This window comes from Bacillus sp. EB106-08-02-XG196, from assembly GCF_013396335.1.
Lineage (GTDB): Bacteria > Bacillota > Bacilli > Bacillales > Cytobacillaceae > Neobacillus.
In genome coordinates, this window is record NZ_JABWSY010000005.1 from 229439 (window position 1) to 285600 (window position 56162).

General features: G+C 39.9%; 63 protein-coding genes and 3 pseudogenes (2 of these 66 running past the window's edge). 47 read left to right on the plus strand and 19 right to left on the minus strand.

The window, feature by feature from the left end:
• A protein-coding gene (locus MLOOGBEN_RS09955) for an NERD domain-containing protein (protein ID WP_179158103.1) crosses the window boundary here: on the plus strand, positions 1 to 348 show its end. It extends 633 nt beyond the left edge of the window; the window shows 348 of its 981 coding nt (coding positions 634-981); its start codon lies beyond the left edge, outside the window; the stop codon is at positions 346 to 348.
• Between the two features lie 129 nt (positions 349 to 477).
• Here MLOOGBEN_RS09955 and MLOOGBEN_RS09960 read toward each other — a convergent pair whose 3' ends face one another.
• Positions 478 to 858, minus strand: coding sequence for a VanZ family protein (locus MLOOGBEN_RS09960; RefSeq protein WP_256989037.1), 381 nt, complete (start codon positions 856 to 858; stop codon positions 478 to 480).
• A 186-nt stretch (positions 859 to 1044) separates the two neighbouring features.
• Here MLOOGBEN_RS09960 and spoIIQ point away from each other — a divergent pair, with 186 nt between their 5' ends.
• The 4 genes from spoIIQ to MLOOGBEN_RS09980 all read left to right on the plus strand — a co-directional run bounded on the left by spoIIQ (position 1045) and on the right by MLOOGBEN_RS09980 (position 5339).
• A complete protein-coding gene (gene spoIIQ, locus MLOOGBEN_RS09965; protein ID WP_179158105.1) occupies positions 1045 to 1899 on the plus strand; it encodes a stage II sporulation protein SpoIIQ in 855 nt (284 codons plus the stop codon).
• Between the two features lie 109 nt (positions 1900 to 2008).
• Positions 2009 to 4009, plus strand: a complete 2001-nt coding sequence (locus tag MLOOGBEN_RS09970) for a penicillin-binding transpeptidase domain-containing protein (protein WP_179158106.1) — start codon at positions 2009 to 2011, stop codon at positions 4007 to 4009.
• A gap of 102 nt (positions 4010 to 4111) precedes the next feature.
• On the plus strand, positions 4112 to 4876 hold the full coding sequence (locus MLOOGBEN_RS09975; protein WP_179158107.1) for a hypothetical protein: 765 nt from the start codon (positions 4112 to 4114) through the stop codon (positions 4874 to 4876).
• A 16-nt stretch (positions 4877 to 4892) separates the two neighbouring features.
• Positions 4893 to 5339, plus strand: coding sequence for a hypothetical protein (locus MLOOGBEN_RS09980; protein ID WP_179158108.1), 447 nt, complete (start codon positions 4893 to 4895; stop codon positions 5337 to 5339).
• Positions 5340 to 5572: 233 nt separating this feature from the next.
• Here the strand turns inward: MLOOGBEN_RS09980 and MLOOGBEN_RS09985 are convergent, their stop codons facing one another.
• On the minus strand, positions 5573 to 5878 hold the full coding sequence (locus MLOOGBEN_RS09985) for an MGMT family protein (RefSeq protein WP_179158109.1): 306 nt from the start codon (positions 5876 to 5878) through the stop codon (positions 5573 to 5575).
• Between the two features lie 596 nt (positions 5879 to 6474).
• On the opposite strand from MLOOGBEN_RS09985, the gene spoIIID reads away from it, so the two are divergent.
• Positions 6475 to 6747, plus strand: coding sequence for a sporulation transcriptional regulator SpoIIID (gene spoIIID, locus MLOOGBEN_RS09990; RefSeq protein ID WP_007086083.1), 273 nt, complete (start codon positions 6475 to 6477; stop codon positions 6745 to 6747).
• 504 nt (positions 6748 to 7251) lie between these two features.
• Positions 7252 to 8253: a rod shape-determining protein gene (mreB, locus tag MLOOGBEN_RS09995; protein WP_179158110.1), complete on the plus strand. Its 1002-nt coding sequence runs from the start codon at positions 7252 to 7254 to the stop codon at positions 8251 to 8253.
• 38 nt (positions 8254 to 8291) lie between these two features.
• Here mreB and MLOOGBEN_RS29160 read toward each other — a convergent pair whose 3' ends face one another.
• The gene (locus tag MLOOGBEN_RS29160) at positions 8292 to 8417 is read right to left on the minus strand and encodes a hypothetical protein (protein ID WP_256989025.1); all 126 of its coding nucleotides are present in this window, start codon (positions 8415 to 8417) and stop codon (positions 8292 to 8294) included.
• Between the two features lie 141 nt (positions 8418 to 8558).
• Between MLOOGBEN_RS29160 and MLOOGBEN_RS10000 the strand changes: the two genes are divergently transcribed.
• The 3 genes from MLOOGBEN_RS10000 (at position 8559) to MLOOGBEN_RS10010 (ending at position 9852) form a co-directional block, all read left to right on the plus strand.
• Entirely contained in the window at positions 8559 to 8888 is a 330-nt protein-coding gene (locus tag MLOOGBEN_RS10000) for a DNA-directed RNA polymerase subunit beta (RefSeq protein WP_179158111.1), read from the plus strand.
• Between the two features lie 84 nt (positions 8889 to 8972).
• The gene (fabZ, locus tag MLOOGBEN_RS10005; protein ID WP_095247592.1) at positions 8973 to 9398 is read left to right on the plus strand and encodes a 3-hydroxyacyl-ACP dehydratase FabZ; all 426 of its coding nucleotides are present in this window, start codon (positions 8973 to 8975) and stop codon (positions 9396 to 9398) included.
• A 112-nt stretch (positions 9399 to 9510) separates the two neighbouring features.
• The gene (locus MLOOGBEN_RS10010) at positions 9511 to 9852 is read left to right on the plus strand and encodes a hypothetical protein (RefSeq protein ID WP_179158112.1); all 342 of its coding nucleotides are present in this window, start codon (positions 9511 to 9513) and stop codon (positions 9850 to 9852) included.
• Between the two features lie 42 nt (positions 9853 to 9894).
• On the opposite strand, the gene MLOOGBEN_RS10015 is transcribed toward MLOOGBEN_RS10010, so the two are convergent.
• Positions 9895 to 10326 (minus strand): YwpF family protein, encoded by a 432-nt coding sequence (locus MLOOGBEN_RS10015; RefSeq protein ID WP_179158113.1) that lies wholly within the window; start codon positions 10324 to 10326, stop codon positions 9895 to 9897.
• Positions 10327 to 10584: 258 nt separating this feature from the next.
• On the opposite strand from MLOOGBEN_RS10015, the gene MLOOGBEN_RS10020 reads away from it, so the two are divergent.
• Positions 10585 to 10971 (plus strand): single-stranded DNA-binding protein, encoded by a 387-nt coding sequence (locus MLOOGBEN_RS10020; RefSeq protein WP_179158114.1) that lies wholly within the window; start codon positions 10585 to 10587, stop codon positions 10969 to 10971.
• Positions 10968 to 11246: a hypothetical protein gene (locus MLOOGBEN_RS10025; RefSeq protein ID WP_179158115.1), complete on the plus strand. Its 279-nt coding sequence runs from the start codon at positions 10968 to 10970 to the stop codon at positions 11244 to 11246. The genes MLOOGBEN_RS10020 and MLOOGBEN_RS10025 overlap by 4 nt, the downstream gene beginning before the upstream one ends.
• A gap of 257 nt (positions 11247 to 11503) precedes the next feature.
• Here MLOOGBEN_RS10025 and MLOOGBEN_RS10030 read toward each other — a convergent pair whose 3' ends face one another.
• The gene (locus tag MLOOGBEN_RS10030; RefSeq protein ID WP_179158116.1) at positions 11504 to 11914 is read right to left on the minus strand and encodes a helix-turn-helix domain-containing protein; all 411 of its coding nucleotides are present in this window, start codon (positions 11912 to 11914) and stop codon (positions 11504 to 11506) included.
• A 219-nt stretch (positions 11915 to 12133) separates the two neighbouring features.
• Between MLOOGBEN_RS10030 and MLOOGBEN_RS10035 the strand changes: the two genes are divergently transcribed.
• The 3 genes from MLOOGBEN_RS10035 to MLOOGBEN_RS10045 all read left to right on the plus strand — a co-directional run bounded on the left by MLOOGBEN_RS10035 (position 12134) and on the right by MLOOGBEN_RS10045 (position 14960).
• The gene (locus MLOOGBEN_RS10035; protein ID WP_179158117.1) at positions 12134 to 12529 is read left to right on the plus strand and encodes a hypothetical protein; all 396 of its coding nucleotides are present in this window, start codon (positions 12134 to 12136) and stop codon (positions 12527 to 12529) included.
• A 40-nt stretch (positions 12530 to 12569) separates the two neighbouring features.
• Positions 12570 to 13403 carry an Rpn family recombination-promoting nuclease/putative transposase gene (locus tag MLOOGBEN_RS10040; protein ID WP_179158118.1) on the plus strand — a complete coding sequence of 278 codons (834 nt, stop codon included), beginning with the start codon at positions 12570 to 12572 and terminating at the stop codon, positions 13401 to 13403.
• Between the two features lie 495 nt (positions 13404 to 13898).
• Positions 13899 to 14960, plus strand: coding sequence for a 3D domain-containing protein (locus tag MLOOGBEN_RS10045; protein WP_179158119.1), 1062 nt, complete (start codon positions 13899 to 13901; stop codon positions 14958 to 14960).
• Between the two features lie 22 nt (positions 14961 to 14982).
• On the opposite strand, the gene MLOOGBEN_RS10050 is transcribed toward MLOOGBEN_RS10045, so the two are convergent.
• From MLOOGBEN_RS10050 to MLOOGBEN_RS10065, 4 genes are all read right to left on the minus strand, one after another.
• Positions 14983 to 15573, minus strand: coding sequence for a CBO0543 family protein (locus MLOOGBEN_RS10050; protein ID WP_179158120.1), 591 nt, complete (start codon positions 15571 to 15573; stop codon positions 14983 to 14985).
• Between the two features lie 164 nt (positions 15574 to 15737).
• Positions 15738 to 18668, minus strand: coding sequence for a DEAD/DEAH box helicase (locus MLOOGBEN_RS10055; RefSeq protein ID WP_179158121.1), 2931 nt, complete (start codon positions 18666 to 18668; stop codon positions 15738 to 15740).
• A gap of 300 nt (positions 18669 to 18968) precedes the next feature.
• On the minus strand, positions 18969 to 20600 hold the full coding sequence (locus MLOOGBEN_RS10060; RefSeq protein WP_256989026.1) for an SWIM zinc finger family protein: 1632 nt from the start codon (positions 20598 to 20600) through the stop codon (positions 18969 to 18971).
• Positions 20601 to 20853: 253 nt separating this feature from the next.
• Positions 20854 to 21006: a hypothetical protein gene (locus MLOOGBEN_RS10065; protein WP_179158122.1), complete on the minus strand. Its 153-nt coding sequence runs from the start codon at positions 21004 to 21006 to the stop codon at positions 20854 to 20856.
• Positions 21007 to 21211: 205 nt separating this feature from the next.
• On the opposite strand from MLOOGBEN_RS10065, the gene MLOOGBEN_RS10070 reads away from it, so the two are divergent.
• Entirely contained in the window at positions 21212 to 21742 is a 531-nt protein-coding gene (locus MLOOGBEN_RS10070; protein WP_179158123.1) for a DUF5683 domain-containing protein, read from the plus strand.
• Between the two features lie 122 nt (positions 21743 to 21864).
• Here the strand turns inward: MLOOGBEN_RS10070 and MLOOGBEN_RS29165 are convergent, their stop codons facing one another.
• Complete coding sequence (locus MLOOGBEN_RS29165) at positions 21865 to 21987, minus strand: hypothetical protein (protein ID WP_256989027.1); 123 nt, start codon at positions 21985 to 21987, stop codon at positions 21865 to 21867.
• Positions 21988 to 22165: 178 nt separating this feature from the next.
• Between MLOOGBEN_RS29165 and tnpB the strand changes: the two genes are divergently transcribed.
• The 3 genes from tnpB (at position 22166) to MLOOGBEN_RS10085 (ending at position 26503) form a co-directional block, all read left to right on the plus strand.
• Entirely contained in the window at positions 22166 to 23341 is a 1176-nt protein-coding gene (tnpB, locus tag MLOOGBEN_RS10075; protein WP_179158124.1) for an IS200/IS605 family element RNA-guided endonuclease TnpB, read from the plus strand.
• Positions 23342 to 23623: 282 nt separating this feature from the next.
• The gene (locus MLOOGBEN_RS10080; RefSeq protein WP_179158188.1) at positions 23624 to 24193 is read left to right on the plus strand and encodes a TetR/AcrR family transcriptional regulator; all 570 of its coding nucleotides are present in this window, start codon (positions 23624 to 23626) and stop codon (positions 24191 to 24193) included.
• 150 nt (positions 24194 to 24343) lie between these two features.
• Positions 24344 to 26503, plus strand: coding sequence for a YhgE/Pip domain-containing protein (locus MLOOGBEN_RS10085; RefSeq protein WP_179158125.1), 2160 nt, complete (start codon positions 24344 to 24346; stop codon positions 26501 to 26503).
• Positions 26504 to 27322: 819 nt separating this feature from the next.
• Here the strand turns inward: MLOOGBEN_RS10085 and MLOOGBEN_RS10090 are convergent.
• The gene (locus tag MLOOGBEN_RS10090) at positions 27323 to 27949 is read right to left on the minus strand and encodes a LysE family translocator (protein WP_179158126.1); all 627 of its coding nucleotides are present in this window, start codon (positions 27947 to 27949) and stop codon (positions 27323 to 27325) included.
• Positions 27950 to 28086: 137 nt separating this feature from the next.
• On the opposite strand from MLOOGBEN_RS10090, the gene MLOOGBEN_RS10095 reads away from it, so the two are divergent.
• From MLOOGBEN_RS10095 to MLOOGBEN_RS10105, 3 genes are all read left to right on the plus strand, one after another.
• Positions 28087 to 28569, plus strand: a complete 483-nt coding sequence (locus tag MLOOGBEN_RS10095; protein ID WP_179158127.1) for an RNA polymerase sigma factor — start codon at positions 28087 to 28089, stop codon at positions 28567 to 28569.
• A complete protein-coding gene (locus MLOOGBEN_RS10100) occupies positions 28566 to 30017 on the plus strand; it encodes an anti-sigma factor family protein (RefSeq protein WP_179158128.1) in 1452 nt (483 codons plus the stop codon). The genes MLOOGBEN_RS10095 and MLOOGBEN_RS10100 overlap by 4 nt, the downstream gene beginning before the upstream one ends.
• 138 nt (positions 30018 to 30155) lie before the next feature.
• Positions 30156 to 30518 (plus strand): group I truncated hemoglobin, encoded by a 363-nt coding sequence (locus MLOOGBEN_RS10105; RefSeq protein ID WP_179158129.1) that lies wholly within the window; start codon positions 30156 to 30158, stop codon positions 30516 to 30518.
• A 212-nt stretch (positions 30519 to 30730) separates the two neighbouring features.
• Here MLOOGBEN_RS10105 and MLOOGBEN_RS10110 read toward each other — a convergent pair whose 3' ends face one another.
• On the minus strand, positions 30731 to 31102 hold the full coding sequence (locus tag MLOOGBEN_RS10110) for a hypothetical protein (protein WP_179158130.1): 372 nt from the start codon (positions 31100 to 31102) through the stop codon (positions 30731 to 30733).
• Between the two features lie 543 nt (positions 31103 to 31645).
• Between MLOOGBEN_RS10110 and MLOOGBEN_RS10115 the strand changes: the two genes are divergently transcribed.
• The 5 genes and pseudogenes from MLOOGBEN_RS10115 to MLOOGBEN_RS10135 all read left to right on the plus strand — a co-directional run.
• Positions 31646 to 32188 carry an RNA polymerase subunit sigma gene (locus MLOOGBEN_RS10115; RefSeq protein WP_256989028.1) on the plus strand — a complete coding sequence of 181 codons (543 nt, stop codon included), beginning with the start codon at positions 31646 to 31648 and terminating at the stop codon, positions 32186 to 32188.
• 67 nt (positions 32189 to 32255) lie between these two features.
• On the plus strand, positions 32256 to 32645 hold the full coding sequence (locus MLOOGBEN_RS10120; RefSeq protein ID WP_179158131.1) for a cupredoxin domain-containing protein: 390 nt from the start codon (positions 32256 to 32258) through the stop codon (positions 32643 to 32645).
• An 806-nt stretch (positions 32646 to 33451) separates the two neighbouring features.
• Positions 33452 to 33628, plus strand: coding sequence for a hypothetical protein (locus MLOOGBEN_RS10125; RefSeq protein WP_179158132.1), 177 nt, complete (start codon positions 33452 to 33454; stop codon positions 33626 to 33628).
• A 258-nt stretch (positions 33629 to 33886) separates the two neighbouring features.
• Entirely contained in the window at positions 33887 to 34336 is a 450-nt protein-coding gene (locus MLOOGBEN_RS10130) for a hypothetical protein (protein WP_179158133.1), read from the plus strand.
• A 426-nt stretch (positions 34337 to 34762) separates the two neighbouring features.
• Positions 34763 to 35878 (plus strand): annotated as a pseudogene (locus MLOOGBEN_RS10135) (IS110 family RNA-guided transposase); the annotation flags it as partial.
• A 78-nt stretch (positions 35879 to 35956) separates the two neighbouring features.
• On the opposite strand, the gene MLOOGBEN_RS10140 reads toward MLOOGBEN_RS10135, so the two are convergent.
• Both MLOOGBEN_RS10140 and MLOOGBEN_RS10145 read right to left on the minus strand, forming a co-directional pair.
• On the minus strand, positions 35957 to 36523 hold the full coding sequence (locus tag MLOOGBEN_RS10140) for a CBO0543 family protein (RefSeq protein WP_218781124.1): 567 nt from the start codon (positions 36521 to 36523) through the stop codon (positions 35957 to 35959).
• A 339-nt stretch (positions 36524 to 36862) separates the two neighbouring features.
• Positions 36863 to 37375, minus strand: coding sequence for a DUF3189 family protein (locus MLOOGBEN_RS10145; protein ID WP_179158134.1), 513 nt, complete (start codon positions 37373 to 37375; stop codon positions 36863 to 36865).
• Positions 37376 to 37595: 220 nt separating this feature from the next.
• On the opposite strand from MLOOGBEN_RS10145, the gene MLOOGBEN_RS10150 reads away from it, so the two are divergent.
• The 3 genes from MLOOGBEN_RS10150 (at position 37596) to MLOOGBEN_RS10160 (ending at position 38946) form a co-directional block, all read left to right on the plus strand.
• Positions 37596 to 37982 (plus strand): cupin domain-containing protein, encoded by a 387-nt coding sequence (locus MLOOGBEN_RS10150; RefSeq protein ID WP_179158135.1) that lies wholly within the window; start codon positions 37596 to 37598, stop codon positions 37980 to 37982.
• Positions 37983 to 38107: 125 nt separating this feature from the next.
• Positions 38108 to 38602 (plus strand): DUF1572 family protein, encoded by a 495-nt coding sequence (locus tag MLOOGBEN_RS10155; RefSeq protein WP_179158136.1) that lies wholly within the window; start codon positions 38108 to 38110, stop codon positions 38600 to 38602.
• 62 nt (positions 38603 to 38664) lie between these two features.
• Positions 38665 to 38946 (plus strand): toxin-antitoxin system YwqK family antitoxin, encoded by a 282-nt coding sequence (locus MLOOGBEN_RS10160; protein ID WP_179158137.1) that lies wholly within the window; start codon positions 38665 to 38667, stop codon positions 38944 to 38946.
• 184 nt (positions 38947 to 39130) lie between these two features.
• Here the strand turns inward: MLOOGBEN_RS10160 and MLOOGBEN_RS10165 are convergent, their stop codons facing one another.
• Positions 39131 to 39274, minus strand: a complete 144-nt coding sequence (locus tag MLOOGBEN_RS10165; RefSeq protein WP_179158138.1) for a hypothetical protein — start codon at positions 39272 to 39274, stop codon at positions 39131 to 39133.
• Positions 39275 to 39382: 108 nt separating this feature from the next.
• Here MLOOGBEN_RS10165 and MLOOGBEN_RS10170 point away from each other — a divergent pair.
• From MLOOGBEN_RS10170 to MLOOGBEN_RS10235, 14 genes and pseudogenes are all read left to right on the plus strand, one after another.
• Positions 39383 to 39922, plus strand: a pseudogene (locus MLOOGBEN_RS10170) (DUF1697 domain-containing protein); the annotation flags it as partial.
• Between the two features lie 153 nt (positions 39923 to 40075).
• Positions 40076 to 40390 carry a GNAT family N-acetyltransferase gene (locus MLOOGBEN_RS10175; RefSeq protein WP_368737774.1) on the plus strand — a complete coding sequence of 105 codons (315 nt, stop codon included), beginning with the start codon at positions 40076 to 40078 and terminating at the stop codon, positions 40388 to 40390.
• Positions 40391 to 40442: 52 nt separating this feature from the next.
• A pseudogene (locus tag MLOOGBEN_RS10180) lies at positions 40443 to 40607 on the plus strand (tetratricopeptide repeat protein); the annotation flags it as partial.
• Positions 40608 to 41510: 903 nt separating this feature from the next.
• Positions 41511 to 41906, plus strand: a complete 396-nt coding sequence (locus MLOOGBEN_RS10185; RefSeq protein ID WP_179158140.1) for a PaaI family thioesterase — start codon at positions 41511 to 41513, stop codon at positions 41904 to 41906.
• 116 nt (positions 41907 to 42022) lie between these two features.
• Positions 42023 to 42238 (plus strand): hypothetical protein, encoded by a 216-nt coding sequence (locus tag MLOOGBEN_RS10190; protein ID WP_256989029.1) that lies wholly within the window; start codon positions 42023 to 42025, stop codon positions 42236 to 42238.
• A gap of 181 nt (positions 42239 to 42419) precedes the next feature.
• The gene (locus MLOOGBEN_RS10195; protein WP_179158141.1) at positions 42420 to 43424 is read left to right on the plus strand and encodes a DUF3231 family protein; all 1005 of its coding nucleotides are present in this window, start codon (positions 42420 to 42422) and stop codon (positions 43422 to 43424) included.
• A 197-nt stretch (positions 43425 to 43621) separates the two neighbouring features.
• A complete protein-coding gene (locus MLOOGBEN_RS10200; protein ID WP_179158142.1) occupies positions 43622 to 43942 on the plus strand; it encodes a PadR family transcriptional regulator in 321 nt (106 codons plus the stop codon).
• A gap of 397 nt (positions 43943 to 44339) precedes the next feature.
• Positions 44340 to 44681, plus strand: coding sequence for a DUF1048 domain-containing protein (locus MLOOGBEN_RS10205; protein WP_179158143.1), 342 nt, complete (start codon positions 44340 to 44342; stop codon positions 44679 to 44681).
• 166 nt (positions 44682 to 44847) lie between these two features.
• The gene (locus MLOOGBEN_RS10210) at positions 44848 to 45609 is read left to right on the plus strand and encodes an ABC transporter ATP-binding protein (RefSeq protein ID WP_179158144.1); all 762 of its coding nucleotides are present in this window, start codon (positions 44848 to 44850) and stop codon (positions 45607 to 45609) included.
• Positions 45610 to 46356, plus strand: a complete 747-nt coding sequence (locus MLOOGBEN_RS10215) for an ABC transporter permease (protein WP_179158145.1) — start codon at positions 45610 to 45612, stop codon at positions 46354 to 46356.
• A gap of 317 nt (positions 46357 to 46673) precedes the next feature.
• On the plus strand, positions 46674 to 48023 hold the full coding sequence (locus MLOOGBEN_RS10220) for a TrkH family potassium uptake protein (RefSeq protein WP_179158146.1): 1350 nt from the start codon (positions 46674 to 46676) through the stop codon (positions 48021 to 48023).
• A gap of 48 nt (positions 48024 to 48071) precedes the next feature.
• The gene (locus tag MLOOGBEN_RS10225; RefSeq protein ID WP_179158147.1) at positions 48072 to 48728 is read left to right on the plus strand and encodes a potassium channel family protein; all 657 of its coding nucleotides are present in this window, start codon (positions 48072 to 48074) and stop codon (positions 48726 to 48728) included.
• Positions 48729 to 49027: 299 nt separating this feature from the next.
• Positions 49028 to 49606 (plus strand): CBO0543 family protein, encoded by a 579-nt coding sequence (locus MLOOGBEN_RS10230; RefSeq protein WP_256989030.1) that lies wholly within the window; start codon positions 49028 to 49030, stop codon positions 49604 to 49606.
• 356 nt (positions 49607 to 49962) lie between these two features.
• Positions 49963 to 51585, plus strand: a complete 1623-nt coding sequence (locus MLOOGBEN_RS10235) for an ABC1 kinase family protein (protein WP_179158148.1) — start codon at positions 49963 to 49965, stop codon at positions 51583 to 51585.
• A gap of 60 nt (positions 51586 to 51645) precedes the next feature.
• On the opposite strand, the gene MLOOGBEN_RS10240 is transcribed toward MLOOGBEN_RS10235, so the two are convergent.
• Positions 51646 to 51981: a DUF3889 domain-containing protein gene (locus MLOOGBEN_RS10240; RefSeq protein WP_179158149.1), complete on the minus strand. Its 336-nt coding sequence runs from the start codon at positions 51979 to 51981 to the stop codon at positions 51646 to 51648.
• A 460-nt stretch (positions 51982 to 52441) separates the two neighbouring features.
• On the opposite strand from MLOOGBEN_RS10240, the gene MLOOGBEN_RS10245 reads away from it, so the two are divergent.
• The 3 genes from MLOOGBEN_RS10245 to MLOOGBEN_RS10255 all read left to right on the plus strand — a co-directional run bounded on the left by MLOOGBEN_RS10245 (position 52442) and on the right by MLOOGBEN_RS10255 (position 54188).
• Positions 52442 to 53083: a hypothetical protein gene (locus MLOOGBEN_RS10245; protein WP_179158194.1), complete on the plus strand. Its 642-nt coding sequence runs from the start codon at positions 52442 to 52444 to the stop codon at positions 53081 to 53083.
• A gap of 113 nt (positions 53084 to 53196) precedes the next feature.
• Positions 53197 to 53817 (plus strand): CBO0543 family protein, encoded by a 621-nt coding sequence (locus tag MLOOGBEN_RS10250; protein WP_179158150.1) that lies wholly within the window; start codon positions 53197 to 53199, stop codon positions 53815 to 53817.
• A gap of 185 nt (positions 53818 to 54002) precedes the next feature.
• Positions 54003 to 54188, plus strand: a complete 186-nt coding sequence (locus tag MLOOGBEN_RS10255; protein WP_483296387.1) for a cytoplasmic protein — start codon at positions 54003 to 54005, stop codon at positions 54186 to 54188.
• 50 nt (positions 54189 to 54238) lie between these two features.
• Here MLOOGBEN_RS10255 and MLOOGBEN_RS10260 read toward each other — a convergent pair whose 3' ends face one another.
• The 3 genes from MLOOGBEN_RS10260 to MLOOGBEN_RS10270 all read right to left on the minus strand — a co-directional run.
• A complete protein-coding gene (locus MLOOGBEN_RS10260) occupies positions 54239 to 54730 on the minus strand; it encodes a hypothetical protein (RefSeq protein WP_179158152.1) in 492 nt (163 codons plus the stop codon).
• A gap of 171 nt (positions 54731 to 54901) precedes the next feature.
• On the minus strand, positions 54902 to 55366 hold the full coding sequence (locus MLOOGBEN_RS10265) for a hypothetical protein (protein ID WP_179158153.1): 465 nt from the start codon (positions 55364 to 55366) through the stop codon (positions 54902 to 54904).
• A 119-nt stretch (positions 55367 to 55485) separates the two neighbouring features.
• Positions 55486 to 56162: the 3' portion of a C40 family peptidase gene (locus MLOOGBEN_RS10270; RefSeq protein ID WP_179158154.1), read on the minus strand. 391 nt of this gene lie beyond the right edge of the window; the window shows 677 of its 1068 coding nt (coding positions 392-1068); its start codon lies beyond the right edge, outside the window; it ends in the stop codon at positions 55486 to 55488.

Sequence of the window (56162 nt, forward strand, 5' to 3'; positions counted from 1 at the left end):
ATAAACAAACTTCTATTAACCAACCACTCTCCTGAAGATCCCCAATTACTCTCAAAGCACAACCTTTCCCGAAATGAGATTCTTACAGGTGTTCATTGCCCAGAATGCTCATTCCTACCAATGACCTATCAGTCTGGAACATGGAAATGCCCAAAATGTAGAAACCAATCAAAAACAGCCTTCATCGACACACTTCAAGACTATTTTCATCTCATAAGCCCCACCATTAATAACGCTGAGGCACGTGGGTTTTTACAAATAAATTCTCCAAAAATGGCCCATCAGTATTTAACATCTATGAACTTATATAGTACAGGCAAATTCAAGTTCAAAATTTACCACCAATAAAAAACCACCGCACAAGCCGCGCAGTGGCTACAATTTCTTCACAAACCCAAAGGGACCTCCGCTTAACTTTGCGCATTGGCTAAAATTCCCTAGCAATCCCAGGGACCTGCCCTTAACCCCACGCTGTGGCTACCATTTCCTCAAGAATCCAAGCACCTTCCCTAACCGCATAAATCGACCCTTAAACAGCGCACCCCGAATAAAATAAAAACATACGAGTATCCCGGTGACGTCTTTTACGAGGTCAAACCAGGACGCTGAGCGGTAAGCGTAGAAGGATTGGTGAATCTCGTCTGTTACCCCGTAGAGACCGGCTATGACGGCACATAAGACGTTGAGACGCATAGTGAACGGCCCTCGGCGTGTGAGGAAGGCCAAAACTAGTAATACATAGAGAATGGCGAACTCTATTAAATGCAGGGATTCCTTTATGGTCCGATCGAGCGCGGAATCGGGGAGTTCGACAAAATGATTGGATGGGAGACTCGACATCACCCAGATGGCTCCCATATAGAAGAAAGGCAGGATTCGCAAGATCCATTTGAAGACGTTCATAAAAATGTTCCTCCAAAAAAATAAATTTTTAACAATGATGCATAAAAACTTCCGTACTTTCAAAAAATAAGTGGAAAAAATTTTTTTACTAGTGTATATAATTCTACTTATCTGTTCAGAATGATTGCTGAGGTGATGAAAATGAGAGAGGAAGAAAACAAGCGATCTTCTCAAGGTTCCAGCGTTAAACGCTTTTTCAAAAAGCGTTGGGTATTTCCAGCCATTTATATTGCAAGTGCAGCAATCATTCTGACAGGTGTTCTTTGGTTCCAAGGCAGCGACAATGCAACAGACAAGTATGATTACGAGTCTTCTGACCTAACAGGTAAAAAGAACGATACTCCAGCACTTGAGGTTAACTCAAGCTTGGAAAACCTTAAAATGCCGGTGAAGAATCCAATGGAGACAACCGTCAAAATGGAATTCTATGATGACAATGCAAGTGAAGAAAAGCAAGAAGCGGCATTAGTCGTTTACAACAATAATTATGAGCCGCATACTGGTATTGACTTCACATCCAAAGATGGCGAAACCTTTGATGTAGTATCTGCCCTAAGCGGGAAAGTTACTAGAGTCGAAGAAGATGCTACCCTTGGTAATGTCATCGAAATCGAACACGATAAAAATATTATAACAAAATATCAGTCGGTTAAAGATGTAAAGGTTAAGGTTGGCGACAAAGTCAAACAAGGACAAGTTCTTGCCATGGCTGGACAAAGCTTGTACCAAGAAGAAGCTGGAACACATGTACATTTTGAAATCCGTAAAGATGGTATCCCAGTAAATCCAACTGACTTTTTTAACAAACCAGTAAGCGAATTACAGGAAGAAACTGCAGCGGATGAAAATCCAGGAGATAAAAAGAGTCCGAAACAACAAATGATTGAGGACCCGGCGAGTGATGAGACAACTCCTTCAAAGGAAGAAACTCCTTCAGATGAAGATGCTCCATCCGATGATGAATCTTCTGAGTCAACAGACAAAACAAACTCTTAATAATCAACAAAGGGGAAAGGGGAATCTACCTTCCTCTTTTTTTTGTGTGCTTTTGCCTGCGTTTTATTTAGATAAATATGGTAAACTGGTGGAAAAGGGGGGATCTTTTTTGAAAAAAATAATAGGGCTGCTGGTGACACTTGTTCTCTTCGCGATGGTGGCAGCTGGCTGCAGCAAGGAACCCACGCCCGAGGACCGATTCGACGCATACATAAAGCTATGGAATGAGCAAAAGTTTGATAAGATGTATGACTACCTTACAGAGGGCTCCAAAGAGGTAATCTCGAAAGAAGACTTCACCAATCGCTACAAAAAAATCTACGATGACCTACAAATAAAAGACCTCAAGATTAACTTTACTAAACCAACGGAAGAACAAGAGTTGGACAAGGATCAAGACAATATTACATATGATTTTTCCGCATCTATGGACAGCATCGCTGGGCCTATCGAATTTACACACAATGCTAAGCTGAAAAAAGAAGAACGTGACAAAGAAAATAACTGGTATGTGGACTGGAACACGACGTATATTTTTCCACAATTGAAGGATGGCGACAAAATCGGGATTAGCAGCGTTAAGCCTAAGCGCGGTCAAATCTTTGACCGGGCAGGAAATGGGCTAGCTATGAATGGACAGGTGTATGAGGTGGGAGTGGTCCCTGGGAAGTTTGAGGGGCAGGAGGAGACGGTTATTCCACAATTATCCCGCCTATTAAAAATGACACCTGAGCAAATCAACAAAGCGCTTAATGCCAGCTGGGTGAAGCCCGATTTGTTTGTGCCGTTAAAGAAGGTATCGATGGACGATACGGAGCGTATCGCCCAGTTAATCGCCTTAGAGCCGGTGCAAACTAAAAAGGTGGAAGCGCGAATTTATCCCTACAACGAAGCGGCGGCTCATTTAATCGGTTATGTCGGCTCGATTACCGCAGAAGAGCTCGAAAAGTTAAAGGATAAAGGCTATTCAAGTAATGACGTGATTGGTAAAAGAGGGCTCGAAGAAGTTTTTGACGAGCAGCTTAAAGGGCATAGCGGCGTAAAGATCACGATTAAAAAGCCGGATGGATCGACAGAAATCCTAGCTGAAAAGCCGGTAGAGGATGGGAAGGAGATATCGCTTACCATCGATATCGACCTGCAGGCTAGTCTGTATGCAGAGCTTGTTGGTGAAGCAGGGGCAGGAGCGGCGATAGACCCCGTGAGTGGTGAGACGCTGGCACTTGTCAGTTCACCATCATTTGACCCAAATCAAGCCACCCTGGGCTTCTCAGGTGACGAGTGGGACCAGCTTCAGGAGGATCCACTCAAGCCGATGACGACCAGGTTCAATAAGGCGTATGCACCAGGTTCGGTGTTCAAACCAATTACAGCGGCGATTGGGCTCACAAACAAGACCATCACTCCAGAGCAAACGATGGATATAAAAGGATTGAAATGGCAGAAGGGTGCCTCGTGGGGTAACTATTTTGTGACGAGGGTTCATGAAGCCAATCCTGTTAATCTCGAAAAAGCGATGGTTTTCTCGGACAATATTTATTTCGCGCAGACAGCATTAGGAATTGGAAAAGAGCCGTTTGCGGCGGGACTTAAGGAGTTTGGCTTTGAGGAAGAGTCTGACTATCCATTCCCGCTTGAAAAGTCAACGATTGGGAAATTGGAAAACGAAATTTTCTTAGCGGATTCAGGATATGGCCAAGGGCAAATTCAAATGAGTATCGTTCATTTGCTTGAAACGTATACTCCATTTGTAAATGGTGGAAATATGGTTAAGCCTAGCCTGATCCTAGATGCTGAGAAGAGTGAGAAAGCAGTGGTTTCTCCTGAGATTGCCACAACGGTTTCTTCGATGTTAAGAAAGGTAGTGGGTGATACGGATGGAACGGCGCATGCTGCTAACATCGCAGACTATCCACTAGCCGGAAAAACCGGGACAGCAGAAATTAAAGAAAAGCAAGGTGAAAAAGGAACGGAAAACGGCTGGTTCATTGCCTACAATACCAGCTCACCAGGATTAATGGTCGCGATGATGGTCGAAAACGTTCTGGACCGCGGGGGTTCACAGATTCCAGTGAAAAAAGTAAAAAATGTTTTTATGCGAAATAAGTGACCTAAAACAGAAACCAGCTGCTGGTTTCTGTTTTTTTGTTATGTGTAAGGATAATTAAACCTGAACTAGAAAAAATAGTAGGAAAAAGACAGGAGTAGCGATTTGAGCCAAAATCCTCAAGCTCGAAGATACAGAGCACACTTATCTCAATTTTCGACATCAATCCTTCAAACCAAGAACCCATGGGTGGTTGCGTTTTTTGCCTTTTCTTATCCTGGATTTGGCCATCTATTACTGCATCGCTATATCGCAGGGTTTATTCTTATCATTTGGGAGATGTTTATTAATGGAAAGGCGAATGTAAATCTTGGGATATTATACACACTAACGGGTAACTTTGGTGAAGCCAAGGAAGTGATGGATGAACGCTGGCTTATGCTTTATGTAGGAATCTATATGTTTGGTATCTGGGACAGCTATCGAACCACGGTTGATTTGAACAAGCAATACATATTAGCCGATCGTGAGGATGCTTCGCTTCGTCCGAATGCCATGGGGGCTTGGGATATAAACTTCATGGATAAGCGTAAACCATGGGTCGCTGTGACATGGTCGGCACTATTCCCGGGCTTAGGACATTTGTATGTACATAAAGTGATTGCGGGATTTTTTATTTTTGCCTACACTGTAGCCATTATGTATTTTGGACATATTCCAGAAGGAATCCAATACACGATGCTCGGCAAGTTTTCAGAGGTGAAAAAGGTAGTAGATATGCAGTGGCTCCTTTATCTGCCTTCCATCTATTTTTTTATATTATATGACGCTTATAATTCAACAGTGGATTATAATCTTCTTTTTGAAAAAGAAATGAAGAAGTTTTTACGAGAAAATTATCAAAAGAATAAGTTCATATTTCCTTTCTAAAAAGTGAGATGAGTGGATGTTTGTTATTGCTACGTTTGAGAATTCTATTTATATTGAATTAGCCATTACAGCACTAGAGCAGCAGGGGATCACAAAGGAATTAATTTTAGCGGCTCCGCTTGATAAGCGTAAGGAATTGAGGGGGTTGTTCGATACCATCCACAAATCGGATGGATTTAGTCTGTTTGACGGACCAGCGATTTTAGGAACCTGCTTCATGCTGCTCGGTGCGATTTATGGGTATGTCCTGGAATGGGGGCCAATTCTTTGGGGAATCATTGGCGCCGTTTCGGGGCTGCTGTTAGGGTTTCTTTTGAAGATGTTTCTCCTCAGGAAAAATAAAAGAGGGAATGCAAAGATCACATCAGAAATTGTCCTCATGGTTCGTTGTGAGGACCGAAAATGGGAACAGGTAGAAAAAATATTATGGGACCATTTTGCGCTTGGTCTAACGAAGATATAGGGTCTTTTCGTAAACTTTGTTGCCTTCTGTACAAATACCAGGGGTGACTTCAGACAAGCTTGAGGAATTTAAGAGTCCTGGTGTCCGAACCTGTGACAACTTCAGACAAGCTTGATGAATTTCAGAGTCATAGTGTCCGAAGTTGAGGCAACTTAAGCAAAAAACGTTAGTAACCAATAATAACAACAATCTTTGCGAAAACAGCCAAAATATAAATACCACCTCTTTCTTTCTTAGGGGTGGTATTGGTATTTCACGAGGTCAATGATTCCGTTTAGTCCAATTTCAATTCCTTCACTTTCGAGCGAGAAGAGCTGTTCATGGTAGGATTCATCGTCCTTAAGGGCGATTTGTCCCTTAGCATTGACGACACGGTGCCAGGGAAGGTGATGCTTCCTGCTCATCGAGTGCAGGGCCCTGACGACCTGCCGTGCAGCACGCGGGCTTCCAGCCTCTCTGGCTATTTGTCCATAGGTCATTACCTTGCCTTCAGGAATATTTTTAATAATACCTATGACTTTTTCTGTAAAAGGCTGCATATTTCGAATTTCCTTTCAGTCTAACTTCCACCATTATATATTATTCTGTTAAAAAGACAGTGAAAAAATTATCGTTGAAACAGTGAAATAAGCTAAAAAAACGATAAAATGAACAAAAAATATTATTTTCAATAAAATTTTCATTCGACATTTAGTGCTGACAAATTTCTCGGGAAATAATTGAAAGGACTCCTCATTTCCAAAATAACCCCATATTTCATGCGGTCTTCAGCACTTTCGTCAAATTGTCGATTTAGTGGTAAAAAGTACTTGAAGTATCTGATTTTTCAAATAATTTATGAACAGTCTTGTCCTTATTCAGTAATTCGTGCATATTCCCGTATCCAAGCTAATAAAATGGTTACAAACCTTTACAAAGAGAGTGTTTGAGGTGAAGAGTCGTTTGAGGCCTTTGTGAATTCAGTTGGGGACATGATTATTCATCGTAATACCGCATAGTTGCATAAATGGTGACAGGCACCGCTCGTGGACACTGTCCACGGGGGGCGGACACTTTGCGGTTACAGTAATTCGTCTTAGTGATAAGCGGATCTCATTTCGCACTTCTCACATCCAATTTAGGGAGGGCGAGTGGTGTGCACGATTACATCAAAGAGAGAACTATCAAGATTGGAAAGTATATCGTGGAGACGAGGAAAACGGTTCGTGTAATAGCGAAGGAGTTTGGCGTGTCCAAAAGTACTGTCCATAAAGATTTGACAGAGAGACTTCCTGAAATAAATCCTGAGCTGGCAAATGAAGTAAAAGAGATACTAGATTATCATAAATCGATCAGACATCTCCGAGGTGGAGAAGCGACAAAAATGAAATATCAGAAGGAAGAAAAAGAGGGTGAGGCCGTTAAATAGGCCGACTTTCAGAAAATCTTTCGTAAAAAAGAAAAAATGTTTTGAAATGGCCATTTTCAAGGACTTCTTGGTGCATTCTAAGAAAGTCGGGGAAAGGGCCATTTTTAATTTAGGCTGTGTGAAAGGAAAATATAGATTTTAGAACCTGTTGATTTGTGCGGAGGGCGCGAGACTCCTCGAAAATACTATCGCACTTTCTTCGTGCGTGGGCAGATTCGAGGAAGTAAATCAATGTCCTGCAGGAGGACGGGACAGGGGAGACCCCGCTTATCTCTTTGCGCCGAGGAGGCTTCCCGAACCGCCTGCGGAAAGCGAAGCGCCCGGAGCACAAATCAACAGCCAAATCTAACACAGCCAATGGCTAAAAGTAGCAGCATTCTCTTCTAATAAATTTTTTCCGACAAATTTCTACGTTTTTTGAGTTAAGAGTATGGAAATTTTAAGGAATATGATACAATTAACAATTAGGAAAGTATGACCGTTTCAAGGAGGAAAGAAAAGAGAATGTTTGCTAGGGATATTGGGATTGATTTGGGAACGGCTAACGTGTTAATTCACGTAAAAGGCCGTGGAATTGTATTGAATGAGCCATCTGTTGTTGCTATAGACAAAAATACAAATCGAGTTCTTGCTGTAGGTGAGGAAGCTCGCCGCATGGTTGGACGTACACCTGGAAACATTGTCGCGATTCGTCCATTGAAGGATGGAGTAATTGCTGACTTTGACGTAACAGAAGCAATGTTAAAACATTTTATTAATAAGCTTAACGTGAAAGGCTTTTTATCAAAACCGCGTATTTTGATTTGCTGTCCGACGAACATCACAAGTGTGGAGCAAAAAGCAATTCGAGAAGCGGCTGAAAAAAGCGGCGGAAAGAAGATTTACCTAGAAGAGGAGCCGAAAGTGGCAGCGATTGGCGCCGGGATGGATATTTTCCAGCCAAGCGGTAATATGGTCGTTGACATCGGCGGTGGAACAACGGATGTAGCGGTCCTTTCAATGGGCGATATCGTTACTTCATCTTCCATTAAAATGGCCGGCGACAAGTTCGACATGGAAATCCTCAACTACATCAAGCGTGAGTACAAGCTATTGATCGGTGAGCGAACATCTGAGAATATTAAAATCAACATAGGTACCGTATTTCCAGGATCACGCTCGGAAGAAATGGAAATTCGTGGTCGAGACATGGTCAGCGGCCTGCCGCGTACGATTACGGTTCGTTCAGAAGAAATCGAAGGTGCACTGCGTGAGTCTGTGTCCGTGATTGTTCAGGCGGCAAAAAGCGTTCTTGAACGCACACCGCCAGAATTATCAGCTGACATCATCGACCGCGGCGTTATCTTAACAGGTGGCGGAGCATTACTTCACGGTATTGACACGTTGTTAGCTGACGAGTTGAAGGTGCCAGTCCTAGTAGCAGAAAATCCAATGGACTGCGTGGCAATTGGAACAGGCATTATGTTAGACAATATTGACCGAATTGCGAAAAGAAAACTTGGTTAACAGGTAGGACATCTTACCTTATAAAAAGTCTAATGACATCAAATCATTGGGCTTTTTTTATTTGGTTTGATCAGCATCGGAGTTAGGTTGGCACGTATATCGAAGGCACCGGAATCGGCACATACCTTCCCCTTTACAAAGGATTTTTCGCCACTTTTTGCCATGGAAATACTTTTTCTGCAAAAATTTACTGCTAATTCCCTAATTATTTTATAAAATAGAGTATAATATTAGGTAAAATGTAAAATCAGGCTAACTAAAGGTCCAATACTATATAGAGGATTTCGGTTAAAGGGGAATAAGAGATGTCAGTTAATCATCTAAAACAGGTGAAGACGAGGGAAGAGTTTAAAAAGACAAAGGACGATGGGCGAAAGGCTGTAGAAGCTACAACCACGCAAAAAGCTTCTAAAGTCAAAAGTGCTCAAAAAGCCCCAGCTGAAAATACGAATAAGAGAATTCGAATCCGACTTATTCCAATTTGGCTGAGGATTGTCTTGTTGGTCATTTTGACTGGAGTTTTTGCCCTTGCAGGTGCCACGGTTGGGTACAGTGTGCTTGGGAATGGAAATGCCGGAGATGTGCTAAAAGGGTCCACTTGGACACATATTATCGATTTAGTTGAAAAAAAATAAACGAGGAAGGGCGTACTTGCCCTTCCTTTTTGTATCCTCTTAATAGTAAAATGTATATATCTGTTCCTAATAGGAGGTACTAAAATGTTAGATGTGACACAAATAAAAGAAATCATTCCCCATCGTTATCCGTTTTTGCTTGTAGATAAAATTTTGGAAATTGAAGAAGGGGTCAGGGCGGTTGGAATCAAAAATGTAACAGCCAATGAAGAATTCTTCAATGGCCATTTTCCTGATTATCCGGTTATGCCAGGGGTGCTAATCGTTGAGGCGCTTGCACAGGTTGGCGCGGTGGCTGTATTGAAAAAAGAAGAAAATCGAGGAAAATTAGCCTTTTTTGCAGGAATTGATGGCTGTCGTTTCAAAAGACAAGTTAAACCAGGGGATCAGCTTCGACTAGAAGTCGAAATAATTCGCCTGCGCGGACCGATTGGAAAAGGTAAAGCGGTGGCGACAGTAGATGGCGAAATTGCCTGCGAAGCTGAAATTACTTTTGCACTAGGAAAATAATCGGGAATCCTCCCGGTTATTTTTTTGTAATAGTCCTTAAAATCTTGGGGAAAATAACATCAGACCAATTTAAACGGGTCAATATTTTTCACATGGAAAGGGGCTTTTAAGTTTGAAGAAAAAGCTGTTTTTAGTGCTATTAAGTGCGCTTCTATCAGGGTTTATGTTAGCAGGTTGTAATGTGGGTGATGATGACCAAAATCCGCCACCGCCAGTTAATGATGAAGTCGATACACCAATGGATGACGACAACAACTTGGATGGTAACGACAACAACAACAATGGTTTAAATGGCAACGACGATAATGGTTTAGGTAACGAAAACACTCGTTTTAACAACAACGACCGAAACACTGATACAGACAAAGACATGATGAGAGACAGAAACACAAATCGCGAAGATATCATCGAAGACGATCGTGATATGAACGACCGCGACAATAAAGACGAATAAAGTACATGGGGCAGGCTGAATGAAATCAGCCCGCCCCTTTCACTAGTCATGTTTAATTTTTAATTTCGGTTTACTTTTCATTTTATCCTTGAATTCTTCGAGTAAAGCCTGACCGCCAAGCCCTTTTTCAAGCAGGCTGTCGAGCAGCAGCTCGGAATAATCACTCCTGTTTCGGCGCAATTGACCTTCGAACAGGACACTAATATGTTTTTCAAATTTGTGAAGTGAGGCAATTCTCGTTTGGAAATAAGCAGGAGTGTTTTCACGCTTCGAAATCACCGCTTGTACGATGACCTCGCGGCTTTGCTCCTCGATTTTCTTGAAAAAATCATATAAAGAAAAATCCGTATAGGCCTCAAGCAGCCAGCTGGCACATTCGTTCTCTTTATTGATAATTAATCCATCTACTAATGGGATTTCCACTGTATTTCCATCGTCAACCACTTCCAAAGCGACTAACTTAAAGGTTTTCATCAGCGATACCTCCGTTTCGATCTCAGGTCACATTTTCTAAATTATAACATATTCAAACTAGAAACAAATGTCGAAAAATATTTGTCGCATTTTGCAAGATAGCACTTTATGTAAAAAATAGCCTTCCAACTCGGTTTTTGACTTAGGTATATTCATGAATTTGAAGGTAGAACCTTGTCGGAAATTTTCATATCACCATTTTACAGGAAGGTTCCTGAGGGGCTATGATTAAGCCATCAAAAGGAGAGGAGAATGTGTATGATCAATCAAGTCACGATTGTCGGAAGACTCACGCGGGATCCGGAGTTAAGGAAAACAGGTGAAGGGCTGTCGGTAACTTCTATCACCTTGGCTGTTAGCCGGCAATTCAGAAATCAGCATGGAGAAATTGAGGCGGATTTCGTCCAATGCACCCTCTGGAAAAAGGCAGCCGAAAATACTGCTCAATACTGCCAGAAAGGCTCAATTGTTGGGATAACAGGCAGGCTGCATTCGCGGAGCTATGACAATAAAGAAGGAAAAAGGGTTTATGTGACAGAGGTAGTGGCCGAATCGATCCAATTCTTAGGTGCAAAGCCCAATTCGACACCTCTTATACCACCGCCGGTTACGGTTCCCGTTACGAAGGAGGAGCTGCCGTTTTGACAAATCGTGATGATGTAGCCGCTAGTTTAGAACAGCTGCTTGAAAGTTTGATTAAAATGGTGGGCCGAGCCAATCAGAATAACGACCATCTGCAAAAAAGAATGATTGAGATGACCCAGAACACGGAGAGTCTGCAGAAGAGAATTAGCCAGCTAGAATGGATTATGAAAGGGCAGCTAAAGGAACAAGACTGGAGCCCTATCAGAAATTACCCCACACATCCTCACACACACTCACAATCTGAAATTCACGACCAAATCTCTGTTCATTTTTAAAAATAAAATCCTACAATATCTTGAATTATTTTGGTAAAACTAAAAACAACTTCAGGTACCTTTTTAAAAATTTTTCCCCGAAGTTAGAATATAGAAAAGCGATTGCTCTCCAAAATAATCCCCATTTTCCGGCCAAGCAGCGCCGGAATTTTTTTATCTATTTTTTCGTATAAATTATGGCCAGCAGGGCACAATAGTACAAAACCCCCTGTGTTTTATTTTTCAAGGCCGCTGATACTAGATCAGCGGCCTATTTTTTAGATGTTTTTATGTTTTTTTATTGCTTTAATCTGATAAGTTATTAATTCGATAAAAAATGCCCGGCGCTTTGCCGGCATGAGATGGATATCGAGCAGATTCTTTTTCAATTCAGGCTCTTGCTGGAGCAGATGAAGAATGATGCCCAAATCATGGTCCGGAGGGTTCTCCTTCGTGATATATCCAGGCTCCTCGACTTTAGGAAGGAGCTGATCTAATTCCCCGACCAAATATTCCTTATCCACCTGATATAAATCTGCAAATCGGACCACGGTTTGATAGTTGGGGATGCTTCTTCCCGTTTCATATCGACTCACGGTAGAGCGATCCATGTTCATCATATCTGCTAGAGTCTGTTGGGACCAGTTCCGACTGTCACGCAGCTTTCGCAATTTGTTTGATAAAGACATCTTAATCACCGCCATAAAAACAATTGTTGTTTTTAACTTAACGGCAAAAGAATGGCCATAGGTCAAATGTGTTCAATGTGCACAATAAATTGCGTGAAGGATGCGCACAATATTCTGTATATGGGGGTTAGAGCACATAGGGTAAAAAGGAGTTGTAAAATTATTGTCGAATAATAAATGTTGATATAAATATTTGTCCCATCGGAGGTCAATAAAAGGATGCCAAACTCATTAGTTTTTATCGGGGAACGACCGAGTCACATGGAAATGCAGATCAAAGGTAAACCGGATTTCTACGACGCCATCTTACTCTCTAAAAAGTCCCATCATCCATCTTCAAACCTTTCCTACCATTCTATCCCTCTTCACCAATCAAGGGTTACCATCCACATACGTGAGAATAACTCCCAATTTAACTGTTATCACCAATCTTTACAGCTAATCGAAGGCGAGAAAAAGCTGTCCGAGGAAGAAGCTTACGATATCTTCACAAACTTTGCGATTATGGAAGACAACAAGGTCGCATTCCTGATGCATTCAGGAACTAAGAGAATTAAATTACGAGAAAAAGTGGAACCGAGGGTTTTGTCTGTGTGTGAAAAACAGGAAATCTAAAGGGTGGAAATTATATGGTAAAATAGTGGGAGGTACTGTAATGAATCGCCTAAATCTATTAAATGATTTCTTGTTTAAAAAATTGTTCGGAGACGAAAATGATAATGAACTATTAATTGGTCTGCTGAATGCAATCCTAAAAAAGGAAATTGTGAATCTAACGATTGAAAGTGAAAAACTAGACCGTTTTAAGGAAGAAGAAAAATTAGGTATCTTAAATATTAAGGCAAAAATGGCAGACGGAGAAAAAGTAAATATTGAAGTTCAACTGTTAAACCAAAAAAACATGATCCCACGAACTCTTTTTTATTGGTCAAAGCTATTTGTAGAGGATTTTGAATCAGGCAGGAATTATAAAGAACTAAAAAAAACGGTAACCATCAATATTTTAGGGTTTAAGTTGGAAGAGTTACGGAGCGAGAGCTTTCATTCTATTTATAAACTAGGGGAAGCTCAAACAAATAATAACTTAACTGATTTGCTGGAGATTCATTTCATTGAATTTCCAAAGTTTGAAGATGTCATGTATGATTTGAATAATCCACTCCATTGCTGGCTGCTATTTTTAAAAGATGATGTTCCTGATTATATATTAAGGGAGGTCTTGAGGATGGATGTCATTAGTAAAGCAGAGGAAAAGCTGACAATGTTAAGCGCGGACCCTGAGACGAGAAGAGAATACGAACGGCGGGCAAAGGCTCTATCAGATGAACGGAGCAGGTTAGAAGATGCGAGGGAAAGTGGTATCGAAAAAGGCATTTTAAGTGTAGTTAAAGGTCTTTTGCCTAAAGGAATGCCGCTTAATGAAGCAGCAAAACTTACCCCGTATACAGTAGAGGAATTGAGCAGGATGTTAGAAGAAATCGAAGAATAGCCTTTAAATACCAGGAGCATGAGGTAATCGCCGAGGATGAGGGTCATGGAGAGGAAAAAGACTTCATCCCTGGAAAAGCCATGACCATATCAATCGTATTATTACAAAAGAATGACAAATTTTATCGAAAGGGCTCCGGATTTTTTTCGGATCCCTTTTTATGCTGACCAATTATCTTTCACATTTAGACCAAAACATCCCATATGTAACATAAATAGCGCATTTTCCCTTCTATGCGCGTGCCCAAATCTCATAACCCATACAATCGAAGAGCGTAAGTATTACAGTTAGAAACACATACTGTCCGCCCCACGCGGACAAAAAGGGCGAAATGTCCACGAGTGGTGACAGGCACCGCGTAATCACCTATGTTTTTCATCTGTTTACATTGTTTACCACTGTTATATGACAAATTGTGATAGAGTTTTAATGTTTTTGTAATATAACTGGTACATTGGCATGGTATAAATAGATTAATAGAGAAGGGGGAAGAGTATGCAACTTTTAAAGCGTATGATTTTCATGTTTCTAACATGCTTATTATTGGTGTCAGGTACCGTTGTGGCACATGCAGAATCAAGTAAAGAGGCTTTACATAGTGTGGAGCAAGAGCTTGAACAAAAGGCGAATGAAAAGAACTCTATTAACCAAGAAATTGAAAAGATTAAAAATGATATGGAATCTTTACAATCTTATATAACACAAAATAGAGAAGCATTGGCAGAAACTCAAAAGAGAATCGCGGCAACTCAACAACAGATCGAAAAGAAAAAAGAAGAAATTGTGGTTCTTCAGGATAAAATTCATAACCGTAAAGATGTAATGAAAAGCAGGTTAGTGGCATTACAAGAGGATGAAAAACTGAATGTAGCCATCAATGTCATTCTAGAATCTAAAAGTGTGGCAGATCTTATACAACGTGCAAGTGCAGTAACAACTTTGTTTAACGCTGATAATGATATTATCAATGAACAAGAAAATGACCTTGCGCAAATTGAAAAAGACAAACAAGAAATTGCAAAGCATGAGGAACAACTAGCTGCAGAAAAGGAAACGCTTTCAAATCAGCACAATGAACTAGCTCTAAACTTGCAAAAGAGACAGGAATCATTAACGGTCATGCAACAAAAATACAGCCAAGTTGACGAACAAATGGCTGGCATTCAAGCTGAGCTGAGAGCGGCTCAAGAGAAGGTTCGCCAAGAACAAGATTCTGTAAAAGCAATGAGCACTGCTAATACACCGGCTGCTACTAAAGCTCCAGCACCAACGGGTGTAGAAATGTATGTAACTTCGACTGCCTATAGCTGGCAATCTTCAGGAAGTATTACGTACATGGGCTATAATATTAAAGAAAATCCAAATATGAAATTAATCGCAGTGGATCCTTCTGTTATTCCATTGGGCTCAAAGGTATGGGTAGAAGGATATGGAGTCGCAATAGCGGGTGATACGGGCGGCGCCATCAAAGGCCATAAAATAGATGTATTAATGCCAAACAATGCACAAGCATTCGCGTGGGGCAGAAGAACAGTAAAAGTTGTAGTGTTACCATAGCATTAGAAAAAGAGATTTGACATCATAAATCGATGTTAGATCTCTTTTTTGTTTTATCGGATAACGGAGCGAAATGATTTCGCTTACTAAGGTAATGTGCGCTCATATATATGGCAATTTGAATTGGAACAGAGTAGGTATAGCGCCAATTTACTGGTACGTAAACACCTAACCAATCAAAGACTGGTTCTCCAACATAAGAGGCTAGAAGTGCAAAGAGAATAGCTTTAAACCATGGATTTACGTGAGGTTTTACTTGCAGCAACAACATTACTGATAGGGGCATTAAGGTAACATCCCAGGGAAAGTAAGTAGGAAGTACGGGAATAACATGATACCGGTAATGCCAAAGACCGATTTGGTCTCCTACGATATCCAAAAGAACAGAAATCGTCATGGTAAAAAAAGCAATATACAGTAAGCGGTCCGTACTTTCCCTTTTCCTGAAAACAAACCAAATGATCCAAGGAATAATGGATAAGGCCAAGCCCATCCACCACAAACCAGAAAAAAGGACATGATCCAGCCAGATATCAATTTTTATATTGATGAGCCCTTCAATTTGGTGTTGATTACGGTCGAGAATATCAATAACCTTCTCCTTATTCGCCATAGCATTCCCTCTTAACTTTTTACATCTTCCAACATTAGTATTAAACCCAATCCAAAATGTATGCCTACAAAAAAAGTAAAAGGTGCCTGTCACCACCGATGGTGGTGACAGGCACCAAATATACATCACTGTATAATTAACCAAATTATCCCAATTGGACAAATCTACCCTAGATAAACCAGGTCTTTGAGTTCGTCGGTGGAGAGTTCGGTGATCCAGTTTTCGCTTTGGATGATTTGGTCGTTTAGGTGCTGCTTTTTCTCGAGCATGGCGTCGATTTTTTCCTCGAGTGTCCCGGTACAGATGAGTTTGTGCACATGAACGAAGCGGGATTGACCGATCCGATATGCTCTGTCTGTTGCTTGGTTTTCAACGGCTGGATTCCACCAGCGATCATAGTGAATAACGTGATTGGCTGCTGTCAGGTTCAGCCCGGTTCCTCCCGCCTTCAAGGATAGCAAGAATACAGGAAACTCCTGATTTTGGAACCGCTCGATCATGTTATCACGCTGTGTCTTTGGCACACTTCCATTCAGGAACGGTACCTCTACACCAAACTTCTTCTTGATGGTCGCACGAATCATTTCACCCATTTCAATATATTGAGTAAAAATGAGACAGCTTTCGCCTGAGTCCAAAACAGCATCGACCAGGTCGACCAGCTTCTCTAGTTTATTTGAGCGATCGAGGAGCATTCTTTCAGCTGACTTTTCCTTCAGATAGAGAGCAGGGTGATTACAAAGCTGCTTCAACCTGCTGAGCATTTGGAGGATTAATCCTTTACGTTCAAAGCCAGACAGCTTTTCAATCTCAGCAAAAGTATCACGAACAAGCTGCTCATACAACGAAGCCTGCTCCGTTGTAAGCGGACAGTATTCCTTTTGCTCTTGCTTGTCAGGAAGATTAAGGGCAACCTCCTCATCCTTTTTCGTCCTCCTCAACAGGAATGGACGGATTAAAGACTGAAGCTCATTAACCTTCTCCTTTTTCTCATCCTTCTCAATCGGAATGACGAACTTTTTCTGAAATTGCCCTAAGCTGCCAAGATAGCCGTGGTTGGTAAAATCAAAAATTGACCACAACTCAGATAAACGGTTTTCCATAGGAGTCCCCGTCAAGGCAATATGATGACTAGCTCGCAGCCTTCGAACTGCTTTCGACTGCTTCGTCCCAGCATTTTTAATATTCTGAGCCTCGTCAATAGCAATCGAACTCCAAAGTTTTGACTCAAACTCCTCCGAGTCCATATGGCTAAGCCCGTATGAAGTCAGAACTACATCGGCATCCTGAATCTTTTCCGAAAACGCCTCTTCCTTTAGCCGGTTCGAACCATAATGCAAATACACATTCATTTCTGGAGCAAACCGTTCAAGCTCCTTCTGCCAGTTACCAAGAACCGAAGTTGGGCAAATAATCAACGCTGCTTTAACAGGTATTTTTGCGGTAGTGCTCTTTTCCTTAGATCCTTTTTCTGAAGAAGCTCCGCCTTTGGTGCCTGTCACCACTTCAGATGTCTCTATTTCCGGAAGAGCACTGATTTCATCTTTTACCTTCAGGAGGTACGCGATTAATTGCACGGTTTTCCCGAGGCCCATGTCATCGGCGAGGACGGCGCCAAAACCGTATTGGCGCAGGAACCAAAGCCAGCTCATACCCAGCTGCTGGTACGGGCGGAGTTCACCCTGAAGTCCTGCGGGAACCTGTTCCATCGGAATCTCATGTGCTTCAGAAAGCTGTTTAATCATTTTTTTCCACTGACTGTTCAGTTCAATTTGAATGCGCGCGAAGGCTTTTGGATTTTCGAGTTCATCCTCAGTTAGAGGTGTCTCGACCAGCTCCTGCTCAAGTAAATCCCTTACATGCAAGCCTTCTTTCTCAGCACGTTTCATCAAATCCTGAATTTGTCGAATAAAGCCTGGGTCGAGCTTGACCCAACGACCGCGAATAAACACAAGTCGACGTTTTTCTTCGACAAGCTGGCTGAACTCTTCCTCGGAAAAGTCGACACCGTTCATGGAAAAACGCCAGTTAAAATCAAGCATAGCCTGCAGCCCAACAAACGACGGCCGGTGGCTTGACGATCCTTTCAAAGAGGCCTTCACCTTCAAATTAGCATTCTTCATTGCCTGCCACCAGGAAGGAAGCAGAATTTCAACGTCCAAAGCAACAAGGGTTTCACTGGCCTCCGTCAAAAACATCCACGCTTCTTCCTCTGTGAGCCCAGACTTCAAGATCATCCCGTCCTCACTCAGCCAGGGAATTAATCGAGCCCAGCGACTTTGCTCAGTGTCAACCCTCTCCAAAAAGGGCTTCCAGCGAGCAGGGAGCTTTGCATCCAGCCCATATACATCATCGACAATCTTCTTACCACGCAAAAAGACATCCAGGTTCCAAGGACCCTCGCCATCTAATGGCTCCTCTAACCTCAGTCCAATCGTGAACGGAGTGTCGCTTTCCTTGATCCCGACCCATTCGAGCCAGCTATCCTCATCAAAATACCTTGCCAGCTCAGCACCAGAAATATTTTGTTTCCTCAATAATGCAAGCTTCGGTCCAAAAAGTTCCTTCATCGAAGCGTTTCGTGTTAAATAGGCATCCAGGGCATGATCGTATAAATCAGAGATGAATTCATGCACGGTTCCAGAAGCTTCTTCTTGCGGGTCAACTTCCTGATCCCAAAAGGAAGGATCGAATTCATCCACCACCCTGATAGGAAGCTGCCAACGGAAATCGCCATTTTCCCAAACGGAAAAATCCGGAAGCCAGTCCTTCTCGAGAATCCCTTCATGGAGAGCATGAGCAGCAGCGAGGCAAATTTCCGATTGTTCACTCCAATCCCAGTCAATAAACCGGTTGAACGACTCCTTCGCAAAAAGAGAGACAAGGTGCCATCCTGTGACCACCACACCCTCGATGCCACCGACAGACTCCGTCTCCAGAAGCGTGCCAAAAAAGCTCTCTTCATGACGGCCAAACAGCACATTCTTCCACTCAGAAGGCGGCAGACCATACCCGTGCTCATCCTTAGCGGCCAAAAGATAGCGACCACCTTCTAATTTAATTGTCAGAAGCTTAACAAATCTAGTTTTCAGCATCGTATGTTACTCCTTTTACTTGGGTGGGGGGTGTGTAAATGGGAAATATAGGGGTTGGTGGTGGCTTCCAAATATTGTCTAAAAGTCCAAAACCCCTTTAAAAAAGTCCAAAACAATAGAAAAAAAGTCCATAAGGCCTCAAAAAGAGTCCAAAACACAAGAAAAATAATCCAAAACTCCTCAAAAAAAGTCCAAAACTTATTTTAAGACCAAAATACCAATATTTTAGGAGGAACTGTCCGCCTGAGGTGGACACTGTCCACGAGCGGTGACAGGCACCGACCCCAGGCACCGACCCAGCTATTCCTCTATAAGTTTGCTCCGCCTGCATTCTTCGTGGAAGGCGCGGAGTCTTTTGGTTTTTTCCATTAGGCTGTCGAGGAAGTATTGCCAGTCGTCGATGCGTTTGGTTTTTTTGTATAGGGTGCGCAGTTTTTTTAGGTGCCTTACCGCTGCTTTGTAGCTGGACCGGTTTTTTTGATTGATCTCGTTCAAAGCGGATTGGTGCAGCATTCCCAGCAGTACCTCAGGCTTTTCCTTCTCAATCACCTTAACGCGCTCCCTCGGTAAATCATAGAAGTTCCAGCCCATGAACGCTTGAAGGTCGCCCCATTTGTCATACTGCTTTCGTTCAAATAGCATATATTCATATTCTGTATAGCTGTAAGGCAGGGTCGCCAGCATCATCTTTTCGTACAATTCTACCTTCCCGTTTTCTGAAACGTACGGAGAGATCGCCTTAAGCGAAGACCGTGTAAAAGACGCACACGAATGATAGGCCCGCAAAAAGTCCAAATAGCCTCTTAGTTTAGCTGAAAAAAGCTCAACTAAAGGACCAACCCGTTTCCATACTTTTGTCTGTGACAACAGGTCAATCCAATGAAGCATATAAGGTGTAATCACCTTATCGTCCATTTTATGAATCAAATCTAATGCCAGTTCATCCTTTTGCTGCAAAAAGCTAATATGAATCCCAGCAATCATCAGTGGATTCGGATTTTCCCATTCCTTCAAGGACTTCAGCCGTTCATTAATATTTAAGATTTCCTGCTCACGCCATTCTTTCTTTTTAAAAAGATTTGTCCAGAGGAGGCGATAGAGATAGATTCGTTCCTGCTCCAGCCCGCTCGACGCTGTCAGAAGCTCAAACACGTCGTCCTTTAATTGTAAAATAAACTCGTCGAAGTCAAACGGAAGCGATTGAACACCAATCTTCAACACGAGCTCATCGGCATCCTCGATTAAATTATGAAACACAGAGAGGTAAGCGCGTCTAACGACATCCTCCGCAAACCCCGAATTCTCAGTCAGAACGGCGAGCTTTTTAAACGATACAACAATCCCGACCATTTCATACAGCAGGCGCCACTCCTGCTCAACCGGAGCACTCGCCCTAATCCGCCGTTCGTATATATTGAACAACTCAGCAATAATAAAAGGACTCGAATACTTTTTCGAGTTCAGAATCGTATCGAAGCTCACTTCAAACGACTCAACCCAGCGCCGGTAATCAGGCTTCATCACACCGTTCGCCTTGATTAAATCCTTTGCCTTTTGAAGCCCCCAGCTTGCAACGTCATTCTTCTCCTTCATCGGTTCCCGCCACTCAGTCACCCAATCCGCGACACTGCCGACCCTGCTATATGCCGCAAAAAACACGGCCAGCTGATGGCGGCACAGTCCTTCGTGAGGACAGGTACAGCTGCTAAACGACAAACGATCAAAATTCAGCTTCACATGGCAGGGCGTCACATCCTGCACCATTGCCGTAATTTGAGCATTCCATATTTGCAATTGCTTGACCATCCCCTGCCGGTAAAGCATTAAGCCCTTTTGAATAAGCTTTACATCATCGGCAGCGTGTGGATGGAACAAATCCTTAATCTCCTCAGAGAGAAGTTCAATCCGTTCATTAGCAGTCGTTGCTCCCAAAGCCACGACCCCCTTTTTTAGAAAAATCCATATTCCTATATTATACCCAAAAAATGGCCATTCGAGGAGAGAAAAAGGGATTTCTATTCAAGACAGGCTTTTTTTGTAAAAAAGATCTCGGTCATTGTGGTCTCTGACCTATCAGGAAAATGTTGAAAAATCGTTTACCAGCCGAATTCTAGTCTTACGGGCCAAACCCAAAAATGTCTCCCCAAACACAAAAAAAGTCCAGGCATTGATGCAGCGCCCGGACTTAACTATTCTCCATTTCAGTAGTAGTGGTGTTGATGGTTGGAGTTTGTCCGAGCTGGAGTGAGACATATTCGAACAAGTGTGTGAGATAGTCTTTAAGTTCGAAGCCTTCTTCATTAGCAAATTGTGATAATAGCAATTTAGTTTCATTCATTGATTCCATCCCCCTTAAAATTACTTTCTATCCTCATTCTTACCAATCTATCATTCTCTTATACATACAAAAAAATCTGGTTCCAATTACCCGGTTCACTCATTATTCTGGTATACCAAAAATCCCAATTTCTGTGAATTTTTATCAAAAACCCCCAAACCCAAATGGAATGGGAGTACTATATGAGAAAGAGAGGTTGGGCAGAATGAGACACAGACGTGAGTATAAATCCCCGTATGCAGCAGCGGTATGGTCAATGGTTTTACCGGGTTTTGGACAACTATACAATAAGGATTACATCATTGGCTTGGTGCTGATTGGTTTTGAATTCCTTATTAATTTATACTCCAACTTAAATGTAGCACTTGTATATTCTTTTACTGGTGATTTCGCCAAAGCTCACAGTGTCATTGATTACAGCTGGGGCATGTTCTATCCATCGTTATATGATTTTTCAATCTGGCAGGCATTTAACACAGCCAAAGTCCACAATGACAAGGGCCTTGATATGCCAAAAAGAACCTACCATACTGGTTTTTTCATTGGACTGGTGGTTGGCATGGATTGCGGGCTATTTTGGCACGAATTTGCATTTTTGAAGCAATATCAAGCCCTCAGTATTTTAGACATGCCGGTTTTCAGCGGATTACTATTTGGACTTTTATTAGGAACGCTAGGTTATTTTCTTGAAAAAAACATCTACCGAAAAAAGAGGGCACCCAAAGTGATAGCCTAAAAGATGACGATTCGCTGCGGGCTGAAGTTTGTCCACTAACAAAGTATGTCCACATCAGTGAATTTGTCACGGCGGTCCACGCAAAAACCAGCCCCAGCAGCGCTAGGACTGGAAAATCTTTATTATAAATTTTCTTCGGTAACCCCCGGTTCCTGTGTTTCTACATCAGAAGCGAACCGTTCCAAGCCACCTGTAGCACAAAACAAAACCAGCGCAATAAACAACGCAATTAAAACTCTTTTCATCGAAATGATCCCCCAGTTATTTCCTTTATCTATTATCGACAGAAGCTCCCTCCCAAGGATTATGCATGCAAAGCCAATGAGCAAGTGGTAGATAAATGTCGCTGGCGATAGCCAAAGTTCTCCTTACTATGATATAATTTAGATAGAACATATGTTCCGAAAAATGAGGTGGACTTTTTTGATTATAAACAAAGCCTACAAATTTCGCATCTATCCCAACAAAAAACAAATTGAATTTATTAACAAAACTATTGGTTGTTCAAGATTTGTCTTCAACTTCTTTCTTGGCAAACAGAAAGAAAAAGACGCTTATTGGTATATCATCGAAGAAATGGTTCAGAATGGTCAACTCCCATCAAATAATTGGAAGGGTGAATATTTAAACAAATACGAAACGATTAAGGCACTTCCAGAACTAAAGAAGCAGTATATCTTTTTAAAAGAAGTCGACAGTATCGCCTTGCAGAAATCTGTTGAAAATTTAGCTGACTCTTACTATAGATACTACAAAAAGCAAAGCAAACAGCCACTCTATAAATCCAAAAAGAATCCTGTTCAATCTTATACAACCAAATATACGAATAGAAATATCGCAGTTATAGGCAATCATATCAAGTTACCTAAACTTGGATTGGTTCGTTTTGCTAAAAGTCGTGAAGTCGATGGTCGTATAATAAGTGCTACTGTTAGACGCAATCCTTCAGGCAAATACTTTGTTTCTTTAGGAACTGAAACAGAAGTTTCCGAATTGCCTAAAACCAACTCCGCTATTGGAATTGATGTAGGAATCAAAGATTTAGCTATTCTCTCCGATGGAACAATCTACTCGAATCCAAAGTTTTTCCACACCTTAGAAGAAAAGTTAGCAAAAGCACAAAAAATCATGAGTAGACGAACATTCGGTGGTGCGAACTGGTACAAAGCAAAGATTATAGTCGCACGTATCCATGAAAAAATTACTAACGCAAGAAAAGATTACTTAGACAAGATTTCAACCGAAATCGTCAAAAACCACGACATTATTGGAATGGAAGATTTGTCAGTATCTAATATGTTAAAGAATCATAATCTTGCAAAAGCCATCAGTGAAGTATCATGGTCACAACTCAAAACCATGATTGAATACAAAGCAAAGTGGTACGGAAAACAAGTCGTAACTGTTGCTAAAAACTTCCCTTCCAGTCAGCTTTGTTCATGTTGTGGCTACCAAAACAAAGACGTTAAAAATCTCGGACTACGTGAATGGGACTGTCCAGAATGCAATATCCATCACCAAAGAGATATTAACGCAGGAATCAATCTTAAAAAAGAAGCTATAAAACTTCTAACCGCAGGGACTGCGGGGATCGCCTAATCAAAAATTGGTGGATACACCGGTGTTCTTAGGAATCTCCCGTTTCAAACATCCCGAAAGGGTGAAGCGGTGAATAGTTCAACTCTACTCAATTAGACGTAAACAAATGGTAAAATGTTCCAAAAAGTCGTTTGACAAAATCTGCAGGATAAAAAATTCTTGAGGAGGGAAACTTTCGTGTGTTGCTTTTCTAAAAACCTTATGATATATTACTTTTCATGCGAATGACCGATTTAGCAATTTAGTCATTTTTTTATAAAAGTGAGGTGAGTGGATGTGGCAATGATTGATCGGAAGAAGTTGATTTTGGAGGCGGCGGCTAAGTCCTTTTCCTTGTATGGCTATAAGGCAACGACGATGGATCAGGTTGCGAAGTTAGCCAATGTGGGGAAGGGAACCATCTATACCTTTTTTAAGACAAAGGAAGAATTGTTTGATGAAATAATCAATTCGCTTATCGCTGAAATTCGCTTCGAAGTCGATAGCGTGCTGGATGACTCATCCTCGATTCTTGAAAATGTGAACAGGGTATTAGGTCGGGTTCAAGTGTTTAGGGAATCACACCAATTGACGATAAAATTGATTCAGGAAGAGCGGGATATGGGCACGCAAACCGTTGTCGAAGCCATGCAAAGAGTAGAGCAATCGATCATCCAGTACATGAAGACTATTATTAAAAAAGCAATACGTATGGGCGAAATCAAATCCTGTGATCCTGAGGTCACGGCCTTTGTGATGCTGAAGATGTACTTTTCTTTGGTGAATGACTGGCAAAGGAACCATCCACCATTGAAAAAGGGAGAAATACCAAGGCTCTTTGAGCTTTACTTACTAAAAGGCTTGTTAACATAGCCTTTTGTTTTTCACAAAAACTGACCGTTTGGATAAAGTGGTCACTATTACAAAAAGAAAGGCAGACTGTTTGAATTCATAGTCACTATTTCTTAAAAGTAAAGATGACTAATTGAACAAAGTAGTCAATTAGATAGGAGGAAAACCAACATGAAGGGATCTTCATTTAAAGCAGAATTAACATCTATCTTTTCCAATCGGAAGGTGCTCATTCCCATCATCGCAATCCTGTTTATTCCCGTCCTTTATGCAGGAATGTTCCTATGGGCGTTTTGGGATCCTTATAAATATTTAGGGGACCTGCCTGTGGCGATTGTGAATCAGGATGAGGGAGCGGAGCTTAACGGAGAGCAGCTCACGATTGGGGACGATCTAGTCAAAAATCTGAGGAAAACCAATACGTTTGATTTTGACATAGTGGACAAGAAGCAGGGATACCAAGGTTTGGAGGACCAAAAGTATTATATCCTAGTAGAGATTCCGAGTGATTTTTCGAAAAATGCTACAACCTTGCTTGAGGATCAGCCTCAAAAACTGCAAATCAAATATGTTCCGAACGAGGGGGCAAACTTCCTATCGGCGCAAATTGGTGAAACCGCGATGAAGGAAATCAAAGCGGAGATTTCGAAAGAGATTGTTGCAACCTACTCCGAAAGCATTTTTGAAAAAGTAACAGTGATGGCAGGCGGGTTAGGCCAAGCAAGTGAGGGAGCCGGGCAGCTTAACGAGGGTTCGGTAAAACTCAACGAAGGAGCTGGACAAATCAAGGAAAACCTTGAGCTCTTAGCAAGCAAATCGATTGAATTCGAGGAAGGTATGAATAGTGCGGCGTCGGGATCCAGTGAAATAGCTCAAGGGACAGCAGCGATCCAACAAGGGTTACAGGAAGTGGATGAAAAGCTGCCGCAGCTGGTGACAGGCACCGAAAAAGCACAAGCAGGGGCACAGCAGATGAAAGAAGCGTTACCAGCTAGGATCGCAGCTGAAATCAACGCCCAGTTATCAGGTAGTACAGAAAAATTAAACCAAGGTATCAATCAGTTTGAAACGCAACTTGGGGAGGGATTATCTTCACAGATTGCTGATCAAATGATCGCACAGCAAACAGCAAAAATGGAGGAACTGGCCGCAGCATTAATCGAAAATGGTGTTCCGGCAGAAAAAGTGACAGCGATTATGGAACAACAGACTCCTCCAACCAAGGCAGAGGTCGAGCAGCAGGTTGCGCAGGCAATCAATCCTGGATTGCACCAAGGCTTCACGCAATTCAAATCGCAGGTAAATGGACAATTGCTTGGGGCGACTGCAGGTTTAGAATTACAATTGAAAAAACAAACGGACCCCGTTTTCGACCAATTAATTGGCGGGATTGGTGAAATTAACGCCAACCAGATGAAATTACAGCAAGGAATTCACCAGCTTTATACAGGGTCAACCGCACTACATGCAGGTGCTAACCAACTGACAGCTGGGATGGGAGAATTAACTGCGGGTGCGGGTAAAATAACCGAAGGTACGGGTAAGCTTGCGGAAGGTTCTACTGAATTACAAGCAGGCACAGAAAAATTGCAGGACGGGTCTTCAGAATTAAACGAGAAGCTGGCGGCCGGGGCTGAAGCGGCCAATAGCGTAAAAGCAAATGAAGACACCTATGATATGATGGGCGAGCCCGTGAAGGTTGAAAAAAATGAGATTAACACCGTGCCAAACTACGGTACCGGCTTTGCTCCTTACTTCATTTCACTCGGACTTTTCGTAGGTGCACTGATCATCTCAATCGTGTTCGGTCTTAGAGAACCAGCCGTCAAACCAGCTTCAGCAGCACAATGGTTTATCGGTAAATTAGGCGTTATCACGATCATTGGTGTCATTCAAGCACTATTAGTTGATTTTGTGTTGCTCGTTGGATTAGGAATTGAGGTACAAAGTTTACCGTTGTTTATCGTGACGACGATTCTAACAAGCATGGTATTCGTTACATTAATACAAATGCTCGTCACGTCCATGGCGGATGTAGGCCGATTCATTGCGATTCTCATCCTGATCCTGCAATTAACGACAAGCGCGGGAACATTCCCACTTGCGTTAATTCCAGAGGCGCTGCAGCCATTCAACGCGTTCTTCCCAATGACGTACAGTGTCCAAGCATTTAAAGCCATCATCTCAAGCGGCGATTTCGCTTACATGTGGCAAAACAATTTGATTTTACTAGCATACAGTGCTGGTTTCATGGCTGTTACATTTATCTACATGGCACTTACGTTCAAAAGGAAACAAAGTAGTAAGGCATTGCTTGAACAAGCAGCATAATAGTGAAGGAACACTGGGTTCGTCGAGACGAACCCAGTGTTTTTTTGTCCGTTGATTTTGTTAGGCAGATAAACAAAGGAAATATGCAGGTAAGAGGGAGCATTATGCAGGTAAGAAGAAAGTATCCGCAGGTGAGGGAATCGTTTCGGCAGATAAGAATCATTTGGATAAAAAAGGTAATTGAAAAATAGTAACTTGTTCTATAATGAACGAAAAATACCGAGCGTAATACCAATTTTTAGGGAGTTCAGGTACCTGTACCAGGCAACAGACTGGCTTTTTAGCTTGAAGTCTAGGTTAGGATTTTGTTAGGCAGATAAACAAAGGAAATATGCAGGTAAAACGGAGCATTATGCAGGTAAGAAGATAAAATCCGCAGGTGAAGGAATCATTTTGGCAGGTAAGAATTATTTGAAAAAAAAAGGTAATTGGGAAATGGAAACTTGTTCACGAAAAATACCGAGCGTAATACCAGTTTTTTGGGAGTTTAGATACCTGAACCAGGTAACAGCCTGGCTTTTTAGCATGAAGTCTAGGTTAGGATTTTGTTAGGCAGATAAACAAAGGAAATATGCAGGTAAGCGGGAGTTTTATGCAGGTAAGAAGATAATATCCGCAGGTGAAGGAATCATTTTGGCAGGTAAGAATTTTTGGATAAAAAAGGTAATTAGGAAATACTAACTTGTTCTATAATAAACGGAAATACTGGCGTAGTACCTGTTTTTGGGAAGCTTAGATACCTGAACCAGGCTTTTTAGCTACAAGTCTAGAATATGGAAAAAGCAGTGGAATGCCACTGCTTTTTGAGGTACCAATCTATTAATGTGCCTTTTCCAGTGCCAGTTTGATGCCGAAGCCAATGAGAATAGTACCAGTGATTCCTTCCATAGCTGTTTGGGTTTTAGGCTTTTTCATAAAAGTACGAATCTGGTTAAGAAGGTAGATATAGAACAAAAACCAGACGGCGGTTAACAGTGTATAGGTGATTCCCATGATGAGAAACGGAATAAAAGAGGTGCTGCCGGAATCTACGAACTGTGGAAGGAAGGTTAGGAAAAACACAGCTACTTTTGGATTTAAGAGATTCGTCAAAAACCCCTGCTTAAAACAAGACTTGTTATCATATTTGCTCTCGGCAGTCATTTCGGTGGCTGCTGTTTTATTTTGCTTTAATGCCCATAATGTCTTGATACCTAAATAAACTAGGTAGGCAGCACCGAAGTATTTGAAGACAGAAAATAATAAGGCTGACTTCACAATAATCGCTGAAAGTCCGACAACCGCAGCCAGAGTATGGATGAGTAGAGCGCAACAAGTACCAAAGATTGTTCTAAACCCGCCAGTTCTTCCCACTGTCAGCGTATTTTTTGTCGCGATGGCGGTGTCAGGGCCAGGTAAAAGAATCAGTAAAATACACATAATCACAAACAAAAAGAAGTTCTCCAAAATAATCAGCACCTTCCGAGTAAAAATGGTTAAAATTACTTTATCATAAATATTTTGAATTATGTTTCACTTTTTAAAAAATAGTTTGTAACCTTTTGCATGTTCGTTTGTCATTATCAGTGGAGGGAGAGGGAGACATGACAGATCCGCTGGAAGAGATGTATCAGGCATACAAAGATCCGGTTTTCCGTTATCTTCGCAACATGTGCCACAGCACCACAATTGCCGAAGAATTAACACATGATACGTTTATTAAGGTCTTCAAGGGATTTGGTCGGTTTCGCGGCGAGTCTTCCCTTAAAACATGGCTTTTTAAAATTGCGCGTAATACATATTTGAATGAAGCAATGAAATTTTCACAACGGAATGAGCTTCCTTATGCGGAGCCGGAGCTTCAGTCTGGCGGAACAATCCGGAACATCGAAACAGAAATGATGGTAAGACAAACTTTTCAAAAGCTAACGGAACAAGAAAAAACACTTCTGGTTTTAAGGGATCAAGGTTTTTCGCTTAGCGAGATGGCGGATATCCTTGCCCAGACAGAAGGCAGCATAAAGGTCGGAATTCATCGCGCGAAAAAGAAGTTTAAAAAATACTATCTTGAAGGGGAGGGGGAATGAAGGTGAAGTTGAATTGCAGTCTAGTAGAAGATTTATATCCTTTGTATGTAGAAAATGAATTAAGGCCGGAAAACCGCCTGGCAGTGGAAGAGCATTTACAGCACTGCAGGGAGTGCAGGGAATTGTATCAAAAGGGATCTGGATTTTCAGAGTTATCTCTTTCCTCTGAGGAGACATTATCGAAGGAAGTCGATGACAGGATCAGGATCACCTTCAGACTGAGAAGGATGAAAGTGATTGCGGCCTTTCTGGCTGCCGTTATTATTGTATCTGGCATCAATTTGTATGCTGCGAACCGTGAAAAAGTTGCCACCCTTCTCGATGGTGTTTATCTATATGCAGAGTCACTTAAAGAACTAGCGGAAAATCCATATGAAATCGATCGAAACGGGCAACTTCTATCGTATGCAGCGGAAGATATTGTGGATTTAGACGAGGAATTGCTTTGGTTTGAGCGTAAAAATGCCCCTCTTCTCGTTAATAGCCAGGAGCTCGATGAAATGGCGGCAACTCTTAGGGAGCGAAAAAGCCAGGGGTTTGAGGATGAAACGGACCTTAAGGCGGTTGACCTTTTACAAACGTACTCCAGCACTTTATTTAAGCATGTCGGGAAGGAATATAATGAATTCCATCATGGCTATAGTTCATATTTTGAGTTTTTAGATACAGAAGGAATCGGTAATCCAATTAGAAAAATAAATGAACTCGCGTTTTTTTATAACAGATACCACAAGCTTCCTTCCGAGATGAACCTAATAAAAGAGAAAGATCTGAAAGAGATAATAAGAACGGCATTCCATGCAAAGAATGGCAAGGTTAAATTAGAAAAAATGAATGATCATTATGGAATGTATCGGTTTGACCTTCAACAAGGAAAAACCAAAATCGATGGTGAAATGGACGGTTATTCCGGAATGATTATAACTGCCTTTAATTATGGACATCAAATAAATGAACAAAAGCCTCTTGAACAGAGGGAGGTCATAAAAAAAGCAGAACAAATGCTTAAGGCGATTTACGGGAAAACCGCGGCCTTTGAAATAAAGGTCGAACCAAACAAGGAAGAGATCGAAGGACAGCACAATCTTTATCGTTTTAGGTTCACTCCCCTTGCAGGAGAATACAAGCTGCACTTCCCACTGGGAGAGCCGTTTGTCATCGAATTTGATGCGGGAACCGGAGAATTTTTCATGTTGTCGGCACAGCCACCACTTCAATCCAGAGAGTTATTCTCGAAAGATTATCAGGAAAAGCTAAGCCAAGCTTCACTTGAAACCAAGGCAGAGCAAATTACAGGTGAAAAGGTAAAAACCATTGGAACTGGCATCATTTACTCAACCGTTTCGGCTGACTATGTCCTCGTCTATGTTTTTGAAGGAAAGGAAAACAAGATTTATTTCAATGCCGAAACGGGCATAGTGGAAAGACCCTATTTATTTATTCATTAAGCTTTTGTAATAACTGGTGAAGGCAGATCCTTCGATGGTTTGCCAAATACAAGTAACGGTATATGATTCGAAACGAATATAAAGAAATTGTCTTGTACAATATATATTAAGAATAAATACAAATTAGAGGTGTATCAAATGGGACAATCACTTTATGAAAACGTCGGTGGAGAAGAGGCAATTGAAAAAGTCGTTGATTATTTTTACAATGAATTAGTTTTGAAAGATCCAACTGTAAATTCCTTCTTTGAAAAAACAGATATGGAGAAACAACGTCGCCATCAAACAAAATTTATTAGTTTTGCCCTTGGAGGTCCTAATAAATATTCTGGTCAATCAATGGCAAAAGCTCATAAGGGAATGAACTTGCAACCTGAGCATTTTGATGCTATTGCAAAACATCTTCATGATGCTCTTGCTCATTTTGGGGTAAAAGAGGAGGACATTGATACAGCTTTAACTCAAGTAGCTTCATTAAGAGATGATATTTTGTATAAATAAATGAATTTTTCATCCAAAAACGAGCTACCATTCTTGGTGGGTTCTCTTTTTAGTTAACAGCTGATGTAACAGTATTTATAAGGAAGCTTAGTTTTCGTTTGCTTAATGTTGTTAAACTAAAGTGTGCTTTTGATCGTAATTTTGAACTGCACCCCAATTGTTAGACACACCTAACAATTGGAGGTACATTCTTTTGGTCTTATTTATTATACCTATAATACGAAGTTTTCTCTTTTTAATACAGGCAAATATACTCCAAGTGATTGTCCATCTCTATACTTAAAAATAGCTACAGGTGTTTTATTACTAGAAATATAACCTTCTATTATTTCGTTGAAACAAATTTCATTTTCAGAAATGAAGTAATCTCTTGTAAAAGGCATTTCTGGTGTTAGAGTAAATACATCATATCCTCCAATATCTTTATAATCACGACTAGGCAAATCATATTCATCTCTTCTTCTTGCAGCCTCTTGATACATCCCTTTAATATAAAGGACAATTTCATCAGAAAAAACATGCTTTAATGGATCAAAATCATCGTATTTCACCCATCCATTTACTCTTGCTATATGTTTCTCCACCCAAATTCTCCCCTTTATTTAAATAATAAGTAAGACTATAATTGACTCTCATAGTATAGATTTAACATATTAATTTTATCAGAATATTTTGACTTATACTAGTTTCCAAATGTTAAAACTTTGAGAGAGTCCCTATTGGATCTCTTTATTTTTGATTCTACAAACTTAGAAAATTTTAACGATTCAGGATAATATTCGTAAATCAATGAAACAGGAAACTTTACTCTTCAAATAAAGGGTGCATTAGAAGATGTCTTTCAACGCTCTTTTTTATGAGTAAATGCTTTCATTGAAATGTTTAATCCACATAAGATTGTGATGAAATGCACTTAAACTATCGGGGGTGTTGATCCAGGAGGATTAACGCTTCTTTTTGTTGAACTTTATTGAAGTAACGCACCTTTAGTGGAACGGGAATTCATAATATTTCCTTTTTATTAGCGAGTTCTGTTAAATGTTAAAATTAATAAAAACAATTGGGGATTTTAATGGTTAGCGTAATTGGAAGGTACAATGGAAGTGATTTGGGAGGGGAAATGAAAAATGGTTCATAAATATTTTGGTATAGTAGTTGTACTTGGCACAATCCTGCTGTCAGCTTGCAGCGTAGATAATACTGAACAAAAAGTTAAAGAAAATACCTCTGTTGAGGATAAAGAAATTGTCGAAAGCTCTACTACTGAATTAAACCCTTTTGAAATGTCTGCTAAAGAAGAAGAGGTTTATAGCAATTTTCAAATTGATATAAATTTAAAGCATCTAAGCGGATTAGAACCAATAAGTATTGCGAAGTTATATGTTAAAGCAGGGTTTGATAAAAAATATGATGTTCAATATGCTTTATATACAGACAGAGAAGGATATGTTCAATGGTCAAAAGAAGAGGATAAAAAAATCCCTGAATCTGATAGAGGCTCTGATGAACAGAACATAAAACAATTTAAAAATATCGACAAAGGAACATTTGTACAAACGAGTGATTACGAAGGATATATTGAATATGATTCAGGTGAAGGAATAAATGGTTTTCAGATGATAAAAAATGAAGATGGGATATGGCAAGTGTCATTTTTACCTATTCAATAGGGGTCCCCCTGGCCTCATAATATTTGATGAATTGGAAAAAATAGTGATAGGAAAGGAGGGATTGCGAATGTTTGTAAAAAAGGGGTTAACAGGATTGGTCGTTTTGCTTGCGTTGATTATGGTTGTGGCCACTCCAGGCTCACTAGGTGTATTTGCCGAATCGGGTATCGTAACACAACCTACGGAGACGGTGAAAGCGATTGAGGTCGAGTTGAACGATGATTACTTTAATCCGAAAGTCATCACGATTTCCAATGGAAGAACGACAACGTTGATATTGAAAAACAAAGGTAAGAAAGAACACACCTTCACAGTGGAAAAGCTCGGAATTGACGCCGAAGTCCAGCCGGGAAAAGAAAAAACCATTACCGTGAAACCGAATAAGCCAGATACATATGAACTGATATGTCGGTACCATTTCAATGAAGGAATGGTTGGAAAAGTAATAGTCAATTAACAAGCAGGGCCTATCGGGCCTTGCTTTTTTAATAGGCAACGGTAGGAACTTGCTTATTATGTTAATAAAAAAATCGGTGCAAGAGTTCAAGATCATAATGAGTTGTTGCGGCAGTTCATTTTTTTATTGTGCTAACCTGCCACTTATATACAGTATTAGCAACAAAACCTTCGAAAGGTGCACCTTTTATCTTTGTTTATATGTAACCATAGATAAGCGATTAAGGTCTTGTCTTGGAGCCTCTAAGTGTATTTGGAAATTAAAAAATGCTGTATATATAGGAGTATGTTTTTTGAATGTAAAAAAAGCCAAAATATGCAAGTTGTGCATAAAAACTTGCATATTTTAGGCTTGTTAATTTTATTCGTTACTGTGTTAAAGCCCCCGTTACTTTAAGTACATTACTTCACAAAGGGATATAAAAAGAGAAGAGGTTATTGCAAAATGACTCTGTTAAAAATACTTACATTTGACTGACAACAAAAAGAGGAATGATTATATCCTCTTCTTCAACTGTAACCTGCCCCGTTAGTAAAAAAACGACTACTTTATTCAGCAATCGCTATCCTTTGGACAATTAGAATAAGCTGCCTGAAAGACAACCTTGTGCTTCACCAATAATTCTCAAGGCATAACCTAGGGAAATGTCAATATTGTAAATCATTTTAATTTTATTTAATAAAAAAAATGCAGCCCTTTTTTTATTATCGTGATATAAGTTTAAGCTTGTCCGTTTTTATTACATAGTATGTAGTATGTAAGGGGCCCCTTATAGAATTTCTTAATTAGAAAGGGGGGAAGAATAAATGGCAATTTCTATTTTACAAGATGGTGGTATTCTTGAAAATCTTCTTTGTGAATTAGGGAGACTTGTTTTGTTCCTTCTTTTAACTCTTGCTATCATTGTTGCTCAACTATTTGGCTTCGATCCTGCACCAATTATAGCCGCTAGAGACGCTATTGCTACAGCTGAATGCCCATAGTAATATCGCCACAGCAAAAACTTACGCTTATCTTTTAGGAGTTCCTAATGTATAAGCGGATAACTCTAGAAGATTATTTAAAAATAAAATAATCTTCTAGGTTATTTTATTTTTAAACGAAAGGTAATTGTTTTTATGAGAACAAATAGGAAGGGTATTAGATCCATGAAGGATATGATATTATCACACTTCATTTGATAAACGACATATATTAAGGATTTATTTTAATTTATATATAACGAAAAAGGCGGTTACAATATGAATGAACATATAGAGGAAAATAGTGAGAATAACAATGTAGATAAGGAGACTGGTAATAGTAATAATCTAACCAGCAATTTAATAAAAAATGAAAAGTCTATGGATTTAAATTCTATCATGCAACTGGCAACATCTCTTCTAAAAAACGATACGCTCATGAATTCTGTTGCGGGTCTTAATAAAAATAAACAAAACTCTACTCTCCCTGTATCTAAGGTTTCAGAAAATCAAGAAAATACAGAGTTGGTTTCTTTATATCAAAAATTGGAGAAAATCGCCAATGATATTTCTAAAATTAAACAAGAAAATGTAATATTGGCTTCATTATCTCAAAAACTTGAGAATATCGAAAATGAAATTTCAGAATTAAAAAAAGAACTACAAGACAAACAGAACGCAACTTATTCAATAAAACATTTAAAAATAATTAGAAATAGTGATATATAAGGTTAATCCATAGCTAGCTGCTGAAGGAACTAACAGTCTTCTAGTATTGCAAGAAAAATTGGATTTCATAAAACTGAACTAATTTTGGTGGAAAACTACTTGTAAATCCGAAATAATCCTCTAATTTTCTTGGATAGATTTTTTCTTTGAAATATGGGGGATTATCATAGGTTTTTTTTCACTGTTAGAATAAAATATATTGTAAAAAGAAATTTTGTCCATTTTCCTTAACCATCCTTTTTAGGATGGTTTTGTATTGGGGCGAAATTTGTATATCTCCAATACATAAGCGACAGCCTATTACACTAACGCACCCATTAGCATTCCTGTAGATGGTTAAATTTGAACTTTGAAAAAAATAGAGCCCCTCAGTAAGATATGAGTATAGACACCACTCTAACTCAAAAACTTAGGAGGAACCCTACTATGAAGTTTAAAATGCAAGACAAACAAAATCAACTAATAGAAAGAATTTCCGATAAACACCTTGTAGTTGGTGTGGACATTGCTCAACAATTTCACGTCGCTCGAGCAGTGAATTTTCGTGGAATTGTAGTCGGTGATCCTCTCACATTTGAAAATAATGAAGGAGGATTTACTATTTTATTGCAATGGATTAATAAACTAAAAAAAACAAATAACTTAGATACAGCTATAGTAGGGATGGAACCTACTGGACATTACTGGATTAATCTATCAAAATGACTTTTTGAACAGAATATTGATGTTGTAACAGTAAATCCATATCATGTAAAAAGGAATAAAGAGAATAGAGATAATACTCAGTCAAAAGGCGATAAAAAGGATGCACTAGTTATCGCTGATATGGTGAAGAATGGTTATTATGCAATCGTTCGTCCAACTTCTGAATCATTTGAAGAACTTCGAATTCTTATGTCGAACCGTGACGTGATTGTTAAGCGTCTCGTAAGTTCAATCAACCAGATAAATCGGTGGGTAGATGTTGTCTTTCCAGAGCTTCGACAAGTATTTAAAGATGTGTCTGGTAAAGGAGCAATCGCAACCCTTCGCTTATTTCCCACACCAATCGAATTGCGTTCAATGCAACCTCAGAACGTGGTTATCGAATGGAAGTCTCTGATGAAGAGACAGCCTGGTTTAAGGAAAGCCCAATTACTTATTCATTTAGCTAAACACTCAATCGGTACTAGGCAAGCACTTGATGCCTATAAATTTCATCTACAACAATTACTAGAGGAATATGACCTCGCAACAACACAACTCGAAAGAGTTGAAGAACAAGTAACAGAAGTACTTAATCAAATTCCTTATGCCAATCATTTACTTACCATTAAAGGAATTAGTGAGATTTCATTGGCTGGTATATTAGGAGAAGCTGGAGATTTAAGTGGCTTTGCACACGGCAATTCTTTACTACGTCATGCAGGATTGCACTTAGCTGAAGCAAGTTCGGGAAAGTGGAAAGGTCAAATTGTCATTTCTAAACGGGGAAGATCTAGACTGAGGCGTTTCCTCTACTTAGCGACAATGAGCCTTGTCATGAACAACCCTGAGTTTAGGGACCGTGGGGACGGTTCTAGTGGCTTTTTTATGGAAGGAATATCCACTTTTCATACCACTAGAACCGTCCCCGTGGATTCACTTATCTAATTTAGTATAGCTCTCAATTTTTGTAACCGAATAAGCTGCAAAATAAAAAGTTAAAAAAATAATAAAATCATATAGAGTGGACCAATTCTTAGGGTTGTAGAAGTCGATGGCATTAAAGAAATTCATTCCTCCAAATGCCGCAATGGAAGAAAATAAAACACCTTTTAATAAGGGGTTCATTTTTGGTTTAATTTGTAGAGCTAACATAACCGCAACGGGTGCTAAAGAAAAGTGATAAGGCAAAAATAGAAAAGGTGCTAGAGGGATGATTACCATTGGGTATGACCAGAGCCCTAAAGATAAGGCAGCAAGATCTACTGTAAGTGATAATAAAATAGTCAGTAAGCCGCCTAAAAGGAGACGTCCCGTGCTATCTTTCTTCCTGAGTCTAAACCAAACAATCCATGGAACAATAAATAGTGCGAGACCAAACCACCATTGCCAAGTTGAGAGAAATTCTCCTGTCACTATTTTTGCAAATAAAGAACTGACCTCAGTGAGCTGGTTATAAGCTTTTTCTGATTGAGCGAGCCCCTTCTCAAATGCCACTTTCATTACACCTCCAAAAACATAGTTAATATTATATTTTTTTCAGTTAAGTAATAAATTATGCAATGGTGTTTCTTAAGAAAAACAGTAGTCTCCCCCCTAATAGCGATTTATTTAAGTATATAAATGAAAATCTTTCTGACGGTGAAAGTATAGAATTATATACTTGCTTGGATGGAGATGAACTGAAAGAAAAGAACGATATACTAAACGTTGTTGTTAACTTAAAAACAAAGCATTCATTAATGATATAGGAAATAGGATAATTGCATCTCGTGCGAACGAAGCGGAAAATCCATTAATTCAACACCCTTAAATTAATTATGTACTTATAATATTTTTGTACTATTTATACATCTCATTTTCTAAAATAATCACATTTTCATTGAAAATAGTACGACCAACATGTTTGGTGTTTTCCACTAACCGAAATAAATTATCACAGCATTGTTTAGCGCCTATCACTAATAAGGGTACTCCAATAAAGTCCATTTTCAATCCTCTTGAGAAAAAACCCCCTAATGACATAGCAAATGGGACAGTTGGTGATGTATTGGAGAGAACGATTTTTTCTTCAAAATGATATTTTTCTTGTAGAAGTAAGGTTAATTCTTTTAATGCTGGTACAACAAATTTGTTCCTTTTCCGTCCTATGGTATAAACTGAGTTGCCTTCTTCATCTGTCCCGCGAAAAATGATTTTTCCAAAATCCGATTTCGTTAATTGATTAAAATATTTAACCTTTAATATTTCTTCCGAGGTTAGTTTTCGCTCCGATTGAGGAAGTTGTTTTAAATGATATGCAGCAGCCAAAGACGTAGTATGTGTCCCTCCATAATCATTATAAATATAAATCATAGAAACCATCCTTTATCATAACTGTCCCTATTAATATGGCATTAATTCTATTTTTGATTCGAACTTAAGTAAATTGGACAATCATTTATGGGGAGAGTGATATAAAAGCATATTAGAATTAACAATGCTGGATCTAAACCCAAGCATTAAGAATGAGAAGTCAGTTGCAAGAAGGAACTTTAGTAGAGAATAGCCGTCTATATATATAGGAGGTAATACGTTGGTTCAAAGGTTATCTTATGTCTTGATTGCATTAACGTTATTTGTGATTACTGGATGCTCTAATGGACGGGAAACAACAAAAGTATCAATTGATAGTATTAATGCTGGGGAAGTTTTAAGATTGGACCCTGCTGCTGATATTTTTCAGTATGATGGAGTAATCTACAAAACGAATATCGATTGGGTTGAGGAATTGTCTTTAACAAATGACGTTCAAATTGGTGAAATAAAAACAAAAAATGATACGAATACAGATTTCAAAGATGAGATGGCGAATAAACTTCCAGTTGGTGCAAAGATTTTTTCAGCCAAGGAAAGAGGAGATATTTTAATCGTTGAATTAGAAGGAGAAATCTTGAAATACCTTCCAATTGTTGAAGGGTAATCAATCTTGCAATCATTAAACAGTCAAGATATTAAAGGAGTCTAGCCCCTCCTGTGGAAGTTCTATGATTTATAACGGCGACTTTCAGGGTAAGTTCAATAAGGGTATTATGTTGAGGTGATTGTATGATTATAGGCAGCGAATATTTAAAAATAGTTATTCATCGATTTAAGGATGCAAAAGTAACCGCTGAAAAGGCCATGGAACAATTAACCGAAAGCGAATTATTTTGGGCCCCGAATGAAGAGTCCAATAGTGTCGCCATCATTGTGAAACACATGAGTGGAAATATGGTATCACGCTGGACGGATTTCCTTACAAGTGATGGGGAAAAACCGTCCCGTAATCGTGATGATGAATTTGTTGGAGATAGTCAAACGAAAGAACAGGTTATGGAACTGTGGGAACTTGGCTGGGATACCTTTTTATCTGCATTGAAAGATATTGACGAAGAACACCTCTTAAAAACCATTACGATCCGAAATGAACCCCATTCCGTTATAGAAGCGATTGAACGCCAAATGTACCATTACTCTTACCATGTTGGACAAATCATTTATATTGTGAAATATTTAAAATCTGGTGATTGGAAATCACTAACAATTCCTCGAAAAAAGTAATAGGTTCCATAGTTAACTTTGAATGGTGATAGTAATTAAAAAATAGTTATCGGAGGTACGTCATGGAGAATGAAAAATGTGACTTGACCCACCCAAACGGCGTCAAGGAAAAGAAGCTGGAAGAGATTGATGGATACACGATAAAGTACCATGCAAATGGAAAAACGATATGGTCTAAAGGAAAAATGATGGAAGATCAGCCAGAAGGTTATTGGGAATGGTATCGTGTCGATGGAACCATTAAGCGTTCAGGGCATTTTGAAAAAGGTGAGCCTGTTGGTGAATGGGTCACCTATGATAGCAAAGGTGAAAAATACAAAACCACCAATCGTAATAAAAAATAGTTCCTTATAAATAGATCTAAGGGGTGGATATCAACTCCAGATATACACTTGAAAGCCTTGTTTGAGGGGAAAGAGATTCCTTACGTTTAAGAAGAGTCATAAACGTAAGGGGGCTTGAGTGATATAAAGGCATTTTAGAATTAATAACGTTTGGATCTAAACCCAAACGTGGATAGGTGTGGTATTAAAGATTATCTGTATTAATTCTTGGGGTTTCTGTTTCAGGAGCCGCTGCTGCCCTAGCATTCTCATTATGTCGATCGTTTTGGTATCTGTCTAATTTATTGTCTTTGTCTATGTGTTCGGAAGTTTCCTTTTTGTCAGCCACCTCATCACCTCCTACGGATAATATGTCCAACTTTTACAAAACAATTGGGGGATTTTAATGGTTAGCGTCATTGGAAGATTTTACGAGTAAGTTGAAAGGAGGATGGTTATGGTTTATATTGCTCTTCTTCGGGGGATTAATGTCGGTGGGAAAAATAAAATTGACATGAAGTTGCTTAAACAAACATTTGAACAAGTCGGGATGAAGGATGTGGTGACATACATCAATACAGGTAATATTATTTTTTCATACAGTGGCATTTCAAAAAAGGAACTATCGCGTATTTTGGAAGAAGCGATACATAATGATTTTGGATTACCAATTAAAGTAGTAATTCGTAGTGTCGAGGATGTCAGAGAAATCATTAACGCTATTCCTGACAATTGGCAAAATGATAAAGGAATGACAAGTGATGTCATGTTTTTATGGGATGAAATTGATGATGCATCTGTAATGGCGAATTTGGTCATTAAGCCAGATATTGACACGGTAAAATATGTACCCGGTGCGATCCTATGGTCGGTTGACAAGAAGAATGTAACCAAGAGTGGAAAATCAAGGATTATTGGTTCAAAGATATATAAACAAGTTACGGTAAGAAATGTCAACACCACTCGTAAGATATATGAACTTATGCAAGCTCAAAATAGGGCAAATATAGAAATAAAAATAATAAGTTCAGACAATTGGAGAAAAGCACTTGATTTATCCGTACACGATAAACAAATGAAATTTGTTGCCTCCGTCAATCCTCCCGTCGCTATTGCTCTTGCTAAAGCATACATAAGACCTGGTGGAAAAATGGTTGAGCCATATGGAATTTACCATCAAAAAAAGATGGTAGGCTTTTTCAATTTGCATTATACACCAGATAGTACAGATGATTATTGGCTGTTTCATTTTTTCATAGATAAAAGATTTCAAAGAAACGGATTGGGTTCAAAAGCATTAAATGAATTAATTAGACATATCAAACAAAACAATCCTTCTTGTAAACGATTGTGTTTAACGGTTCATCCGGAAAATGAAGCTGGGAGATTATTTTATTTGAAATTTGGTTTTTTAGAAGATCATATACTGACATTTGATGAACCTACTTTCTCCATATTTATATAGCAATCTTTACTACCTTTACGCCTGGTGAGTTAGCATAATTGATTCATAGTTGTTAAAGGTATTCTATTCGATGGTTCTTTATAATGTAGAAGAGCATCATCGTGCGATGGAAATCCTGCTTACATGCTTGATTGATACCACATCGGACGAGGACATCCTGCACTATAAAAAAGCGATTCATTTCTATTCTGACAAACTGGATAAAACATGGAGTTAGAAAAAAGAGGGTTTTCATCCTCTTTTTTGCATTCTCTTGATAATATCTTTAATCAATGGATTATAGGTAAAAGTAGTAATCTATTTTTGCATTAATGAACATCACTTTCACCATCCATTTTTGATTTTATGTGTGAATGATTTAGTCGTATTATTTATAGATTCTTATTTAAATGTTTTTTATCAGAAGCAAGCAAGATTAATAGAGTACCAACGAATAAAAGGATACCTTCAAATAATATGGACCAAATACTAAATTGCAAAAGATTAGCCAATGTTACTCCCACTAAATTTAAAGATAAACCAATTGCAAATATTACTTTGTGCGGTAATGATTTTACTTTATTAAAAATAAACGTATTCCCCTTTCATAACCTTTTTGCCGCTATAAATTTCAACGAATAAAAATCCTCTATTCCCTTTATTTTACATGAAATTTCTATCAATTGGTAAATATTGTTTCAATAGCACCTCGAACTTTAGCAGCCGAGAGAGTTTTTGAAGGAAGAACAGTGTTTAAGTTAACCTGATTTTATCACTTAAGCAGGACTTTGAGCCTTGAAAAAAGAAGAATAGAAGGATGACCACCCACCCAGCGTTAAAATGATGGCTCTGTTAGTATTCATTGTTGTTTTTCGGGAATTCATAAGCGGAGAATTTCCGGTTAGTGTACATAGATGAAGCTAAAGAAGCAGATATAAGCGGAGGAATTCCGCTTACCTGTTCAAAATTAGTAAAAATCTATAGATTTTGATTAGATAAGCGGAAAAACTCCGCTTATATTAAAGGAAATATGGGTATTTCTCATTTTAACCGGAATTCTTCCGCTTATTTTTCAAACACAGTGAAATCAACATACTGTTTTACCAGAGCAAAATTAAAAATATATAGAGGTGTTTGTTTGATGTTTATAAAGCAGCCATTTGATGAGTTTTTAGGTTTGAAATATAAAAAGCTTGATGATCATAATTTGCAAATCATATTGCCAGTCCAGGACCTATTCATTAACAGTGCAGGGGTTATACATGGCGGTATCATTTCTTCATTGGCTGATGTAGCATTATCAAACCTGTTACCAGCAAATGAAGACGGTATACAACAAGCTGTAACCGTTGATTTAAATGTTTCATTTTTGAAACCCGCTACGGGTACATACTTAATGGCGATTGCCAAAATGGAAAAGCAGGGCAGAACTCTCATTCACACGGAATGTTCGATTTATAACGATAAACAAGAAATTGTAGCTAAATCTAAAGCAATCCTATTTCGCACACACCCAAAAATAAGCCCGCAAGGATAGCCCTAGAGGGAGCTGGACCGGGGGACAGGGTCTAGTGGTTTTTTTATGGAAAGTGGTGTCCATTTTTCGGACCGCTAGAACCGTCCCCGTGGCCACTTTATAGAAGAGAAATAAAAATGGAGGTTTTAAATTTGGTCATACAATCTAATATGTCTTCTAAAGCAATTGTTGAAGCGTGGGAGAGTACAGCACCTATTTTTGTGAAATTTAATGTACCACTAACTTATAAGACATTAGAAAGCGCGATTGAATCTGAGATTCTTCCTAGTCTTCTTGTCGAATTAAATGCTGCTGTTGGCAGTTCAACTGAGACTTGTGTAGAAGGTGGTTGACAAATACCAACTAAAAAGGGGTAGGTTACTCCTTTTATAAAAGATTGCTGAATAAGAAAAAGGTCTTAGCTTGTCAATCAGCTAAGACCTTTTGCATCGATATATTGAATAGGTTGTTCATTCATAATTTCCCCTGTATTGGAGATATTATTCATTGATATATGGAATAGGAGGTTTACCTATGGAAGACAAAACAAATATTCGTTTAACGGTCGCTGAAATGTCCAGTTTATGGTCGCAGTATATAAACGACACATTAGCCAGTTGTATGGCTGCTTATTTTTTAGAGAAGGTGGAAGATGAGGAAGTACGCCCTATTATTGAATATGTTGTAAAGATGGTGAATGAGAATCTTTCTATTATGAAGGAACTCTTTAAAAAAGAGGAATTTCCTATACCTATTGGATTTACAGATGAAGATGTCAATCCGAAGGCCCCAAGACTTTTCTCCGATACATTTATGTTAATGTACTTCCGGCACATGTCCATTCTTGCAATGGCAGCAAGTAGTGCGGCGTTGGGGTTAGCGACACGTCCAGATGTGGTTGCTTTTCATAAACGTGTATTAAAAGAAGGGGTTACGATGCAGGATATGACACGGGATTTGATGCTGAAACAAGGTACTTACATCAGACCACCTTATATATCAGTTCCTGACAAAGTAGACTTTGTGAAGAAACAACATTTTTTGGCAGGCTTTTTCGGAGAAAAGAGGGCTCTTACTTCGATTGAAATTAGTCATGTATTCTTAAATATTCAAACCAATGCGATTGGTAAGGCGCTGATTACGGGGCTAGCACAGACGGCAAATAGCAAAATAGTAAAGGACTATCTAGTAAGAGGAAAACAAATTGCCCAAGAACATATAGACATATTTAGCGATTTCCTCAAAAAAGAGGATCTGCCAGCGCCAATGGGCTGGGATTCGGCTGTTACCGATACAACAACAAATGTGTTTTCCGATAAACTCAGTATGTGTCATATAGCAGCCATGATTGCTGCTGGGGTCGGGAACTATGGAATGGCGATGGCGGCAAGTCCAAGAAGAGATTTGGGATTGAAATACGCAGCGATAATTCCAGAAATCTCTCTTTACGCTGAAGAGGGAGCGAAAATTATGATCAAACACGGATGGATGGAAGAACCTCCACAAGCGGATGACCGTGACAACTTAATACAGAACTAAACCTGTGACAGTATTCCTGATGGATGATAAAGCACAGCCTTAAGAAAAATAGTTGACACCTCTGCTACTCGGTGTTACTATATACATGTAGTAAGTAATACTGAATAGTGTGATTTCCTAAATGCTATTCAGTAAAAGTTTCCCTCGGTACTAAGTAGTACTGGATATAAGTCAGACGGAATAGAAGAGGCTCTGAAATGGAAAATTTAACTGAAATGCTGAAGGGTTCGCTCGAAGGCTGCGTGCTGGAAATCATCAGCCGCCATGAAACCTATGGCTACGAGATCACCCGCCGCCTAAATGAGCTTGGGTTTACCGAAGTCGTGGAAGGGACGGTCTACACCATCCTCGTGCGCTTAGAAAAGAAAAAGCTGGTGAATATGGAGAAGAAACCATCCGATATGGGGCCTCCCCGCAAGTTTTACACACTTAATGAGGCTGGCCGCAAGGAGCTTGAATTGTTTTGGGAAAAATGGGATTTTGTATCATCAAAAATCAACGTCTTGAAATCAATCTAGGACCGGAGGGACGGTTCTCGTGGCTTTTTTTATGGAAGAGATATCGATTTTTGGGACCACTAGAACCGTCCCTGTGGCTGTTCAGCTTTTAAAAAAGGCTGTGTTAGTATGCATTGTTGATTTTCGTGTAGGGTTGATCATTCATAGGCGGAGAATTTCCGGCTATTGTATAAAAAGGAACCTTAAGAAGCAGATATAAGCGGAAATATTCCGGTTAACTGCTTCAAATAAGACAAAATCCAATGATTTCGATACTATAAGCGGAAAAACTCCGCTTATTATGAAGGTAAAAATGGCTATTTCCCAATTTAAACGGAAATTCTCCGCTTATTTTCCAAACACAGTAAAATCACAATGCAGCTTTAACACAGCCTTAAAAAAAGGGAGGAAAAATAACATGTTGGAAATGTTCAAAAAAATGATTGGTGATAAAAAAGAGTACAAAATGATGATGGCACGGGTTGAAGCCCTGCCAGAGGACTACCAGTTTGTATTTAAGAAAATTCAAAACTACATGTGGAGTTTCTCAGCGGGCAACGGGATGGATATGCTGCACATTCAGTATGAATTAATCGATTTGTTCGAAGCCGGTGCGGCGGAAGGCAGACAAGTGCTGGAAATCACCGGGGAAGACGTGGCGACCTTTGCCGACGAGCTAGTGGCAAACGCTAGAACCTATGTCGCCAAGTATCGTGAAGATTTGAATGAGAGTATCATAAAGCGATTGGGAAAAAAATAAATTTAATCGACCATACCGCTGAATAGCTGATAAAAATGCGAATTGCCACCTTCACTATTCAGTTATTTTTTTAACTAGGTAGTAAGTGGTACTTATTATCAGTCAGACTTAATAGTGGAGTTTAGGTAATTTTGCTCCGCAAGGCACTTTAAAGGGGGATAAAAGTATGAGAGATGTAGCGATTTATGTAAAAGGGTTAAAGAAATCCTTTAAAGACAAGGAGGTCTTAAAGGGGGTGGATTTTGAGGTGCGGCGTGGAGAAATTTTCGCATTGCTTGGTTCAAATGGAGCGGGCAAGACGACGACGGTCAACATCCTCTCGACACTGATGAAGGCCGATGGAGGCGAAGTAGGTATTTGTGGCTTTGACGTCCAGCGTCAACCGGATTATGTTCGCCAGAGCATCAGCCTGACAGGGCAGTTCTCCGCTTTAGACGGCATGCTCACAGGTAGGGAAAACCTGATGATGATCGCCAAGTTGAGGGGAGTTTCTAATCCAGCTCAAGTTGCCGACAATCTGCTTGCAAGATTCAGCCTGCGTGACGCGGCAAACCGCCGGGCTGACAAATATTCCGGCGGGATGAAGCGCCGGCTTGACATCGCCATGAGCCTGATCGGAACGCCAGCAGTCATTTTTCTCGACGAACCGACGACAGGGCTTGACCCCGAAGCGAGGATTGAAGTCTGGGATACGATCAAGGAGCTTGCCGACGGCGGCACGACCATCCTGCTGACGACCCAGTACCTGGAGGAAGCGGAACAACTGGCGGATCGTATCGCCATCCTGCATGGCGGAAAAGTCATCACGACCGGTACCCTTTCCGAACTCAAAGAGATGTTCCCGCCAGCGAAAGTGGAATACATCGAGAAGCAGCCGACATTGGAGGAAATTTTCCTCGCCATCATCGGCAAAAAGGAGGAGATGTAAATGAAAAGCAAAACAGGGGTATTACTGGGGCGTTTAATGCGCAACATCATGCGCAGTCCGGATACGATTATCACGGTGGCGATTACGCCGATTATGATGATGCTGCTATTTGTCTATGTATTTGGCGGTGCAATAGAGACAGGTACAGACAACTACGTCAACTATTTATTACCGGGAATCCTGCTGATGGCTATCGCATCTGGCGTTGCTTATACTTCCGTGCGGTTGTTTACGGATGTAAAGAGTGGGCTGATGGCACGTTTCATTACTATGCCCATCAAGCGCTCGTCGGTATTGTGGGCGCACGTGTTGACCTCGCTTGTTTCGAATGCGCTTACGATCGTGGTGGTTATCCTCGTTGCGCTCTTGATGGGCTTTCGGTCAAGCGCCGATATCCTGGATTGGCTTGCCGTAGCTGGGATCCTCGCGATGTTTACGCTGGCGCTGACATGGCTGGCGGTTATTCCCGGATTGACAGCGGGGTCTATGGAAGGGGCGACAGCTTACTCGTACCCGCTGATTTTCCTGCCGTTTATCAGTTCGGCCTTTGTTCCCACAGAAACCATGCCTAAAATGGTCCGTGCGTTCGCCGAGAACCAGCCCGTGACTTCAATCGTGAATGCGATTCGTGCCCTCTTGTATGAAGGCTCTGTTGGCAGCGATATCTGGATCGCGCTTGCCTGGTGCGTCGGCATCATGGTCATCGCTTACTTCTTCGCTAGTAAAGCATTTAAACGCCAGTTATAGGGACCGGAGGAATGGTTCTAGTGGTTTTTTATGGAAGGGATATCCACTTTTTGGACCGCAAGAACCGTCCACATGGCAGCCATGGCCACCCCAAACCGCTTTGGTAATCAATATCATTAACATAATGAACTATGGGTTACATCTCAGTTGAATGTGATTCATAGTTTTTTTCGATTGAAGGTCAACCATCATGAAAAGTTTTATAAATGAATTCATAAACGATGACAATCGGGTGAACCATAAAATAGAGCAAACGGGTGGGCATCTTTTTGAAAAATAATATTATATTAAATTATTGATAGGTAAGGATGGGGTAAATGGTGGAATTGTATAAAAGAAAGGGGAATTTAGTTAGTTTGCATCCTGCCCAAATACTTGTTATTGGTTTCGGCAGTCTAATTCTAATGGGGACTTTTCTATTTATGTTACCAATAGCTACATATGAAAAAGGACGAGGACTAAGCTTCATTGATGCGTTATTTGAAGCAACTTCTGCCGTATGTGTTACGGGTTTGGCAGTGGTTGATACCGGAACAACCTTTACACTATTTGGAGAAATCGTACTTCTCTGTTTAATTCAGATTGGCGGTTGGGGATTTATGACCACAGGAATATTTATGTTTATTATCCTAGGAAAGAAAATTGGTCTAAAAGAACGATTACTCCTACAGGATTCATTAAATGTATTTTCACTGGAAGGAGTAGTAAACCTAGTAAAACGGATCATCCTCATTACTTTTATAGTGGAGCTAATTGGTGCTACTACTTTAGCGATGCGCTGGTCATTTGAAATGCCGCTTTCGAAAGCGATTTACTATGGAATATTCCACTCCATTTCAGCCTTTAATAATGCTGGCTTTGGTCTGGAGCCTGACAGTCTAAGTAAATGGGTAAACGATCCTACGGTTAATATAATGGTTACGCTTCTTTTCATCACTGGGGGTATTGGTTTTACTGTCATACTTGATGTATTTCATAAAAGGTCCATTCGCAAATTATCTCTTCATTCTAAAGTTGCACTGCTTATGTCACTAATCCTTATCATTGTAGGACCTTTAATTATTATGATCTCAGAATATAAAAATCCAGCTACTATTGGAAATTTTTCATTTGGAGATAAGTTATGGGCCTCCTACTTTCAAGGTGTAGTAACACGGACTGCTGGTTTTAATACGATTGATATAGGAGCCATGAATCTTTCTTCCCTTGTTTTCATGATGGCACTGATGTTTATTGGTGCTTCTTCGGGCTCCACTGGTGGTGGTATTAAAGTAACGACTTTTGCTATTATTATTTTTGCCTTTTGGGCAGTAGTAACGAATCGGAATGATGTAAATATCTTTAAACGAAGAATTTCGTGGGAACTGGTGAATAAATCATTATCGATAGTGGTGGCTGCACTATTTTTTATCTTTCTTATTTTCTTTTTATTAACTTTTACTGAGAATGCGGATATGAGCAAAATTTTATTTGAAACGATTTCCGCCTTTGCGACTGTAGGGATGTCTGCAAATTTCACTCCTGACTTGTCTCCTTTTGGAAGAATCTTAATAACCATCATGATGTTTATTGGAAGGCTTGGACCTTTAACCATGGCATTTGCACTTTTGAATACTAAAAAAGAAGCAAAGGTTAGATATGCAGAAGAAAAAATTTTAATTGGCTAGAGGTTTTTAATTGAAATCAAATCAATTCATTTGGGGTGAATAAATAATATGGTAAAGCAAAGTTATGCGGTTATTGGGCTGGGAAGATTCGGATTAAGTATTGCTTCCAAATTATATGAAGCAGGACAAGAAGTCATGGGAATGGATATCGATGAAGAGCGAATAGATGATGGTAAATTAATGCTAACTCACGCTGTTGTACTTGATTCCACGGAAGAGGAATCACTTAAATCAGTTGGGATTCGGAATTTTGATTATGTGATTGTAGCCATTGGCAATGACATGCAAGCTAGTATCTTAACCGTTATGGTATTAAAAGAAATGGGGGTTCAAAAAGTAATTGCGAAGGCCCTTAATAAACGTCATGGACAAGTATTAACAAAGGTTGGGGCAGACTGGGTAATACATCCTGAAAGAGATATGGGTGAACGAGTTGCCCATCAGCTTCTCTCCCCCAACGTCTTAAACTATATAGAACTGTCGAGAGAATACAATATTGAGGAAATAATCGTTCCACCAAGCATGACAACAAAAAGTCTACGGGAGCTTGATTTGCGAGCGAATTATAATGTAAATGCCATAGCAATCTTGAGTAATGAAGATTTAATCATCTCCCCTTCTCCTGACCAAATTATTCAAAATGGTGATAAGTTAGTAGTCATCGGACATCGAGAAGACCTCAATGATTTTACTAATATTAAATAATTCATTTAAAAGCGGTCCACGGGGCTGCTTTTTTATTCATCCTTAAAACCATTTGAAAAATCATCCCAAACAATACGGGTGGTGCCGGGTTTAGATGTATCAACACTCAAAGGAATATTGTCTGCGTTAGATGTCGAACCTCCACTGACTGAAAGGATTAAACCTATTCCTCCAATATGTAAAATAGAATCAAATATAGGACCAGGAGGACTGTACGTAAAGTAACAGATGCGAATAGTTCGATAAGCTATGGTGAAGACTAGTAGGCAATGAATCCAAAGTTGAAGAAGGTGGAATCAATGACTTACGAAGAAGGGTTAAATCAAATAGATAAAGCGACTCAAAAGCTTACGGAAGCAACTCAGCTGACGATTGAATCCATTATGAATGCTTTCTTATTTACGTGGCAATGGTGGGTAGCGTTGGCTATGATGATTGTCCCTTGGATTATTTGGATGATCTTACGTGACCGAAAAATTTCCGCTCGTTTATTTTCCGCTGGACTACTGGTGATGGTGATATCGGAAATTATGGATGCGATTGGTGTTAGTCTTGGAAAATGGGCTTATCCAGTAAAAGTTATACCTGTTGCTACTGTAAGTTTTTCATTCAGACTTTCCGTTTTGCCTGTGTTTGTAATGCTATTGTTACAATATAAGCCTCGTTTGAATCCATACTTAAAAGCCATTTTTTTCGGTGGAGTTAGTGCGTATGTAGGGTTGCCGCTGATGTCTGTTCTTGATTTGTATAAGAAAATGGATTGGTCTTTAACCTATTCATTTTTTATTTTAACTTTAATGTATTTACTTTCTCACTGGTTTAGCCGAAGGAATTCCTTTGTAGGAATCAATCATGACAGTGAAAACAAAAAACATTAGTCGGCACGACTCTTTTATCTTAACTAGCATTTATTCGCCAAAATAGATAGACTTCCTGCCTTATTCCAAAAAAATACTGACCATATACAGTCAGTCCAGGTGATGTGAGGTGCTTCCTCCCATCTACTATAGTATATTCAAGTCAATTGAAAGTTGTTACAAGATTATTTATGGACAGGGGGGACGGTTCTAGTGGTCTTTTTATGGAAGTGGTATCCACTTTTTGAACCGTAACCGTGGCTAAAGGATAATAGTAAATGAATATAGAATTAAAGATTAGTAGAAAGGTTGTGACTTCTATTTCTCAAAAGTTAAGAGGGAACCGTCCCCGTGGCTGAAGAAAGGAGGGGATTAGGGTGAAAACGAGAAATAAGATGGCCCGCATGTCTAAGGTGCTTTCAATGGCTTTTGTGATTTTCCTGCAAATTTATTGGTATAAACTTCGCCGAAAACCGAAAGCGGAGTGGGAAAAACTTTGGGGGAAAATAGGTGAACGGTATCGGAATACCCTGTTTGATTTAGAAGGCTTATTGATTAAAGTCGGACAGTTCCTCAGCACGCGTGCGGATTTGCTGCCGAAAGCATTTATCAGCAAAATCGAGGATCTGACAGATAAAGTTCCGCCGTCTGACTGGAGTGAGATTGAGAAAATTCTCGAAAACCAATGGGGAAAGTCGCTTCATGAAAACTTTCTTTCTATCGAAAAAACAGCGATTGCCTCCGCCTCCATTGGAGAAGTTTATAAAGGTATCCTGAAGGATGGGACAGAGGTCGCGATTAAAGTAAAACGGCCTTATATCGACAGCATTGTCGAAACAGATTTCCGGGTGTTGGCGATTATCATTTGGTTTGCTGACCATCTCGTGCCGATTCCAAAAGGTTTTATTAATTTCAAAGTCCTCTATCAGGAACTCAAACAAGTCATTGAACGAGAACTGGACTATACAATGGAACGCGATACCATCTTGTTTTTTAGAGAACGGTTTAAGGATATGGATATCGTCAAAATTCCTTCTGTTTATTCGGAGCTCAGTACAGCCAATGTCCTGGTGATGGAGTGGGTAGAGGGGATTCGACTCACCGATATTGAGGGGTTGGAACAGGTTACAGCCAGTCGACAGGAGCTGGCTCAACGGCTGATTCAGGTTTTTCTTCCTCAATGGCTGGAGCCTGGAAAGTTTCATGCAGACCCACATCCCGGGAATGTTCTCGTTTCAAAGGATGGGAAAATCATTTTACTCGATTTTGGAATGATTGGCGAGATTAGCAAAAAGGATGCTGCTCAATTTCAAAGTTTAATAGAAAGCTTTCTTTCGAAAAATTATTCCAAAGCGGTGGATTGCTTATCTCAACTAGGGTTCTTGCTTCCGGAGGCGGATTCTAGAACCATTGAGAAGCTATTGGCAGAGTTGGTCTCCTTCGAACCGGATCAATTAAAGCAAATGGATGTGCTTGCCTTTAAAAGGGAGATGAACGAAATCATCCAAGCGCTTCCAATTCAGGTTCCGACAAGATTTGTCTTTTTAGGCAGATCCTTCGTTACGGTCGAAGGAATCATCCGCAATCTTGCTCCGGAAGCGGAGCTAATGGACTTAGCTAAACCGATTTTTCTCGAGTGGTTGAACAAACAAGGGAATAATAAATGGTCCTTGATCTGGCAATGGATTCAGTCACAGCCTGTTTTTAAAATCTTTCATTCGGTCACGGAATTCCTAAATGCCCCCCAAAGGCTGGAAGATTTAAAGGAACTCGAACAAAGAAGACACTTTCAATTTATGATTTATGAAACTAATAAAAAACATTTCTTTCAGTTACTCATCCTTGGAATCATCGGAATGGCAGCGGGTACCTATACTACCCACTCGCTCATTTTGAACCTGTCAGCCGGAGGAACCGCTGTCGCTTTGGCCGGATATTATATTTGCAGCCTTAAACAGAAAAAATGGATGAAGTACATGGGACCGGGGGGACGGTTCTAGTGGTCTTTTTTATGGAAGGAACATTCACTTTTCGGACCACAAGAACCGTCACCATGTCCATTATCTCGTTGTTTCCTGATAAGTGACGTTCGTGACTTGTTGGGTTTCATTGTTAAATTCAATATTTACATAAACACCGAATTCTTTTTGAGTACCTTTTAGCCAAAATTTGAATCGCTCCGTTGAGGTTTCCTGTCCACGAGTTATTCCGACATAGAGAAAGTCGACAACTTTGGCATTAGGATACTTTTCCTTCGTTTTATTCATCGCCAACACACTCCACTTGGCATACGGAGGTATCGGTTTCTGTTGCGCATGTGCTGGGTGTTCGAAGTGAAATGGAGTGGCAAGGGTAGAGCAAAAAAGTATCGATAGACATATGATCAGCTTTTTCATGTAAATCCCCCTTTGGTGTTTTGTTATCATGGCTTTTAAAGGAGTAAATTATGTACTGGACTCCATAATGGGTCATGGGGCCTATTTATGAAATTTGAAATTGAGTTTTAGCTTCATTAATAGTTCATAAGATCACTTTTCAAAAATAGGAATCCAGGTTCTTGAGGACAAATTCCACGAGTTGTCAGAAGGATTAGTCCTTAATAAGGGGTCTTGAGGACAAATCGCACGAGTTGCCAGAAGGATTAGTCCTTAATAAGGGGTCTTGAGGACAAATCGTACGAGTTGCCAGAAGGATTAGTCTTTAATAAGGGGTCTTAAGGACAAATCGTACGAGTTGCCAGAAGGATTAGTCCTTAATCTCGGGTCTTGAGGACAAATCGCACGAACTGCAAAAAGATTAGTCCTTAATCCAGGTTCTTGTTCAAAGGAGAAACAAGTAAAAAATAGAAATGGAGGGATAGGCTTGAAGAAGAAAATTGGCTGCCTGCATGCGCATTATTCAAATATTGACTATATCGAAAGCGCGTTTTCAGCTTATGACCTCGAGTTAAGTCATTATGTTGACCCGGGGTTACTATATCGGCTGAAGAACGCCCAAGTGTCGGAGGCGGAAAAGAAAGTGAAGGATCAAATAGAATGGATTGCTGAATCTGGAGTGGATGCCATTCTTATCACCTGTACGAATTATATTGCTTTACTGAACCGCCAACACGAGGTAGACATACCCATCATCAAGATTGATGAACCGTACTTTGAAGCCCTTTGCAAGACTGAACAGCCTCAGACCATCCTGTTTACGAACCCAGATACTGTATCAGGAACGATGAATAGGCTCCAACAATACGCAAAACACCATCAGAAAACGTTGGATATCGAGGTTATGGTTATAGAAAATACCTTTGACTTAATTATGAGCGGGAAGAATGAGGAGTATCAAAACGCGGTGTACCATTACGTTAAGCAGCTGGATAGCAACCGTAGCCTGTCCGTGGCTCAATTATCGATGGTGGCAGCAGCACAGCAGGTAGAGCAGGAGACTTCCCAAACCATCATCAATCCATTGAATACACTAGTCACGTCGATGATTCAACAACTATAGCTGCAAAAAAGCGGAACAAAGGTAGCCTTTGTTCCGCAAAATTTTTTATTCAGAAATCTTTTTTCAAAAACTTGGGCATTTTAAGAGGAAACTACTATCAAGGCAGGGATTCCATGAGTGCTCAAAGGGATGCTTTAGAAAAGTTGATAAAAGAACAACAAGAGGGAGCAAGACAGTGGCTGCATTATTGGCAGGAGTTTTCTGCCTTTGATACGTGGCAATTTTGGTTTCATGTGATTATGTTTGTGGCCCCACTTATCATTCTTCTTTTTGCAATGGATTGGAAAAGGGCCCTCCAGCTTGGTTTTTATGGATTTAATGTACATGTTTGGTTTGCCTATTTTGATGATTTTGGTGCGACTCAAGCGCTTTGGACGTATCCCTATAAAATGATCCCCTATATCGCACACAGTGTCGGAATGGACGCCTCACTGGTTCCGGTATTATTCATATTGGTGTACCAATGGACGACAAAACATAATAAAAATTATTATATCTATACACTGTTATTAAGTTTGTTTCTCTCCTTTATTCTAAAACCAATCTTTGTCATGCATCATTTGTTCAAGTTCAACGTATGGGTCAATTACTTTCACCTGTTCTTGACCTATATCGTTATTCTTGTCTTATCGAAGGTGATTACGGATTTCTTCATGTTCATGAAAAAAAGGGCAGAAGAGAAACCAACCGAAGTGGAGCCTAAAAAGAAGCGCAGGAAGAGCAGGTTTAGATGATTTTTGCTTACCTGCCATAACCGACCCTCTATCTGCATAAAAGATTCGTTTACCTGCCTAATTAACGATTCTACCTGCATAAACTAGTTCCTAACCTGCATCGTTTAAAAAAGGGGAATTCAAAATTGGAAAATCAATTTCGAGAAGCACATCGTTTTAGTAGTCATCACCGGAAGGATCTAGAAATGGATCTAGTATGTGGGTGTTTTCATTGCACTAAGATTTTTACTCCAACTGAAATTACCGAGTGGGTGGATGATGATGATACCGCGCTATGCCCATATTGCGGGATTGATTCGGTGATGGGGGAGAGCTCTGGTTTTCCGATTACAGACAAGTTCTTAAAGGACATGCATAAGAGGTGGTTTTAGAGTCATGGATACAAAAAAGCGCTCATCAATTTTTGAGCGCTTTAATACTCCTATATGATTTGACCGTTAATGGGTTTGTGTTTTACCTTGGCCTCTAGCATGCATACCAATTTGTAATATCCCAATAAAATCAGCAGCAATAAAGGATTAACCAGGGCAGAATGCCACATGCTCCACCACCCGTAATGGAAGAAGCCCCACGGCTCAGGTATCAACGTAATATACTCATAGCCAAGTAATACGACTTCCCATACTGCAATATAAGCAATACGTTTTACCAATGAAGCCTTAAATGGAAACCAATTCAAAAATAATAAATTAACGGGTGGAATTAAGAGGGTATAGCCGGGAAACGCGCTCCAATCGATACCTGGTGTGACAAACCAGTAACCGTGATACTTTAAATCGATAAAGATATCGAAGAATACTTGAAAAAAACAGGTGAATATCCAAATGTGGAGAATCATGTTTCCAGAAAATCGTTTAACTAGTTTGAATGCTAGAAAATTAAAGATAATAACTGAACCGAAAAGTATGACCATTTTCCACCTCAAGGGAATACATTGGTTATATTTTTACCAATTTATTGGAAAAATATCCTTCGCTAATCCCTTGTTTCACCAAAAAAGGTCCGGGGGGACGGTTCCAGTGGCATTTTTATGAAAGGGGTATCTACTTTTCGGACCACTAGAATCGTCCCCGTGGCCACCCCGTTACCCCCTTGTTCTTCCAATAATGGCTTTTTTAATAAACCAATAGTGCCAACGCATGAAAAGACAAGCAAAAATGTAAAAGACGAATGAATACCAAACTTTCCAGCCTTTATAGTTTACATAACCGAAATATCTTGAAATTTGTTCGTATCCTACTGAAAGCAGTACCCAAAAAATGAAGTATAAGATAAATTTTCTTTTCCCTTTCGGTATGAAATTCATATACAAAATCCCAAAGGCAGCAGGTAAAGTTATTTCTACGAATACATCTGACCATTGTGGACCTGGCTTCTTCATTAAATCATATTGATCCAAAAGGTTACCAATAACCACATCAGATATAAGTGTTACTAACGATACGATGATATAAGTAATGTATCCTTCTTGCTTTGTTAATCTTTTCGGCATAAAAAAGAAAATAAATGCGATGATGGTATAAGAAATGAGCAAAAAAGAAATAGTCATGAAGTTCTCCTAACCCTTAAGAAGTCATTTTTCCTAGTATCCTTCTAAGTGATACAACTATACCTGCCATAGGACTTTATACATAAAAAAGCCAGGCGTCAGCCGCCTGGCTCAAAATATTAATAGAATCGTTTAAACCCGTCAAAATGGGCGGTGTAGTAAGGGTTGCTTAGGTTAGCGATCGAGACTCCCTTTTTCTCATCCGCATGGATAAATTGGTTATCGCCAAGATAAATACCGACGTGAGAGATTCCTTTTTTGTATGTATTTTCGAAAAAGATAAGGTCGCCTGGCTGTGGCTGGTCGACATAGAAGGTACGGCTGTAGTAGCCTTCTGCTGAGTACCGTCCCATACTCTTACCTGCTTGATTGGCCGCATAATAGATAAAACCGCTGCAATCAAAGCCGCTCAACGAGGATCCGCCCCAAGCATAGGGAGTACCCATTAAGCTTTTTGCGGTTGTAACGAATGACTGTGCAAAATCATCACTTTTAGGTGGACTAACGGGTGTTGAAGTGGTTGGAATCATAAGGAATTGACCAATATAAATCATATCTGATGTCAAACCATTGTGTTTCTTAATGAGCTGATAAGTAATTCCATACTGCCCAGCAATTTTGCTAAGAGTGTCTCCGCCTTTAACGATATATTTCTGCTCAGCAGCGTCTGGAGCACTAGGTGTCTGTGGTGCAGCTGGTTCCAGTGGCGCCTGCGGTTCCAGTGGCGCCTGCGGTTCCTGTGGAACCTGTGGAACAATCACTGGCGTAGGAGAAACCACGGCTGTTTGGGACGAAA

Coding starts and splice junctions, on each gene's coding strand:
- MLOOGBEN_RS09985 (WP_179158109.1), bottom strand. CDS start 5,878: ATGCAGCCTTTTACAGAAAAAGTCATAGGTATTATTAAAAATATTCCT.
- MLOOGBEN_RS10030 (WP_179158116.1), bottom strand. CDS start 11,914: ATGTCTTTATCAAACAAATTGCGAAAGCTGCGTGACAGTCGGAACTGG.
- MLOOGBEN_RS10220 (WP_179158146.1), top strand. CDS start 46,674: ATGGTGGAATTGTATAAAAGAAAGGGGAATTTAGTTAGTTTGCATCCT.
- MLOOGBEN_RS10070 (WP_179158123.1), top strand. CDS start 21,212: ATGAGACACAGACGTGAGTATAAATCCCCGTATGCAGCAGCGGTATGG.
- MLOOGBEN_RS10160 (WP_179158137.1), top strand. CDS start 38,665: ATGGAGAATGAAAAATGTGACTTGACCCACCCAAACGGCGTCAAGGAA.
- MLOOGBEN_RS10250 (WP_179158150.1), top strand. CDS start 53,197: ATGAGTGCTCAAAGGGATGCTTTAGAAAAGTTGATAAAAGAACAACAA.
- MLOOGBEN_RS10040 (WP_179158118.1), top strand. CDS start 12,570: ATGAATCGCCTAAATCTATTAAATGATTTCTTGTTTAAAAAATTGTTC.
- MLOOGBEN_RS10155 (WP_179158136.1), top strand. CDS start 38,108: ATGATTATAGGCAGCGAATATTTAAAAATAGTTATTCATCGATTTAAG.
- MLOOGBEN_RS10240 (WP_179158149.1), bottom strand. CDS start 51,981: ATGAAAAAGCTGATCATATGTCTATCGATACTTTTTTGCTCTACCCTT.
- MLOOGBEN_RS10035 (WP_179158117.1), top strand. CDS start 12,134: ATGCCAAACTCATTAGTTTTTATCGGGGAACGACCGAGTCACATGGAA.
- MLOOGBEN_RS10000 (WP_179158111.1), top strand. CDS start 8,559: ATGTCAGTTAATCATCTAAAACAGGTGAAGACGAGGGAAGAGTTTAAA.
- MLOOGBEN_RS10050 (WP_179158120.1), bottom strand. CDS start 15,573: ATGGCGAATAAGGAGAAGGTTATTGATATTCTCGACCGTAATCAACAC.
- MLOOGBEN_RS10080 (WP_179158188.1), top strand. CDS start 23,624: ATGATTGATCGGAAGAAGTTGATTTTGGAGGCGGCGGCTAAGTCCTTT.
- MLOOGBEN_RS10120 (WP_179158131.1), top strand. CDS start 32,256: ATGTTTGTAAAAAAGGGGTTAACAGGATTGGTCGTTTTGCTTGCGTTG.
- fabZ (WP_095247592.1), top strand. CDS start 8,973: ATGTTAGATGTGACACAAATAAAAGAAATCATTCCCCATCGTTATCCG.
- MLOOGBEN_RS10230 (WP_256989030.1), top strand. CDS start 49,028: ATGACTTACGAAGAAGGGTTAAATCAAATAGATAAAGCGACTCAAAAG.
- MLOOGBEN_RS10175 (WP_368737774.1), top strand. CDS start 40,076: ATGGTTGAGCCATATGGAATTTACCATCAAAAAAAGATGGTAGGCTTT.
- MLOOGBEN_RS10045 (WP_179158119.1), top strand. CDS start 13,899: ATGCAACTTTTAAAGCGTATGATTTTCATGTTTCTAACATGCTTATTA.
- mreB (WP_179158110.1), top strand. CDS start 7,252: ATGTTTGCTAGGGATATTGGGATTGATTTGGGAACGGCTAACGTGTTA.
- MLOOGBEN_RS10105 (WP_179158129.1), top strand. CDS start 30,156: ATGGGACAATCACTTTATGAAAACGTCGGTGGAGAAGAGGCAATTGAA.
- MLOOGBEN_RS10055 (WP_179158121.1), bottom strand. CDS start 18,668: ATGCTGAAAACTAGATTTGTTAAGCTTCTGACAATTAAATTAGAAGGT.
- MLOOGBEN_RS10140 (WP_218781124.1), bottom strand. CDS start 36,523: ATGAAAGTGGCATTTGAGAAGGGGCTCGCTCAATCAGAAAAAGCTTAT.
- MLOOGBEN_RS10100 (WP_179158128.1), top strand. CDS start 28,566: ATGAAGGTGAAGTTGAATTGCAGTCTAGTAGAAGATTTATATCCTTTG.
- MLOOGBEN_RS10020 (WP_179158114.1), top strand. CDS start 10,585: ATGATCAATCAAGTCACGATTGTCGGAAGACTCACGCGGGATCCGGAG.
- MLOOGBEN_RS10265 (WP_179158153.1), bottom strand. CDS start 55,366: ATGACTATTTCTTTTTTGCTCATTTCTTATACCATCATCGCATTTATT.
- MLOOGBEN_RS10210 (WP_179158144.1), top strand. CDS start 44,848: ATGAGAGATGTAGCGATTTATGTAAAAGGGTTAAAGAAATCCTTTAAA.
- MLOOGBEN_RS10130 (WP_179158133.1), top strand. CDS start 33,887: ATGAATGAACATATAGAGGAAAATAGTGAGAATAACAATGTAGATAAG.
- MLOOGBEN_RS29165 (WP_256989027.1), bottom strand. CDS start 21,987: ATGAAAAGAGTTTTAATTGCGTTGTTTATTGCGCTGGTTTTGTTTTGT.
- MLOOGBEN_RS10185 (WP_179158140.1), top strand. CDS start 41,511: ATGTTTATAAAGCAGCCATTTGATGAGTTTTTAGGTTTGAAATATAAA.
- MLOOGBEN_RS10195 (WP_179158141.1), top strand. CDS start 42,420: ATGGAAGACAAAACAAATATTCGTTTAACGGTCGCTGAAATGTCCAGT.
- MLOOGBEN_RS09980 (WP_179158108.1), top strand. CDS start 4,893: ATGTTTGTTATTGCTACGTTTGAGAATTCTATTTATATTGAATTAGCC.
- MLOOGBEN_RS10065 (WP_179158122.1), bottom strand. CDS start 21,006: ATGAATGAAACTAAATTGCTATTATCACAATTTGCTAATGAAGAAGGC.
- MLOOGBEN_RS10115 (WP_256989028.1), top strand. CDS start 31,646: ATGGTTCATAAATATTTTGGTATAGTAGTTGTACTTGGCACAATCCTG.
- MLOOGBEN_RS10145 (WP_179158134.1), bottom strand. CDS start 37,375: ATGATTTATATTTATAATGATTATGGAGGGACACATACTACGTCTTTG.
- MLOOGBEN_RS10225 (WP_179158147.1), top strand. CDS start 48,072: ATGGTAAAGCAAAGTTATGCGGTTATTGGGCTGGGAAGATTCGGATTA.
- MLOOGBEN_RS10205 (WP_179158143.1), top strand. CDS start 44,340: ATGTTGGAAATGTTCAAAAAAATGATTGGTGATAAAAAAGAGTACAAA.
- MLOOGBEN_RS10015 (WP_179158113.1), bottom strand. CDS start 10,326: ATGAAAACCTTTAAGTTAGTCGCTTTGGAAGTGGTTGACGATGGAAAT.
- MLOOGBEN_RS10260 (WP_179158152.1), bottom strand. CDS start 54,730: ATGGTCATACTTTTCGGTTCAGTTATTATCTTTAATTTTCTAGCATTC.
- MLOOGBEN_RS09960 (WP_256989037.1), bottom strand. CDS start 858: ATGGGAGCCATCTGGGTGATGTCGAGTCTCCCATCCAATCATTTTGTC.
- MLOOGBEN_RS10125 (WP_179158132.1), top strand. CDS start 33,452: ATGGCAATTTCTATTTTACAAGATGGTGGTATTCTTGAAAATCTTCTT.
- spoIIQ (WP_179158105.1), top strand. CDS start 1,045: ATGAGAGAGGAAGAAAACAAGCGATCTTCTCAAGGTTCCAGCGTTAAA.
- MLOOGBEN_RS29160 (WP_256989025.1), bottom strand. CDS start 8,417: ATGGCAAAAAGTGGCGAAAAATCCTTTGTAAAGGGGAAGGTATGTGCC.
- MLOOGBEN_RS10190 (WP_256989029.1), top strand. CDS start 42,023: ATGGAGGTTTTAAATTTGGTCATACAATCTAATATGTCTTCTAAAGCA.
- MLOOGBEN_RS10200 (WP_179158142.1), top strand. CDS start 43,622: ATGGAAAATTTAACTGAAATGCTGAAGGGTTCGCTCGAAGGCTGCGTG.
- MLOOGBEN_RS10085 (WP_179158125.1), top strand. CDS start 24,344: ATGAAGGGATCTTCATTTAAAGCAGAATTAACATCTATCTTTTCCAAT.
- MLOOGBEN_RS10095 (WP_179158127.1), top strand. CDS start 28,087: ATGACAGATCCGCTGGAAGAGATGTATCAGGCATACAAAGATCCGGTT.
- MLOOGBEN_RS10215 (WP_179158145.1), top strand. CDS start 45,610: ATGAAAAGCAAAACAGGGGTATTACTGGGGCGTTTAATGCGCAACATC.
- MLOOGBEN_RS10255 (WP_483296387.1), top strand. CDS start 54,003: ATGGATCTAGTATGTGGGTGTTTTCATTGCACTAAGATTTTTACTCCA.